Raw genomic sequence first — 51,554 nt, 5'->3', positions numbered from 1 at the left:
TTTGGTGATCAGGATGGCAAGAGCCGTGTAACGAGAGATTGTTACGCACGGTTCTGTGGGAGCCCGGGGGTGAGATTCCCCCGGGCGACCCGACCGCTACGTGTTGTACCGGCGGACCGCACATGCGGCAGATCTGTTGAAGGAAGCCCGAGGCTGATCCGGTCGTTCGGTACCCGCGCCCGCGCCCGCGCCCGCGCCCGCGCGTCGCGGTCGAAGGGAGTACGTCGATCTGAGGACCGGGCACCGGCGGAAGGCAGCGCTTGACCCACCTCCGACGTGACGAGAGGGACCGCTGTGCGTCGCGGTGCCGGAGTGTACCGATGTCGGAGATGGGCGGAGATGACAAGAGCCGGGGTGCAACTGGCGCGGTCTTCGATTGTGTCCTTGCAGGTAAGAGCGCCGGATGAGGTGTCGTCGACAGGAAGTGACGGTTCAACAGGCGGCGCGAGAGGCAACGACCTTGGGGGAGACGGGCGTATGGAACGCAAGGGACGCATCGGAATGGCGGGGGTCGTCGTGGCGCTGGCGGCGGGGGGCGTCATGGTCACGGCCACCGGGGCGGCAGCGGCCGCACCCGCACCCGCTGCCGCGTACAACAAGGCATGCGGCACCGGCTACAAAGTCGTCAACCAGATCGACATCGGGAGGGCCGGAACGTCCTACCTGACCTACAACTCCGCGACGGGAAAGAACTGCGCCGTGACCGTCCGCAGCCGCTCCGGTCCTGCCGTCCACATGTACACCTGGGTCCAGCGGGACGACACCAGAGAGTACGCCGATGACGACGGCTACTACCGGTCGTACGCGGGCCCGGTCTACCTCGCTGCCAGAGGGCACTGTGTGTCCTGGGGCGGTGTGATCGCCGGTGAGTCTGCCGAGAGGCACGGCACCAACTGCGGCCGGATCACCCGGTGACACGCACCCGCCGGACCGAGTGACCACGCGTCACCATGCCTCCGACTCCGAAGTGGGGCCGCCCGGTGGTTCGGGTCCGCCCGATTTGGCCCGTACCCGCAGCGCCAGCAGCGGGAAGACGAGGACGGAGAGCATGGCGGCGCCCACCAGAGCCGCCGCCTCGCCCTTCTGCACGGCCCCTTCGTCCAGACCGATCGTGGTGATGGCGACGACGAGCGGCAGACACGTCGAGGAGTACAGCATCAGGGCCCTGCGGTCGGAGGAGGTGAGGTCTCGCGGTGCGAGCGCGTAGGCCGGGATGCCCCGCACGACGAGGAACAGGAGGAGGAAGACCGGCAGCAGCAGGAGGGCCCGGCCGCCGTCGAGCAGCGAGGACAGATCGAAGTCGATGCCCGTGACGATGAAGAACAGCGGGACGAGGAACCCGAAGCCCATCGCCTCCACCTTGCCCAGGACTTCCTCGCTGCTGTCGGGAGCGGCCCCGTGGAACACGAGCCGGGACAGCAGCCCCGCGGCGAAGGCTCCGAGGAGCACGTCGAGGCCGAGCGCGGCGGACAGGGCGAGCATCGCGACGAGCAGCAGCATCACGAAACGGACGGCGAACTGGCCGCTGGTGTGCAACGTCGTGCGGATGATCCGCGCGAACCAGGGCGGGTGGGGGCGCAGCGCCCAGTAGATCGCCGCCGCCGTGATGACCGCGAAGGCGACGAGGACCAGGGTGGACACGCCCGGCTCACGGCCGCCGAGCAGTACCGCCATGGCGATGATGGGTCCGAACTCGCCGACCGCGCCGAAAGCCATCATCACGGTTCCGAAGCGGCCGCGCAGATCGCCGCTGTCGCGCAGGATCGGCAGGACGGTGCCGAGCGCGGTGCTGGTGAGCGCGGTGCCGATGACCACGCTCCGGGAGAGGTCCATACCGGTCAGCGCCAGTGCCAGGCCGAGGCCCAGGACGAGGGAGACTCCCCAGGCCCGGACGGAGCGGCGCAGGGTGTCGCCGCGGATGGCCGCGAACTCGATCTCGTAACCGGCGAGGAAGATGAGCATGGACAGGCCGAGCTGCGAGAGCGTGTCGATGACCTCGTCGTGGTGCGCCCAGCCCAGTACGTCGGGGCCGACGAGGATCCCGAGCACGATCTCGAAGATGACCAGCGGGATGCGCACCCAGCGGCCGGCGCCGTAGGCGAGCAGAGGCGCCAGCACGGCGACGGCCGCGATCAGAATGAGTGTTCCCGGATGCGTCATACCGCCGCCCGTACCGATACCGGTACCTGCGCTCGTGCCCCGGGCCGTGAACCGCCGCCGGACACGGCCGGTCAGTCCTTGGCAGAGGCGACCGCGGCCTTGGCGTCGACGACGCCGAGGCCCAGCTTGGCGAGCTTGTCCGGGTTCTTCGCCGTGCCCCGGACGGCCGTCATGATCTGGTCAGGGGTGCGGTCCTGCTGGTGGAGGAGGGCCGCGACGGCGGAGACGTAGGGGGCGGCCATGGAGGTGCCGTCCAGCTCGCCGTAACCGCTGTCGTTCTTCAGCGTCTCCTTCGTTCTGTACGTCGGAAGGGTGGACAGGATGCCGACGCCGGGCGCGGAGACCGCCTGCTGCGCACCGAAGTTGGAGAAGTCGGCGGGCTTGTCGTCCTGGTCGCTTGCGCCGACGACCAGGACGGGCGTGTCGAGCTTGTAGGGCTGGAGCGCGGTGCCTTCGTTGCCCGCCGCGGCCACCACGACCGCTCCCTTGCCGTGGGCATGCGTGATGGCGTCGTTGAGGGTGCCGCCCTTGAGGAGCCGGGCCATCAGGCCGCTCTCGCCGAGGGAGAGGTTGATGACGTCGGCGCCGTGGTCGGCGGCCCAGACGATGCCTTTGGTGATGTCGGCGTTGTCTCCACTGCCGCTCGCGCCCAGCACCCGCACCGGCATGACCTTGGCACCGGGGGCGCCGCCCGCGACGCCGGTCCCGTTGTCCGTGTGGGCGGCGGCGATGCCCGTGACATGTGTGCCGTGGCCGTTCATGTCCTTGGGCTCGTCGTCGCCGTCCACGAAGTCGCGGCCGGCGACCAGGCGGCCCTCGAGGTCGGGGTGGCCGAGATCGACGCCGGTGTCGACCACCGCGATGACCGTGTCGTCGCCCTCGGCCTCGTCCCACGCGTCGGGCAGCTTCAGCGCGTCGAGCGCCCACTGCTTGTCCCGCATCGGGTCGGATTCGCTGTCCTCGCCGCAAGCGGTGGCCAGCAGCAGGGTGGTGGCGGCAAGGGCGGCGGCGAGTCGTGCACGGGTGCGAGTACGCATGGTCCGAGCCTCGGGGCGACGGAGGCGTATCGCATGCGGGGGCGGACCGTGCGAGCGAACTGTGCGGCGAGCTCTCCCGAAATCGACGCAGGGACGCTCCCGCGGACATGCGGGCCACAGTGGGGGGCCTTACTTTTCCCCATATGGTAGATATTTCCGCTGTCGGGATTCGCTGAGCCGCCATGGGCGTACTCAAGGACCACCCCGAACTCGTCCTGTTCGCGAGCCTCGCGCTCGGCTACCTTCTCGGGAAACTGCGTGTGGGGCCGCTGACGCTCGGCGGCATCTGCGGAACGCTGATCGTCTCGCTGCTCCTCGGCGCCTGGACCAGGACCCAGGTCTCCGACGACGTGAAGACGGTCTTCTTCGCGCTGTTCATCTTCGCCCTCGGCTACATGGCCGGGCCGCAGTTCTTCCGCAACCTCAACAGGAAGAGCCTGCGCTTCTTCGTGCTGTGCGGCATCGAGCTGGTCAGCGTTCTCGGCCTCGCCTACGGCATCGCCAAGTGGTTCGACCTGGACGTCGGCACCGCCTCCGGCATCCTGGCCGGCGCCGCGACCGAGTCGGCCGTGGTCGGCACGGCCACCGAGTCGATCGGCAAACTGACCGGCCTGTCCGCCGAGCAGATCTCCGACTACCAGGGCAACGTCGCCACCGCGTACACGGTCTGCTACCTGTTCGGCCTGATCACGATCGTGCTCTACACGAGCCAGATCATGCCGATGCTGATGCGCGTCAACCTCCGGGACGCGGCCCGCGAGCTGTGGGAGCGCACCCGCAGCAGCGGCAGCCTGGAGGAGGACGAACGGCCCGCCCTGCCCGGCATGGTGGGCCGTACGTACCTGGTGACGGAGGCCGACGGGCGGACCGTCGCGGACCTTGAGTCGCAGTTCGGCGACAGGGTCACCCTCGAGTCCGTCAAGCGCGGCAGCAAAGTGCTCACGCCGTCCCCCGGTCTGAAGCTCCTCCTCTCCGACCTGGTGCTCGTGGTCGGACGGCGGGCGAACACGATCGAGGCCGGGCGGCTCATCGGGCCGGAGACGCCGGGCGTGCCCGGTCTGGACTCACCGCTCGCCACCAAACAGGTGTCGATCACCCGGAAGGCCGACGACGGCAAGACGATCGACCAGATCCAGCGCGAGAACCCCGAGTTCCTCAAGGACGGCGTCTACGTCACCGATCTCACGCGCGCCGACACGGACCTCCCCGCCAGCGGCGACACGGTCGTGCACCGCGGGGACGTCCTCACCCTGGTGGGCGCCCGCTCGGGCCTGAGCAAACTGGTGGCGAAGCTGGGATCGGTCGTCAAGAACGACACGACCGACTTCATCTACCTCGGGCTCGGCATCGCGGCCGGATCGCTGCTCGGGCAGGTCGTGGTGGAGTTCGGCGACGTTCCGCTGTCGCTCGGCACCGGTGGCGGCTGTCTGATCTCGGGGCTGCTGTTCGGCTGGTTCCGCTCGCGCAGCCAGACGTTCGGCGCTTTCCCGCCACAGGCCGCAGCCACCATCAAGGACATGGGCCTGGCGGTCTTCATCGCGTGCACGGGTCTGGTCTCGGGGCCGCAGGCGTGGCCGCTGCTCAAGGAGTACGGGGCCCTGCTGCCGTTCGCCGGCATCGCCATGGTGCTGGTCCCCGCGACGATCTCGCTGATCGTGGGCCGCAAGCTGCTGAAGATCGAGCCGCCGCTGCTGATCGGTGCCATCGCGGGACAGCAGTGCTCGACCCCGGCGATCACCGCCGTCACCCAGGTGGCGCAGTCGTCGGTGCCGATGCTCGGCTACACGATCACCTACGCCCTGTCGAACTTCCTTCTCCCGCTGACCGGCCCGGTGCTCGTGGGCGTCCTGGGCCACTGAGAGGGCGCTCATGATCGACTTCCTGAACCGGAACATCTTCCAGCCGCACCCGGAACTGCTGGTGTTCCTGACCGTGGCGCTCGGCTTCCTCGTCGGGAAGTTGCGCTACCGGGCCATCGCGCTGGGCGCGGTCACCGGCTGCCTGGTGGCCGGCCTGGTGCTCGGTGCGCAGTTCAAGGTCACCGTCGACGGGACCGTGAAGAACCTGTTCTTCACGATGTTCCTGTTCGCCCTCGGATACAAGGTCGGCCCGCAGTTCTTCCGCGGCCTGAAGAAGGACGGCCTGCCACAGGTGATCAACGCCGTCGTCGTCTGCGTCACCGGCCTGCTGGTGTGCTGGGGCTTCGCGGCCATGCTCGGTTACGGCCCCGGGCTCAGCGCCGGACTGCTGGGCGGGGCCCTCACCCAGTCCGCGGTGATCGGTGTCGCGCAGGACGCCATCGGCAATCTGCCGGGCCTGTCCGCCGGACAGGCCAGGGCCGAGGGGAACCTCGTCGCGATCGGCTACGCAGTGACGTATCCGCTCGGCACGATCCTGTGCGCGATGCTGCTCGCCAACGTCCTGCCGAAGCTGTACGGCAAGGACCTCGCCACCGAGTCGGTCGCTCTGGCCGCGGAGCTGGACGCGCCGGCGGACGACCCCGATCTGCACGAGGGCTACTACGAGGTCGTGCTGCGTGCCTACGTCATCCGGCGCCCGGACATCGTCGGCCGCACCATCGACGACTTCGAGCAGCAGCAACAGCAGCTCGGCCACCGGATCTACATCACGCGCGTACGCCGCGACGGGCAGATCCTCGACCACGACCAGCGCACCGTGCTGCGCGAGGGCGACGTCGTCGCGCTGAGCGCGCTGCGCGGCTCCCTGGTCGACTACGACGCCCGCACCCACATCGGCGGCGAGACCGACGACGTGGAGCTGCTCGGCTACCAAACGGAGACCCTGCACGTGGTGGCCTCGGAGAAGGCGCAGCTCGGACGTACCGTCGGGGAACTGCGCAAGGAACCGTTCATGGTCGGCGTCTACATCGACAAGCTGTACCGCTCCGGCGCGGAGTTCCCGTACCGGCTCTCCACCAAGATCGAGCGCGGCGACACCCTCATCCTGACCGGACCCAAGCGGCTGGTCGACCCGGCGGGCGCGGCGATCGGCAAGCCGGTGCCGACATCGTTCGCGACCGACATGATCTGGGTCGGGCTCGGCATCTTCCTCGGCGGCTGCATCGGCATCCCGGCGCTCACCGCGGGCGGAGTGCCGATCTCGCTGTCCACGTCCGGCGGCGCGCTCATCATGGGCCTGGTCTTCGGCTGGATCCGCGGCAAGTACCCGACGTTCGGCAACGTGCCGCCCGGCGCCCAGTGGTTCATGGACACCCTCGGCCTGTGTCTGTTCGTGGCCGTCGTCGGCATCAACGCGGGCCCGAGCTTCACCTCCGGCCTGTCGACGGCGGGCTGGGGCCTGCTGGTCTTCGGCGCGGTGGCCACCGTGATCCCGCTGATCGTCGGCTTCGTGTTCGGCCACTACGTCCAGAAGATCCGCTTCCCGATCCTGATGGGGGTCCTGGCGGGCGGCCAGACCACGACGGCCGCCATCGGCGCGATCAACGAGCAGTCCAGGTCCCAGGTCCCGACCCTCGGTTACACCATCCCGTACGCCGTCGGAAACGTGCTGCTGACCATCTGGGGCGCCGTGATCGTCCTCCTCCACCACTGAGTCGCTCCGCCGGTACGCCAGCCGCCCCAACGTAAGGAAGAACCATGCCCAAGGTCCCCTTCACCCGCGAAGAGATCAAGCAGTACGCCCAGCTCTCGCCCTTCGAGCTGAAGAACGTCTTCATCGACCTCGCCAAGGAGGCACAGGCCGACAAGCCGGGCCAGAAGGGCACGTCGAGCGTCCAGATGCTCAACGCGGGCCGCGGCAACCCCAACTGGGTCGCCACGGGACCCCGCGAGGCGTTCCACGCCCTCGGCCACTTCGCGCTCGCCGAGTCGCGGCGGGTGTGGACCGCCGACAACCTGGGCGGCATGCCGGAGCAGGAAGGCTCCTACGAACGCTTCGACACGTTCGTCCGCACCCACCCCGACCTGCCCGGCATCGAGCTGCTCGCCCAGTGCGTCCAACTCGGCATCCAGCGCTTCGGGTTCGACGGGGACACCTTCGTGCACGAGCTGACCGACAGCTCCATCGGCGACAACTACCCCGTGCCGGACCGGATCCTGAAGAGCGTCCAGGAGATCGTCCGCGGCTACATCGCGGACGAGATGTTCGCCAAGAAGCCGCCCGCCGGTGACATCTCGTACTTCGCGACCGAGGGCGGCACCGCCGCCATGTGCTACATCTTCGACTCGCTCATGAAGAACGGGATCCTGCACAAGGGCGACAGGATCGCGCTCATGACCCCGGTCTTCACGCCGTACATCGAGATCCCCGAACTCGACACCTACGAATTCGACGTGACGTACGTACAAGCCAGCATGTTCGCCGAGACCGGTGTGCGCGAGTGGCGCTATCCGGAGGAGGAGGTCGCGAAGCTGGCGGACCCGGAGATCAAACTGGTCTGCCTGGTCAACCCCTCCAACCCGCCGTCCCTGGCCCTGTCGCAGCGCGTCACCAACCAGATCAAGGACATCGTCGCGACGAAGAACCCGAACCTGATCATCGTCACGGACGACGTGTACGGCACGTTCGTCGAGGGCTTCCGCTCCATCGCCGCCGATCTGCCGCGCAACACCCTGCTCGTGTACTCGTACTCGAAGCACTACGGCTGCACCGGCTGGCGGCTCGGTGTCATCGGCCTGCACGACGACAACGTCATCGACGACATGCTCGCCGAGTTGCCGCCGGCGCAGAAGGAGCGCCTGAACAAGCGCTACGGGACGCTGACGCTGGAGCCGGAGAAGATCAGGTTCATCGACCGGCTGGTCGCCGACTCCCGCCAGGTGGCCCTGAACCACACGGCGGGCCTCTCGCTCCCCCAGCAGGTGATGCTCGCGCTGTTCTCGCTCTTCGACATGCTGGAGGAGGGGCAGGCGTACAAGTCGCGGATCCGTGGCATCGTGCGGCAGCGCCTCGAACTCCTCCTGGAGGGCTCGCGGATGAAGATCGCCGACGATCCGCAGCGGGCCGGGTACTACATCGAGCTGGACCTCGTCGCACAGGCACAACTGGAGCACGGCGAGGAGTTCGCGGCGTTTCTGCAGCAGACCTACGAGCCGATCGACCCGTTGTTCCGACTGGCCCGACAGACCGGCGTCGTACTACTGAACGGTGGCGGTTTCGAGGGCCCCGAGTGGTCGGTGCGCGTCTCGCTGGCCAACCTCGACGATCTGGACTACCTGAAGATCGGCCACCACCTGCGGTGGATCTTCGACGGCTACGCGGAGGAATGGCGGGCGTCGGGAGCGTAGGGAACCGGGGTCGGCGCTCTCGGGTCTGACCGGGAATAGGCCTGGCCGAGCCACGGCCGGGGATTTACCTTGCGCCCATGAATGAGCTGCGCAGGCGGAAGTACGAGCGGTGGTTCCGCGCCGCGGACATCGACGGTGACGGCGTGATCACGCGTCAGGACGTCGTCCTCATGAGCGAACGCTACGTCCGGGCCCGGGGCATTTCCCACGGCTCTCCTCAGGCACAGCACATGGAGGAGACCATGCACCGGTTCTGGGAGACGGTGATCGCTCCTGTCGACGCCGACAAGGACGACCGGGTGACCTCGGCGGAGCTGACACAGGCGTTCGGCGCCATGTTCACCGATCGCGCCCACTACCCCGAAGAGCTGGAGCCGGTGGCCGACCACTTCTTCGACCTGGCGGACGCCGACGGCGACGGCTCGATCAGCCGCACCGAGTTCACGCACATCTTCGGAAGCACGGGACGGGCCGGTGACGACGAGTGCGCGGCGGTGTTCGACGCGCTCGACCTTGACGCCTCCGGGGCCCTGTCGCGGGCCGAGTACCACAGGGCAGCGTCCGAGTTCTTCTACGGAGAGGATCCGGACGCACCGGCCAACCACCTCTTCGGCCGCCTGGACTGAGGGCAGCCGGGCGGTAGGGCTAGGCGGAGGGCGGGACGGGGAGCTCCACCGTGACGCGGAGTCCGCCGGCCGGGCGGGGCGTGAGGGTGAGTGTTCCGTCGTGCGCCCGGGTGATGGTGTCGACGATGGCCAGGCCCAGGCCGACGCCCGCGTGGTCGGTGTGCAGGCGCTGGGTGCCGCGCTGGAAGGGTTCGGTCAGGGTGGAGACCTGCTCAGGGGTGAGCTGCTCGCCGGTGTTCTCCACCGTGAGCACCACGGTGCCGGCGGGGTGGCGGACGCTGGTGTGAACCCGGACGCCGCCGTGTGCGGGCAGGTTGTGGACGATCGCGTTCTGCACGAGGTTGGTGGTCAGCTGGAGCAGGAGCGCCGGTGAGCCGATGGTGGGGGCGATGTCGCCGCCGGTTTCGAGGGTGACGCCACGGCTTTCCGCGAGGGGGAGAAGCGTCTCGGTGGCCTCTTCCGCCATGAGGGACAGGTCCACGTGTTCCCGGGCGAAGGACCGCCGTTGGGCGCGGCTGAGGAGGAGCAGTGCCTCGGTGAGGTCGATGGCCCGGGCGTTGACAGTGTGCAGGCGGTCGACGAGTTCGGCGGTGTCGTGGTCCGGGTCCGAGCGGGCCACGTCGAGGAGCGACTTCGAGATCGCCAGGGGCGTGCGCAGTTCGTGCGAGGCGTTGGCCGCGAAGCGCCGCTGTTCGGCGACGTGTGCTTCGAGCCGTTCGAGCATCGTGTCGAAGGCGTCGGCGAGTTCGCGGAACTCGTCCTCGCGGCCCGGCAGGTGGATGCGGTGGGAGAGCGACCCGTTCGCGGCCGTGCGGGTGGCGTGCGTGATGCGGTTCAAGGGGGCGAGCATGCGGCCGGCGAGGATCCATCCGCCGCCGAGCCCGAACACCAGGAAGAACATCATCGTGGCGGCCGCCACCGGAGCGAACTCGCGGGCGACGGGGATCTCGTACCCGGGGTCGAAGACTATCCCGATGTGTTTCACACGCGTCAGGAACCACCATCCGGCCAGGAGCATCAGGGTGCCGGCCAGCAAGAGGAATCCGGTGTAGCTGAGGGCGAGTTTGAGCCGGACGCTCAGCCCGCGCCGCCTATCCACGGCTCGCTCCCTCGCCTCCGGTGCCGGGCGGTGTGTCGATGCGGTAGCCGACGCCCGGCACGGTCGCGATGACCCACGGTTCGCCCAGCCGTTTGCGCAGGGCCGAGACGGTGATGCGTACGGCGTTGGTGAACGGGTCCGCGTTCTCGTCCCACGCGCGTTCCAGCAGCTCCTCGGCGCTGACGACACCGCCTTCCGCGGCGACGAGCACTTCCAGTACGGCGAATTGCTTCCTGGTCAGGGCGACGAAGCGGTCGTCCCTGTACACCTCCCTGCGGAACGGGTCGAGGCGCAGGCCGGCGATCTCGCGCACGGGAGGCCTGCTGTGGGCGCGTCTGCGGTCGAGGGCCCTGAGCCTGAGCGCGAGTTCACGGAGCTCGAAGGGTTTCGTGAGGTAGTCGTCGGCTCCGAGTTCGAACCCGGAGGCCTTGTCGTCGAGACGGTCGGCCGCGGTGAGCATGAGGATCGGCATGCCGCTGCCGGAGGCGACGATGCGCCGGGCGATCTCGTCGCCGGTCGGCCCGGGGACGTCCCGGTCGAGGACCGCGATGTCGTAGCCGTTGCAGCCGAGGAGTTCCAGAGCGGTGTCGCCGTCGCCCGCGATGTCGGCCGCGATCGCTTCCAGGCGGAGGCCGTCGCGGATGGCCTCCGCCATATAGGGCTCGTCTTCGACGATCAGGACACGCATGTGCTCAGAGTACGAGTCGACACATATCGTCGACGTATCGAAAACCGCATACGTGCCGGCAACAGCGCACTGCCTTCACTTGCGGCATGACTCGAATTCCAGCATCGGCACGGACAACGCGCCGCGGGGTTCGAGGGCTGATCGTCGTCGGGCTGATAGCCGGCGTCATCGCGGTGATCGCCGTGGCAGCCCTCGCCCGTCAGGCGCCGACTACGTCGTCCCGGTCGTCCCTCTCCCCGTCCTCTCCGCCTCATCCGCCCGCTGCGTCACGGACACCTTCGGCAGCGCCGGAAGGCGAGCGGCGTGAAGCGGCGGGGGAGGCGGACGGCGTCGTACCGGATGACGTGACGGTTTTTGACGACACGATTCCGGCGGTGGCCAAACTCGATCCGGAACTGCGCAAGGCGATCCGCGAGGCGGCCACGGCGGCCGCCACGGACAGCGGCGTCGAATTCCGCGTCAACAGCGGGTGGCGTTCCACGGAATACCAGAATCGGCTTCTCCGCGAAGCGGTCTCGAAATACGGGTCCGAAAGCGAGGCCGCCCGGTGGGTGGCCACCGCGGATACGTCCCCCCACGTGGCGGGGGACGCGGTCGACATCGGGGGCTCCGACGCGACGACGTGGCTGTCCGGGCACGGCGCCGAGTACGGCCTGTGCCAGATCTACCGCAACGAACCCTGGCACTACGAGCTGCGCACCGACGCGGCGGCCCGCGGCTGCCCGCGCATGTACGCCGACCCCACGCAGGACCCGAGGATGCGGCAGCAGTGAGCAACGAACGAGGACAGACGATGACGCGGGTGGACACGGCGGAGAGCGTGCGGGGCGGCCCCGCGCCGGACACGCGCGGGGCGCGGCGCCCACGCACCCACCGGTCGATACGTTCCCTGCGCCGCCCGGGACCGTGGAAGCGCGGCCTGGTGACCGCGGCGCTCGCGCTCGTGCTCGGCCTGCTCCTGCTGCTGCACGAGCGGATCACCGACCGGGGCGGCGTCGGCAGCCTGGCGGAGACGTTCCTGCCGTGGTTCGGCCTCGGCGTTCCCGTGCTGCTCGCCATCGCGCTGTGGCGCCGCTCGGCCACCGCGACCCTCGCGCTGATCCTGCCGGTCACGGCATGGCTGAGCCTCTTCGGCGGGCTGCTCGGCGACAGGTCCCGGCCGGGCGGTGACCTCACCGTGGTCAGCCACAACGTCGCGGCCGAGAACCGTGACCCGGCCGGAACCGCCCGCGCCCTGGCCGACTCCGGGGCGGACGTGCTCGCGCTGGAGGAGCTCAGCGAGGATGCCAGGGGAACGTACGAGAGAGAGCTGGCGAAGGCGTACCCGCACCACACCGTGCAGGGCACGGTCGGACTGTGGAGCAGGCTGCCGCTCTCCCACACTCGGCCGGTCGACACCGAGCAGGACGTCGGGCCGCTGGGGGATGCCAAGCCGGCCGCGGTCAAGCTGGTCGACAACAGGGCGCTGCGCACGACGGTGGCGACGGACAAGGGCCCCCTCGCCGTGTACGTGGCCCATCTCGGCTCCGTACGCGTGACCTCGGACGGAGGCTTCGGTACGGCCACGCGGAACAGGAACGCCCAGGCGCTCACCCACGCCCTGGCCGCCGAGCGGAACGAGCGGGTGATACTGCTCGGCGACCTGAACGGAACCGTGGACGACCGGGCCCTCGACGGCCTCACCGCACAGCTGCACTCGGCCCATGACGAGGCGGGAAGCGGGTTCGGTTTCAGCTGGCCGGCGTCCTTCCCCGTGGCGCGGATCGACCAGATCCTGGTCCGCGGGGTCGAGGCGAAGAGCGCGTGGCTCCTGCCGGAGACGGGCAGCGACCACCTGCCGGTGGCGGCTGCGGTCGGCTGGTGACGCGGTCTCGCGCCCGCACTCGACGGTGTGGCCGGATTACAACCTTGACCGTGTCCTGCCGAAGTCTATGGTCTGGACTAATCGGTGGCCCTGAACCCCCTCGCCCCACCCAGCACTTCACGACGCACACCCCCATGAAGCACTGCCCGTGAAGGAGTACGCATGGACAAGAAGCGGAAGATCGCCGCGGCTATAGGCGCCGGGATGGCGCCCGTGCTCGCACTGACGTTGCCGACCGGCTCGGCCAGCGCGCACGGATACGTGAACGCGCCGGCGAGCCGACAGGCGCAGTGTGCCGCGCGGACCGTGGCGTGCGGCGACATCAAGTACGAACCGCAGAGCGTCGAGGGTCCCAAGGGCCTGCGCAGCTGTAGCGGCGGCAACGCGCGGTTCGCCGAGCTGGACAACGACGGCAAGGGCTGGAAGGTCAGCGACGTCAGCAGGACGCAGACCTTCACCTGGACGTTCACCGCGCGGCACCGCACCGCGAACTACGAGTACTTCGTCGACGGCACGAAGGTCGCGACCATCGACGGCCACAACCAGCAGCCCCCGGCGACCGTCTCGCACCAGGTCAACCTCGGCAGCTCCACCGGCAGGCACAAGGTCCTCGCCGTGTGGAACATCGGGGACACGTCCAACGCCTTCTACGCGTGCATCGACGTCAACATCCGCTGAGGACCCCGTAGGTCAGGCCGTGCTGAGCGGGTGCGCCGCCGTGGCCGAGCGCGGTGGCCAGGCGCGGGGCGCCAGGATGCCGAGGACGTAGGCGCGGGCGACCAGGGCCGGGCGGGTCGCCGCGCCCAAGAGGTGCCGCAGACGGCTCAGGTGGTAGTCGACCGTCTGCCGTGAAAGGTGCAGCGACGTGGCGATGTCGCCGTTGCTGCTGCCCTCCGCGAGCAGCGAAAGGATGCGGACCTGCGCGGCGGTCAGCGCCGGGTGCGCCTCGTGGGCGAGGCTCTGATGCGTGACCACGGCCCACACGTGCCGCGCCCGCGTCGCCGAGTGGCCGGTCGACGTGAGGTGGAGCTGTGCGCGCCGCTGCAGACCGTGCGCGTCCACGAGCACCGCGGAGGTCTCCACCCGTCTTGTGCGGCGGGATATCAGGCCGTCCCAGCGGCGGCGCAGCCGGTCGAGGTCGGGCTCGGGCGCGAGGAGCGTGTGCGCGCGGCGGCCCACCAGGTCGTGCGGGCTGACCTGGAACAGCTCTGCCGCCGCCGCGCTCGCCTCGAGCACCCGCCCGTTCGCCGAGAGCAGCGCGCAGGGCAGGCCGCTGTGGTCGCGCAGGGCCTGCAGGCTCTCCTCCGCCTCCTGCCACTGGACCGTGGCGCGCAGATGGTCCGTGACGTCCACGTAGATCCCGGCGACGCAGGTCCGCACGTTCTCCCGTACGGGGAAACGATGGCCCACCGCCCGACCCGCGCTGCCGTCCCGGCGCCGGTAGCCGAGGGTGTGGCGCACCGGCGTGCCCCGGCTGAGGATCTCCTGGTCGAGTGCGCGGAACCGCGCGGCCTCCGCGGGCTCGTCGAGGTCTTCGATGTACTTGCCGATCACCTGCTCCGGGACCGTGCCGTAGAGGTGCGCGTAGGCGTGGTTGGCCCACAGATAGCGGCCGTCGCTGTCCCGTATGAACGCGGCGGCGGGGGCGAGGTCCACGAGGTCTGCGAAGGCCGCGTATCTGCCGGGGGTCCCGGTCCTGCTCAGTGCCTCGAGGGTGGAATCGTCCACAGCGGTCTCCGTCCGTATACGACTGGCTGACGCTCAGTCACACGGCGTTGGATATCCCGCCCCCAGCTAGCACATGCCCCTTTCTCGGCCGAACTGTCTCAGACGAGACTCAGGCATTTGCCTGAGTCCCCGGTGCCCGCTGGGGCGTCGCGGACATCCCGGGTTTGGTCCCCTTGAGTGAGCGGGTGAACACGCCCCGCCATGCGGGCCGGGGCATTCCGCCCACGTCGACCGTTCCGGTCGACTCGTAGCAACGCGACGAATGGAGACGAACTTCCGTGAGCAAGGTGCTGTTAGTGCATGCCAAGGGTGGTCCGCCGCTCGGTCACGTCCTGTCCCGGACGGCCGCGAGGGCGGAAGTGCACCTGCTGGCGCTCAGCGCTCTGCCTCCCGCCGTGGCGGGGCCCGCCCGGAGACTGTGCGCGTCGGTCGTCACGCCCGACGACATGCACCGCTCCGACCTGGTGTCCCTGATCGTCGAGCGGGCCGAGGCCATCGGCGCGGACGCGGTGCTCACCTTCTCCGAGTACGCGGTCGTGGCCGTCGCCGAGGCCTGTGAGACGCTCGGTCTCGCGGGGGCCGGCGGAGCCGCCGCGCTCGCCCGCGACAAGCGGCTCATGCGGCGCACCTGGCAGCAACACGGCCTTCCGCAGCCCGAGTTCCGGCCCGTCGGCACCGAGGCGGACCTGCACGCGGCGGCCGCCGAGCTGGCGGGGCCGCTGCTCCTCAAGGCGGCGTGGAGCGCCGGGTCCACCGCGCACCAGATCATCCGCGACCCGCGCGAGGTACCGGCCGCCTGGGCCCGCTCCCGCCAAGTGATGGCCGAGTCCGCCCAGTTGGGCTTCGCCGAGCTGCATGTCGCCGAAGCCGACGCGGACTTCGTCGTCGAGCAGATCGTCACCGGCACCGCGTCGGACTGGTTCGACGAGCCGGGCTGGGGCGACTACGTGAGCGTCGAGGGCGTCGTCGCGGACGGCACGTTCCACCCGGTCTGCATCAGCGGCCGCATGCCGACCGTCGAGCCGTTCACCGAACGCGCCAGCATCACCCCCGCCCTCCTCGCCCAGGACGCCCAGGACCGGATCGTGGGCCTGGCCCGGCGTGCCGTCGACGCGCTCGGCCTGCGCGACTGCGGGACGCACACGGAGATCAAGCTCGGCACCGACGGCCGCATGTGGCTGATCGAGACGGCCGCACGGTTCGGCGGCGCGATGACCGTCCCGCAGATCGAGGAGGTCTTCGGCCTCGACCTCGTCGGCATGCTCGTCGATCACCTCGTCGGACGCCCCGTCGACTGGCCCGAGCAGGCCCTCACTCCGGAGCGGGCGCGCGGCGCGGCGGGCTCCCTCGTCGTCCTCGCCGTCGACGGAGAGGGCGAGGCCTGGCGCGGCCGCAAGGTCTGGGACTTCCCTTCCGTGACCGCGGACGTGTCCCTGAGCCGCGGCAGCGAACTGTCGGTGGTCCCGGAGAGCTCCCTCGCCGACGGCAGCGTCGTGCCGGTGTACGACCCCGCCGCGGGCGCCAACACCATGGCCGCCCTGTGCCTGCTCTCCGCCACCACCCCGCGGACCGTGCTCCGCGACTTCGAGGCCCTGGTCGACGCCCTGCCCCAGGTGCTGCCCGCCGCCCGTCCCGAGGAGGTCCCGGCATGACCGCCCAACTGCTCACCGCCGCCGCCGAACCGGCCACGGACCGCACGGTCGTCGGCGAGAACCTCTCCCTGCCGCTCTTCCGCACCCTCTCCGGGGTCCTGGCAGGACACCCGTACCTCAAAGTCGTCGTCGACCGTGCCGAGAACACCTGGCACCTCCTCGACACCGCCGCGCACCCCTTCCACGTCGACTACATCGCCACCCGCGTCCTCGGCATGGACCTCACCGCGCTGGACGCGGACCTCGACGCGTTCAACGCCTCCGTCTACATGGACCCGGAACGCCGCTTCCTGCTCGGCGTGCTCTCCCTGCACACCGACGAGGACACCGAGGGCCGCGAACGCACCTTCCTCGTCCTGGAGACGACCGAAGCCGACACCATGCACGGCGAACTCCTCACCTTCTTCTACGAGTTCGTGCGCGCCCGCGTCGACGGCAGGCTGCCGCTGCTCCTGAAACCCGCCAACCACGGGCAGGAGGAGGCACTCGCGGCGATCAGCGAGCAGAGCGTGCCGCGCATCCTCAGCCACGAGCTCTTCGGCTCCCGCGCCCGCACCCCGCTCAACCCCGGCGAGGCCACCGGCCGGCTGCGGTTCTTCCGCACGCACGACGAGTACGCGGCGGCGGAGACCGGACTCGGCTGGGCCGACATCGTGGCCATGCCGTGCCTGCCGGACGACGTGCCCCGCGTGGCGGGATTCCTCAACACCGCGCCGATCACCCCGCTCTCCCACACCAACGTCCTCGCGTCCGGGTGGGGCATACCCAACGCGATCGTGCGCGACCTGGAACAACTCGTCGAGAAGGACGGCCTGGACGGCGCGTGGGTCCGCTACCGGGTCCGCGAAGACGAGATAACCCTCCAACGCCTCGACCAGGCACCCGACGTGCAGGCCCCCGCCTGGCACCAGCAGCGCATCCGCCTCGAACCGCCGCTCCTCGAGGACACCCCCGTACTCGCCCTGCACCGGCTGCGCAGCACCGACCGCGACCGCTACGGCACCAAGGCCGCCAACCTCGGCGAGCTGCATCACGTACTCGACAGCCGCACCGCCGACCTGACCGCGTTCTACGGCCGGCCGCGCCCCCCGCGCGAGAATCTCTACGGCCACCTCGCGGCCCGCCTCGGAGTGAGCGCCTTCCACGCGGACGCTCCCACCGACAGTGAACTGCGCGCCGCGGCGGCCGAGTTCGTGGCCGCCTCGGTCACCGCCCCGAACGGTGTCGCGCTGCCCTTCGCGCTCCAGCAGCACTTCCTCGCCTCGTCCACCGTCCTGCAACAGGGCATCGGCAAGCTCAAGATGGCACTCGAACTCGACGCCACCGATGTCCTGGACCCGCTCTGCCTGCAACTCCAGCACCTGATCCGGCAGACGCCCGTCCCCGAGTCGGTCACCCGGCAGATCAGCCAGGCCTTCCCCGCGGGCCCCGGCGGCCGTCTGGTGGTGCGCTCCTCCTCCAACGCCGAGGACCTGCCGGGCTTCTCCGCGGCCGGCGTCTACGACTCCGTCACGACCGTCCACGGCACCGGCGAACTCCTCGACGCCGTACGCCAGGTGTGGGCCTCGCTGCTCTCACCCCGCAGCGTGCGCCTGCGTCACGAGGTCGGCATCTCGCTGGACGACACGTACATGGGCGTCATCATCCAGGAGTACGTTCCCGCCTCGCTCGGCGGCGTCCTTGTGACCTGCAACCCGACCCGCCGCGAGGACTTCCGCAACGTCTACCTCAACTGTTCCCCCGGCTCCCCGGAGCAGGTCGTCGAGGGCTCGGTCCTGCCGCAGCAGTACCTGTACAACACCGTCGAGGGCGGCGGCCGCACCGTTGCCCTCGGCTCCTGGGGCGACGGGCTCTCCGCCGCCACCCGCGCCCGGCTCGCCGACCTGTCCCTGACCGGGCGGCTCCTGCAGTCCCACTTCAGCGCGGACGACGTGGACAGGCCGCTGGACATCGAGTGGCTGATGACCGACCGAGGCGACTTCCGGCTGGTCCAGATCCGCCCGTACGCGCTGTGAGGGCGCCGTCGCGAAAGTCGGCGGCCACCGGCCTGACGGATACCGCCCGCCGCATCATCCGGCTCAACTACGGCTTCCAGCTCCTGTTCAACCTGCTGTGGTGGATGCCGGTGTTCTACGCCTACCAGAAGGCGGCAGGGCTCTCCGACGGGCAGATCTTCGGCATCCAGAGCATCTACTACGTCGCCTTCTGCCTGTTCGAGATCCCCACCGGGCTCATCGCCGACCGGATCGGCACCCGCAACTGCCTGCGCGCCGGAGCCGTGGTCATGACGGCGGCGAACCTGGCACCGGTGGTCAGCGCCTCGTACACCGGCTTCCTCGTCCACTTCCTGGCCATCGCCGCCGGCCGGTCCCTCACCTCGGGAGCGGCCAGCGCCTACCTGTACGACGGGCTGCGCGCCGAGAAGTGCGACGACCACTACCTGAAGGCGGAGGGCACCGCCCGTGCGCTCGGCCTCGTGGCGAAGGTCGTGTGCTGGCCGCTGGTCGGGCCCTTGATGGCCGTGGCGCACCCCACGCCCTACGTGCTCAGCGCCGCCAGCGCGGCGGGCTCCGTCGTCTGCGCCGTCGCGCTGCCCCGTATCGCCGTCGCGGACGGCCGTACGGGAACGGGGGAGGGAGGGCGCAGGGGCGGTGCGTTCCTGCGGGACGCGGGCACCGCGCTGCGCTGTGTCGCCTCCTCCCGGTGGCTGGCCCTGGTGATGGTGCAGGGCGTGGCGATCTTCACGCTCTCGCGGATCTGCCAGGTCAACCTCTTCCAGCCGATCCTGCTCGACCACGGCATCGCGGAAGCCTCCCACGGCGGTGTGATGGCGGCGATGACCGTGGCGGAGGCGGTGGCCTCGGCCCGACCGCAGTGGCTGAGCCGCCGGCTGCCACCGGTCGCCTGGGTCTCGATCCTCAGCCTCGCGCTCGCGGGCAGCCTGGCGGCCATGACCCTCGGCGGGCCGTGGGCCGTCGTCGTGCTGCTCTGCGTGTTCGCCGCCGCGACCGGTTTCGCGTACCCCGTCCAGCGCAAGCTGGTGAACGACGCGGTGCCCGCGGACGCCCCGCGCGCCACGCTGCTCTCCGTCGAGAGCATCGTGGACCGCGCGGTGTGCGCACTGGCCGCGATCGCCGCGGGCGCCTACCTCGCCGCCGGGCGCCTGGACGCCCTGCTGTGGCACAGCGCCATCGCCACGGCGGTACTCCTCGGCGTCTTCCAGCTGCTGCTGCGCAGCGGGGTGGTCAGGCGGGAGCCCGGCGGCCCAGCAGCTCGACCAGACCCACCGGCAGGAACGCCGGTCGGTGCGGGCGGCCGACCTGGTACGGAACGAATCCGAGCGAGGAGGCCACGGTGACCTCCTCGGCGGTCTCCGCCTGATAGACGACCCGGCAGTGGCCGGAGCCGGCCTTCGCCCGTTGCCAGAGGGCGGGGGCCGGCTTGCGTTCCGCCTCGGTGCGCGGGGTGAGGATGCGGTCGCCGAAGTCCTGCCACGCGAAGGGCGCGGACCCGCGCCACGTGGAGTCGACCTCCTGCCGCAGCCGGGCGGCCCGCTCGGCGTCGGTCGAGCCCCACGAGGACGGCACGTTGGTGATCAGGCCGACCGGGATGCCGCGTGCGCGCAGGGCACGCAGATAGGCGGCGGCGCCGGGCTGATAGCCGGTGCTGCCGTCGTCGGCGGTGTGGACGAGCGTCTCGCCCAGGTCGAAGTAGACGACGGGGCAGGCCCGTTGGCGTGCGGTGATCGCCGTGGCCGCGCCGTCGCCCGCGTCTCGGGGTGCCGCCGCGCTCGCCGTGGGGCCGAGTGCGGTCGAGACCAAGGCAGCGCTCAGCGCGAGGATCGCCCACGCCGAGCCCTTGGAGACGGAACTGTTCATGCGTCGTCGCCCTTTCCTAGGCCGCACCGGTCCTTCCGTGCCCGCACCGGTCCACCACGCACTACCCCCGCGCACCACGTGTCACTCCCGTCCCGTGTGGTCGCGGTCGTGGATGCCGAGCGCCGTGGACGGACACAGCGCCAGGAGTCAGGACGCATCGGACCAGCCGGTGTCATCGGCATCGCGCTCGCGGTGGTCTTCTGCTTCTACCGGCTGCCGACGTACCGGCCCGGCCTGCGGGCCGCGTACGCACGGAACCTGACGGCGTACGCGATGGTCGTCGGCCTGTGCCTGTCCATCGCGCTCGCCCCCATGCTGCAGCGGTGGGCGTGGCTGTTCCCGATGCCGGGCACCCGCGACCGGTGCGGGGCGCTCGGAACGTACGAACGCATCCGGGCGGAGGCGGACCTCGCGGACCTGGCGGGCCGCGCCGCCGCCGCCCTCGCCGACGGTCCGGAGCCACGAGGCCGTCGCCGACCGCCTGTCCGCCACGACGACCCTGTGGCTGCCCCTATACGCGGCCGGAACGGTCGTGCTGGTGGCCCTCGCCGCCCGGCTCACCGACCGCTCGCGGGCTTGAGCCGGACCGGCAGCGACTGGTGGCCGTTGCTGAGCAGGGAACCGAGCGGCTGCAACGCGCCGACGGGCACCGCGAGTTCGAGCTGCGGGAAGCGCTCGAAGAGCAGGCTCAGGGCCGTGCTGACCTCGAGCCGGGCGAGCGGTGCCCCCAGGCAGAAGTGCACGCCGTGGCCGAAGGCGAGGTGCTCCTTGACCGCCCGCGTGACATCGAAGTCGTCGGCGCTCCCACCGTGCCAGTCGGGGTGACGGTTGGCGGCCGCGTAGGACGCGAGTATCGCCTCGCCCTTGGCGATGGTCTGCCCGTCGGACAGGGATATGTCGGTCACCGCGAACCGCAGGGGCAGGTGCCTGACCGCCGGTTCGAAGCGCAGGGTCTCCTCGACGGCGTCGCTCCAGTCGACCTCGCCCGACCGGAGCAGCGCGAGCTGGTCGGGGTGGGTGAGCAGCTGCGTGATCGCCTGGTCTATGACGTTGACCGTGGTCTCGTACCCGGCGCTGATCATCAGCAGCAGGGTGTCGCGCAGCTCGTCCTCCGACAGCCCGCCCTCCTCGTCCTCGTCGCGAGATGTGATCAGCAGGGAGGTCATGTCGTCGCCGGGCTCGGCGCGCTTGGCGGCGATGAGCAGGTGCAGGGCCTCGTACAGCGCCTTGGTGTTGGCCTCGGACTGCTCGGCGGTCAGGGTGGTGTCGAAGACGCCGTCGACGACCCGGCGGAAGGCGTCCTGCTGCTCCGCCGGTACGCCCATGAGCCGGCTGATGACCGCTATGGGCAGCGGGTACGCGAGCTGCTCGCGCAGGTCGACGGTCTCACCGGGCGGCAGCGCGTCGAGACGGTCGAGGATGCCGGTGACGACCGTGTCTATGTTCTCCTTCAGCGCGGTGATGCGGCGGTGGCTGAAGGCGGGCGCGACCATGCGCCGCAGTCGACGGTGATCGGCTCCGTAGGCGGTGAACATGTTCTCCACCGCCACCCACAGGGCGAGCGGCCACCGTTGGATCGTGTCGCTGTACTCGGGCCAGTGGGCGCGGGCGTCCTTGGAGACGCTCGGACTGGTCAGGAGCTCCTTGAGGAGCGTGGGGTCGGCGACGGACCAGGCGGTCACGCCCAGGATGTCGACACGGACCGCCTGGCCGTGTGCCCGCAGCGCGCGGTGCTCGTCGTGGGCGCGGGCTCCGGTGGGGTCGAGGACGATCGGCTGCGTGGGCACGGCCATGGTGGTGGTCCCTTCAGACGGATGAGGCGGTGGGGAACGTGACGGGCAGTGCGGCCAGCGCCCGGTGGAAGGGCCCGGGGCGCCGGACCAGGTTCTCCGGGGCGGTGGCGAGGTCCATCTCGGGCAGCGCGTCGAGCAGGTGGGTGATGGCCGTCTCGGCGATGAGGTAGGCGTGCGGCCGCGCCGGGCAGGCGTGCGGTCCGGTGCTCCAGGACAGGTGCGCGCGGTTGCTGGCGGTGCGCTGGTCCCCGAGGGCAGGATCGTTGTTGCAGGCGGCCATCGAGATGACGACCGGCTGGTGCGCGGGCAGCAGGAACCCGTCGACGTCGACGGGGTGCGGCGGGTAGCTGATGCAGTAGTTCGCCAGCGGCGGGTCGGTGTAGAGCACCGTGTCGAGCGCCTCGCGGACGGAGGAGCCGCCCGCGTGCAGGTCTCCGGAGAACTGGTCGTCCGTGAGGACCTTCAGGACGGTGTTGGCGATCAGGTTGGTCAGGGGCTCGATCCCGGCGCCGTACAACGTGACGAGCTGGTGGGCCATCTCGATGTCGTCGAGCGCGGCCTCGTGCGCGAGGAGCCGGGAGGTGATGTCGTCACCGGGCTGCCGGTGGCGCAGGGCCACCAGGTCGGCGACCGCCTGCGAGAGGATCTGGTTGCCGCTCGCGGCGTCCACGCCCTCGAAGATCTTCGCCATGCCGTCGGCGATGCGGCGGCCCATCTCGTCCGGGCAGCCGAGCAGGGCGCTCAGGACCCGGAAGGCGATGGGCCAGGCGTACTGGGTCAGCAGGTCGGCGCCCTCCGCGTCCCGGAACTCGGCGATCGTCGCGTCGGCGACCTGCTCGACCACGGTGCGCAGCTCGTGCTGGTCGACGGCGTTGATCGCGGCACTGTTCGCCGACCGGTAGCGGGTGTGCGCGGGACCCGCCGAGCGCAGCGCGTTGGGCCGGTGCTCCATCATCGGACGGACCGGGCAGGTCTCGGGGACGGACTGCTCCCACACCCGCGGATCGGCGGGGAACCGCAGGGGATCGTTGAGGATCCGCCGGGCCTGCGCGTAGCCGATGACGAGGGTCGCGGGGACGCCGGGGACGAGGTCCACCGGCACGAACGGCCCGAACTCGTCCCGCATCCGCGCGTACGCGGCGTGCGGGTCGGCCGCGAACTCGGCCTCGTGCAGGGCGATCCGGCGCTCGGGCGCCACATCGATCGTGGTCGGGGTGGTCACGGGCGGGGCTCCAAAACGGGTGCGTGCAACTCGGTCAGGTACTCGCAGAGGGTGATCAGGGCCATGACGCTGGACGTGCTGTCCCGTGCGTCACACGTCGTCAGCGGCGTGTACGGGTCCAGGTCGAGGGCCTGCCGGATCTCGTCCAGGTCGTAGCGCGGCGCCCCCTCGAACAGGTTGATCGCCACCGCGTACGGGGTGCCCTGCTCCTCGTGCAGGGCGAGGATCTCGAAGGAGGCCTCCAGATTGCGGGTGTCGACCAGGACAAGTGCGCCCAGCGCGCCCTCGGTCAGCCCCGCCCACATGGGACGGAAACGGCCCTGTCCTGGCGTGCCGAACAGGTAGAGGACCAGGGCGTCGCTGAGGTGCAGGCGCCCGAAGTCCATGCCGACCGTCGTGGTCGTCTTCCGCGGGGTACGTGCCAGGTCGTCCACCCCGGCACTGGCCTGGGTGATCCGCTCCTCCATGCGCAGCGGCGGGATCTGGGAGACGCTGCCCACGAACGTCGTCTTGCCGACGGCGAAGCTCCCGGAGATCACGATCTTCGCGGACCGGGTCACGCCGGGTGGCACATAGATGAGGCCGTCAGACGAGGGCGCGGAGACCACGCAGTACCTCCTGGAGCAGATCGGTTTGTGGTTGGTCTTCACCCGCGGCGACGGGGCGGGTCAACAGGCCCTCGTCGATGAGGGAGGAGACGAGGATGCGGACCGTGGAAGGAGGGAACTCCAGGGCGGCCGCGATGTCCGCGACCGCGAGGCCCCCGCCCATGGACCGGTCGAAGAGGCCCATCACCCGCCGGGCGTCAGCGCCCAGGCCCTCGGACGAGCCGCTCGCGGCGATCACCACGGTCTCCAGGCGCACCTCCGGATCGGCGCGGACCCGTCCGTCCGTACGGACATAGGGTCTGACCAGGTCCGGGTCCCGCCGCGGGCCGCTCACGTCGTCGGCAGGCCGAGCTCGGAAGGCTGCCGCGGCGCGACCTTCATCTCATGGCCCACCCGCTGGGCCAGCTCCAGCATGTGATGGGTGATCAGGCCGATGTCGGCGTCGGGGCCGCTGGTCTGCACCGACAGCATCGTGTTGCCGCCCGCCTGGGTGATCAGCCCCACGTGGTTGGTGAGCTCGATCAGCGCCTGCCGGGTGCCCCCGCCGCCGGTCTCCTCGTCGTAGGCGAGCGCGGCGGCACGGACGGCCGCGGTGATCGCGGCGAACTTCTCCGCCTCGTCCTGCCCGATCCCGGCCGTCCGGGAGTGCAGCAGACCGTCGGAGCTCATCAGCACCGCGTGCCGGACGCCTTCGATGGACCCCAGGGCGCGGTCCAGCAGCCAGCCAAGTTCGTTGCCGGTGGTCACGGTCATGCTCCTTCGTGCGAGGTGGTCGGGTCTTCGGTGCGCGCGCTGCGTGTCCCCTTCGCCCAGGCCGCGGCGACGGAGGGGCGCCCCGGCGCCGTCGCCCCGCCGTCGGACGACGTGGGACGCGGACTCGCGGCAGGAGTCCTGCGCGACCGGACGGCCAGGCCACTGGCGGTGGTGCGCTTCGCGGTCGCCTGCTCGGGGGCGGCCGGGGGCGCGGTCGCGGGGGCCGGTCGGGCGGCGGGCGCGGGGGCGGCCGCGGCCGGGGCGGACGTGGTCAGCAGGCTCTTGGGGATGAACATGTACACACGCGTGCCGCCGAAGGGGTTCGGTGCCTCCAGGTCGATGCGGAACCCGTAGTCACCGGCGAGGGCGGCGGCCGCCCGCAGACCGGTCTGCGGGTGCGCGCCGAGCTGGTTGATGTCGTCGCGCCGGACACCCGTCAGGATCTCCCTGGCCCACGTCAGCTGCTCCTCGTTCATGCGCAGACCGGCGTCGTCGACGATGACCGACACTCCGTGGTGCCCCTCCTGGAAGGCGACGTGCACCTTCGCCGACGAAGGGGAGTAGCGCACCGCGTTGTCCAGGAGCACCGCCAGCGCGTGCACGACGGGCCCGACCGCGCGGCTGGTCACCGTCACGCCGAGCTCCTGGTGCTCGACCCGCTCGTACTCCTCGATGCTGCCCATCGCGGCCCGCACCACGTCGGTCATGGGGGTGGCCGGCCAGCGGCGCGACAGCTTGCCGCCGGACAGCACCACGTAGTTCTGGGCGACGAGCAGCATCTGCTGCGTGGGGTGGTCGATGCCGACGAGCGTCTCGTACGCCTCGTCGCCCTCGTGCCGCCGTACGCCCTGGCTCACGCGTTGGCTGAGCTTCGAGGCCATGCCCACCATCGCGGACGAGACGGCACGCACGGCCGCGCGGCTGGACTCCTCGGCGCTCTGGCGGGCACGGGCGGCCTCGCTCCGCGCGCTCTCCTGCGCCTCGGCGATCTGGGAGCTCGTGCTGGTCTGCGCGTCGTACTGCACCTTGCGCACCGTGTGCGCCGCCGAGTCGGCCAGTTCGGTGAGCCGCTGCGCCAGCGCGGTGTTCACCAGCGCCTCGGGCAGTTCTATGTCGACACCGTGACCGGTGCCAAGACGTTCCGCCTCGGCGCCCAGCTTGGGGATGACGCCCCCGGCGAGCTGCGCCAGGACGTGCTCGGTGGCGTGCTGACGTCTGGCGATCTCCTCGGCCTGTGCACGGAGGCGGCCGTTCTCGGCGCGTTCGCCTCGGTACTGGTCCCAGAACCGCCAGGCCGCGCCGCCGGCGGCCAGGGCCAGCACCGAAGGCACCACGGAGGTGGCCTGTATGAGGTCTGTCATCACGTCCTCAAGGTGTGAATGGGGGTGGGGCGGCCTTGGGCCGCCGGGCCGGGACACCACCCGGCGCGCTCGACGGGCCGGGGCGCGCTCGACCGCCCGACGCCACGCGGACACGCCGACTGTCCCGCGCCGGAGAGTAGCCGGGTGGGGTGGGGGGCAGGGCTCGCGGCAACTACGGAAGGGGCCGCGCTGGTTGACGGGCGGCCCTCGGGGTCCGCCGGGCAGGGGGCGGCACCGGGGAGCCGAGCCGGTGGGCGCGACGAGACCGAGGCCGGATCGGGAGCCCGACCTGAATCACCGTACTCATCAATTACTTCCTGGCTTCCCTCGGTTGCTGCGTGCTTCCCATGGCATACGTTTTCAGCCAATTGACTGTTAAAAACAGCCAGTTGGCTTCCGCTTGGCAACGATATCTTGTCGTGTCCATCGTTCGGGGTCCAGATGACCAAGGACCCGCGGGAGCATTCGTGGTCGCGCACCGGCCATCTGTGATCCACAGCGTCTAGGCTTCCCGGCATGGAGCAGCGCGAGATCATGCAACGAGTCGTCGGCATCCTGACGGAAGCGCTCGAGATGCGCCGACAGGCTCGCGAGAACCCGGACGGCGAGATCGACAACAGCGGTGCGGTGGGCGCCATGCTCGAGGAAATGCTGCCGCCCATCGAAATCCCCGCCGACGCCACACCGATCGAGGTGGCGGCGGTCGTGGGCCAGGAGCTGGGCCCCGTGATCGAACAGATCACGTCCGCCTTCGCCCTCTCCTTCGCACAGCTCGCCGAAGTCCACGACGAGGGGCGCACGGACGTGACGTCCGCGGATGTACTGCGGTCGATCGCACTGCACTTCGAGAACGAGGAGCACGAAGAGGGCGAGTAGGCTGCGCGTAATGCGCTGCTGTGGGCAGCGCCTATTACGTGTGGAGGTCGAGTGGATACGGCGACGGTGCGGGCCTGGGTCGACGGCTGGGTCGTCTCGCGCGGGGCCGCACCCGCGGTGGAGGAGCCGTGGGGCTACACGGTCGACGTCGGCCTGCCCCACCACGTGACCCGGCACGTCCTGCCCGACGCGGACGAGGCCGTCATCCGCAGGGTCGTGGAGAAGACGACGGCTCCCGGCACCTGGCTCAAAGTTTTCGCTGCCCCGGAGGTCATCGCCCCCTGGCTCACACCGGAGTGGGCTTTCGACGACCCCTGCTTCCTGATGTCGACGACCCTGCGCACGTCCACGACGGAGCTGCCGACCGGCTACCGGCTGCGCACATGGAACCGGGGCGGCGTGATCCGCGCCCTCGTCCTGGCCGCGGACGGCTCCTTCGCCGCCCACGGCCAGGCCGCAGGGTCCTCCGGCGCCGAGGCCGTCGTCTTCGACCTCATAGAGACCGCGGCGGCGCACCGTCGCAAGGGCCTCGGACGCACCGTCATGAACGCCCTGGCGAACGCGGCGGTCGGGACGGGCGCCCGGAGCGGGGTGCTCGGCGCGACGGTCGAGGGCCGTGGCCTGTACGAGTCGCTCGGCTGGTCCGTGGAGGCACCGCTCACCGGTGTCTTCCTCAAGTCACCCGACGCGGGCTGAGGAGTACCGGCCATGGAGTTCTTCTGCTACCACCGCGACAGGCCCGGCTCGATGCCGTTGCGCGAGAAGCTGGGGGAGGAGCACTGGTCGTACATGGACCGGTATGCCGCGCAGCTGATCGCACGCGGCCCGACCTTCGCCGACGACGGCGAGACGCCGTCCGGCAGCGTGCACATCGTCGACCTGCCGGACCCCGCCGCCGCCCGTGCCTTCGCCCACGACGAGCCCAACCACCGGGCCGGCGTGTACCGCGACGTCCTGCTCCGCCGGTGGCGCAACATGCTGGGCCGCACCATGTGGGACTTCCCCGGCGGCCGTACCGGAGGCCACCGCTATCTCGTCCTCGGCCTGGGCCCGGGCCGCCCCGCCGGCCTCCCCGCGCCACCCGACGACCAGGACGAGCTGATCGCGTACGGGCCCCTGCTGTCCGACGACGGCACCGCCTGGCTCGGCACGGCGGTGCTGCTGCGGGCCCCGGACCCGGAGACGGCGCGCGCCGTGCTGTCCCCGGAGCCGTACGCCGACGTCGAGGTCCACGACTGGGAGTTCGGCGGGCGGCGATGAGGGGCCCTCGCCGCTGACGACGGCGGATCAGCGGCCGTCGAGCAGGGGACGCAGCGCCGTCACGAGACGCTCGTATTCGGCCGGTGTGTTGTAGATCTGCCCGCAGACACGGATGCCGCCGCCGTCCGGCCAGGGCCAGATCAACACACGGAAGCCCAGGCGGGCGGCGATCTCCTCGCGCAGGGACGCCGCCTCGTCCGGGGTGCGGGCCAGGCCGGGCGGCAGCCGCAGCGCCCGCATGGCCAGCCGTTCGTCGGTGGGGAGCGGCGTGAGTCCCGGCAGCCCGGAGAGCAGTTCGGCGCCGTACGCGGCGAGGGTGCTGTTGTGGGCGCGGACGCGGTCGGGGCCGAGCGAGGCGATGAGGTCGAGGCCCGCGGGCGCGGCGAGCAGGCCCGTGTAGTCGGCGGTGGCCCGGTACTCGACGGAGCGGGGAAAGCCGCGGCCGTCCTCCCAGGACGGCACGGGCGCGGGCACCCGGTCCCGGTGTGCGGGGGCCACCGCGAGCACCGCGCTGCCCGGCGGCGCGTACCCCCACTTGTGCAGGTTCCCGAACCAGAAGTCGGGCGCCCCGGCGAGCGGATCGGCGAGCATGCCCGGGGCGTGGGCGCCGTCCACCACCGTGGTCACCCCGCGCTCGGCCAGGTCAGCGAGGAGCGCGGGCATGGCGATGAACCGGGCGGTGGGCGAGCTGATGTGGTCGAGGAGGGCGACGCGGGTACGCGGGGTGAGGCCGGCGAGCACCGCCTTGCGCACGGCGTCCGCGTCGGGGAGCGCCGGGTCCAGGGGGACGGTGACGACGCTGGCCCGGCGGGCCGCGGCCGCGACGACCGTGCCGTAGCCGTGGTCGGTGACCAGTACCTCGTCGTCGGGCGCCAGCCGCAGGGCGTCGAGGGCGAGCCCCGCGGCCTCGGTGGCGTTGGTGACGAGGGCGACCCCCTCGGGGTCGGCGCCGAGGCGGGCCGCGATGCGGCCGCGGGCGTCGGCGAGCCGGTCGGGGACGCCGAGGAAGAAGCGGTCCGGGTCGGCCGCCGCCTCCTCCGCGATGCTCCGGTGGACCCGGGCGACGGGGACGGGCACGGCGCCGAAGGACCCGTGGTTGAGGTGGGCCACTTCGGCGCCGAGCCGGAACAGTTCGGTGCCGCCGGGGAAGGCGGCGGGCGCGGTCACCGCGCCTCGGGGGTGTGGGCGCGGCAGGCGGAGACGTCCGTGCGGAAACGTGTATGGGGCATGCCATCGATGGTCTCAGCCTGCCCGGGCCTCCGGATACGTCACGTGGGTGCAGCCGCACCGCTCCGTGATGTCGTCGTCGTACGCGCGGTCACACCGGGCTCGTGCGGCGCACGCATTCCTTCACCACCTCCCGCAGACTGCCCGTCCGCTCCAGCAGATCCCGCTGCACGCGCGCGCCGTTCCCGTGCTTCAGGAGGTCCTCCGCGGTTCCGCGGGCCAGGTCGAGGTCGCCCGTGTCCTCCAGGGCGTCGTGGACGTGGTCGAGCAGGTCGTGGACCACCTCGCCGCTCGGGGCGGGGCGCATCGTGACCGGGTGGAGCAGCGTGTCGTCCAGGCCGGAGCGGGCGGCCCGCCACGTGGCGAGGCGCAGGGGGGCAACGCCGTGGGGGAGCGGCGGCCGGCCCGCGCGCCAGTCGCGGGCCGCCGTCTCGACCAGGGCCCGCGCCAGCGTCGCGATCAGGACGGTCGACGTGGCCTCGAGGCAGACGTCCGACACGCGGATCTCGACCGTGGGGTAGCGGTGGGAGAGCCGGGCGTCGAAGTAGACCATGCCCCGGTCGCGCAGGACGCCCGTGGCGGTCATCTCCGCGACCTGTTCCTCGTACCGGGCGGCGGAGCCGAAGATCTCGGTGGGACCCGCCATCGGCCAGCGGCCCCACACCCTGCTGCGGTAGCTGCTGTACTGGCTGTCGTTGCCCTGCCAGAAGGGCGAGTTCGCGCTCAGCGCGACCAGGACCGGGAGCCAGGACCTGATGCGGTCGATGACGGCCACGCCCTCCTCGTCCGAGTCGACCGACACATGGACGTGACAGCCGCACGTCAGCTGCTCCTGTGTCGTCAGGCCGAACTGCTCCTCCATCCACTGGAAGCGGTGGCCCGTGTTCACCGCCGGGCTCACGGGCAGCGGCGAGGTGGCGAGCGCGGCCACCGCCGCGCCCACGTCACCTGCGTGCCGTGCCGCGTCCGCGCGCCAGCGGGCCACTTCCTCCGCGAGGTCGGTCATGTCGGAGCGTGGCTGCGTGGCGAATTCGAGCTGCTGCCCGTGGAGTTCCCTCTCGAAGGTCTCCTCCTCGGGCTCGCGGTAGTCGTCGGCCTGCTTCTCGGCGCCGGAGTTCTCCCCCGTGTCCCTGGCCGCCCTGGCCAGGACGGCCGAGGACAGGGCGCGGGGCTCACCGCTCTCTCGGTCGACCAGGAGGAGTTCCTCCTCCACTCCTACGGTGCGCAAAGGAGACCGCCTCTCTTCCATGTCGCATCGCGGCCTCTTGCCGCGTTTCTTCCGTAGCCCCGTGGACACTCCGTCCGGGGCAGTGAGACCCCTGTACCCCCGGACCGGATCCGCAGCCGTACGGTGGAGCTGCGGGTCGCCGGAGGTTTCATCGAGGGCCGTTCGGCAAACCGATCATTTATGGTGCAAATCGGCTACACAATGATGACCGAGCAGGCCGGTCCGCGCGCGCTCGTCGACGACCTCGTCGCGGCGGAGCGGGCAGGCTTCGACTTCTCCGTCACCTCCGACCACTATTTCCCCTGGCTGGAGTCGCAGGGGCACTCCCCGTACGCGTGGAGCGTGCTCGGCGCGGCCGCGCAGGCGACCTCGCGCATCCCCCTCATGACGTACGTGACCTGCCCGACGGTCCGCTACCACCCCGCCGTCGTGGCGCAGAAGGCCGCGACGATGCAGCTGCTCTCCGAGGGCCGCTTCCGGCTGGGGCTCGGCTCGGGCGAGAACCTCAACGAGCACGTCGTCGGCGCGGGGTGGCCCTCCGCCCGCGTCCGCATCGAGATGCTCGAAGAAGCCGTCGAGATCATCCGTGCGCTCTTCACCGGCGACAACGTGAACCACGAAGGCACCCACTTCGACGTGGCCAACGCCAAGCTGTGGGACGTGCCCGACGAGCTGCCGCCCATCGGCATCGCCGTCTCCGGCGAGCGGTCCTGCGCGCTCGCCGGACGCTACGCCGACCTCGTCATCGCGACCGAGCCCAAGGCCGGGCTCATCGAGTCGTTCGACAAGCACGGGGGTCGTGGCAAGCCCCGGGTGGGGCAGCTGCCCGTGTGCTACGACACCGACAAGGACTCGGCGATCGCCCGCGCCCACGACCAGTTCCGCTGGTCGGTCGGCGGCTGGCCCGTCAACTCCGAGCTGCCGGGGCCGTCGGGGTTCGCGGGCGCCACGCAGTTCGTCACCCAGGAGGACATGGCGAAGCAGATTCCGTGCGGCGACGATGTCGATGACTTCGTCGAGGCCGTACGCCCCTTCGCCGAGGCGGGCTTCACGGAGATCGCCCTCGTCCAGGTGGGCGGCGACCAGCAGCGCCCCTTCATCGAGTGGGCCGAGAAGAAGCTCCTGCCCGCGCTGCGGGAGCTGTGACGGGCCGGGCCGTCGGCGAACACCCCGAGTCCCTGCACCCCCCGTCCGCGGACCTGGTGCAGGTGGTTCTCGGCGAGTGCTCCCCGGCCGACGCCGACACCGTGTTCAACGTGCTGCGTGAACACTTCTCCTCCGACCGCGGGTCCGACGCGCCGGGCCGGACCGGGGAGACGTCCCCCGAGGTCTGGACCGGCGGTTTCCTCGCGGACCACAGTCCGGGTTCCGTACCGGGCGTGCTGCTCGCGGGCTCGGTCACCGCGGACCTGCAGGGCGGTCCTGTCGCGGTGTCCCGGCTCCGCGCGGCGCTCGCGTCGGCCTTCGTCGTGACGGACGTGGCCACGGTCTCCGGGGACCAGGAGGTCGAGGTGCAACTGCGCCTGACCGGCCCCGACCGGGGGGCGCCGCCCGGGAACGACTGAGCGGTTGCCCCGATCGGGTGTACGTCCGCGTGTCGGATCCGGACCTTCCGCACGGTGTGACGGGGTGCGGCATGGTCGAAGGACCCGTGTTCCGACGGGACGGCGAAGGAGTACGGCACTGGTGCGCGCAACAAGGCTGGGCGTCGCCGTGACACTGCTGGGCTGCGCCCTCGGCGGCTGCGGCGGCGGTGGCGTCGACGCGCGCGAGGACGCCGCGGCCCGTGCCGCCGCCCGCTTCGAGGCCGGCCTGCGCGCCCCGGACGCCGCGCGCGGATGCGCGGCGCTCGCCCCCGGCACTCTCGACGAACTGGAGCAGTCCGCCGAACAGCCCTGCGCGAAGGCCCTGCCGGAAGCACGGATCCCGCTGTCGACGGGGGTGCGGCACGTCGACGTGTACGGGCGCCAGGCCCGCGTCGTCACCGACCGCGACACCCTCTTCCTCTCGTCCTTCCCGGACGGCTGGAAGATCACGGCCGCGGGCTGCACCCCACGCCCCGAGAAGCCGTATCAGTGTCAGATCAAGGGGAGTTGACCCGTGCGGACGATGTTCACGGTGTATCTGGTGATGGTCGCCGCGGGGCTGACCTACTGCACGGTGCTCGGGCTGATCCAGCGGTGAAGGGGCTGAACCAGTGATGAAGAGGTTCCTTCGTTTTCTGCGCGAGAACAGTCTGAGCCTCGTCTTCGGCGTGGGCTTCCTCCTGTCCCTGGCCGGGCAGGCGGTCGCGGGGCATGCCGACTTCAACAACCAGCTCGTCGCGGAGGAGCTGGCCCCGATGAGCTTCGGCGGCTATCTGCTGTCCTCCGACTTCGCCGTGGACGTGATGGAGAACTGGCAGTCCGAGTACTTGCAGTTCTTCCTCTACATCTTCGGCACGGTGTGGCTCCTCCAGCGCGGTTCCCCCGAGTCCAAGGAGCTCCACAAGGCGGGCACGGAGTCCGACGAGGACCAGAAGGCCGGGCCGCACGCGAAGCCGGACTCACCGCGCTGGGCGGCGGTCGGGGGCGTACGCCAGGCCTGGTACTCCCGGTCGCTCGGCATCCTCATGTGCACGCTGTTCCTGCTCTCCTGGCTGGCCCAGTCCGTCACCGGCACCGCCGCGTACAACGAGCAGCACCTGCGCGAACTCCAGGCGCCCATCAGCTGGTTCGAGTACCTCGGCGCCGCCGACTTCTGGAGCCGCACCCTGCAGAACTGGCAGTCCGAGCTCCTCGCCGTGGGCTGCATGGCCGTCTTCTCCGTCTATCTGCGCCAGCGCGGATCTCCGGAGTCGAAGCCGGTCGGGTCGCCGCACACCGCGACCGGCGTCGAGGGCGGCTGACGCTCAGCCACGGGCTTCTCGGCCGGCGGCTGCGCCGGGCGCGTCGGGGAGCGGGACGAGCAGGGCGCTCCGCCCCTGTCGCCACGCCCGCAGCAGTCGCGCGCCGAGGCGGTCCTCCAGGAACCCCGTGGCACGGACGCCGAAGGCGACATCCGCCTTCAGGCCGGGTTCGGCCGCGAGGAGACCGCCGACGACGTCCCGCCGGACCACCTGCTCGTGCACGGCGTCCGCCTCCACGTGCTCGTCGTAGAAGCGCTGCGCCGCCGCGCCCGCGCCGACCTTGCGCAGAGCCGCGGCCAGCCGCCGCGAGCCGGGCGACGACGTCACCTCGACCCAGGCGAAGTGCCCGACCAGCGCACCGCGGTGGGCGCGGTGCAGGCCGAACAGGGACATCAGGTTCACGGTCGCGAGGACCTCGGCCGGAGCGGCGTCCACGTAGTGGCCGTAGGACGTGTCGAGCCCGAGGTCGGCCATGAGGTCGGCGAAGAGCCGGGCGTGGATGTCCTCGGCACGGCCCGCGCCGAACTCGTCGTACTCGATGGCCACCATCGCGGCCTTCGCCCGGCCGTGCAGCCGCGGGATGACCCAGGCGTGCGGGTCGGCCTCCTTGAGGTGGTACAGCGAGCGCAGCGCCGCGTACTCCCTGAGCTGCCACGTCTCGCCGTCGCGCTGCAGATGGTGGCTGACGCTCGTCCCGTCGTGCCCGACCGGCTCCACGAGCAGTGCGGCCAGCGCCCCTTCGGCGTCATCGCTCGGCGGCACGTCGGTGTGCAGGGCGTCCAGGAACCGCCGCTCCAGGACGTGCCGCAGGGCCAGCAGGGCCGGGTCCCATTCCCTGTCGTCGGCGACCTCGGCGAACCCCTGGTAGTGGAGTTCGTAGAGGACGTAGAGGGTGAGCTGGAGGTCGTCACCGTAGGCGTCGGTGTCCTGCGCGTCCCTCGGCCCGGGCGCGGGGGCACCGTCCCTGAGGGCGGCGATGACCGCGCGGGAGAGGTCGCCGCGCGGGGAGGGGAGCTCGGGGCTGCGGTGGCGCGATTCGGGGGCGGCGGGGTGTGCCTCCGTGGTGCGCGTCTGCGCGGGGGCCGTCATGAAGATGCCTCCGGGTTCTCGGTGTCCGATGGTGTCGCCCTGTCCTCGTGCTGTTTCACCCGCCGCCGGTGGCTCGTGTCGCACCACGGGTACGTACGGCTGCGGCGGCAGGTGCAGATCGCCACGGTGAACCGCGACGAGACGGAGACGGTCCCGTCGTCGCCGACCACCTCCACCGGGCCCTCCACCAGGAGCGGCCCGTCGCGATCGACCGTCACGCGGCGGGGGCGTTCAGGGGAGTTCGGCACGGATCACCACCAACTCCTCGCAGCGCTCGCCGTCCTCGATCAGGTTGCGGTGGCGCAGCCACGACTCGCGCGAGCGCATCACGGGCCCGAACGGGACGAACTCCCGGTCGGCGACCGCCGCTTTCATGCCCCGGTCCGCCAGCCGTTCGAGCGTGGCGTCCACGCCGCTCAGCGCGGAGTGCACCATCAGGAGAACACCACCGGGACGCAGGGCACCCGGCGCCGCGTCGCAGACACGGTCCACGACCGCGCGCCCCGCGGGCCCCGCGTCCCACGCGCGCGCCGCGCCGCGCCGGGGGAGCAGCGCGGAAGGAGAGGGCACGTAGGGCGGGTTGCTGATCACGAAGTCGTACGGGCCCGCCGGCACCCCGCGCGTCATGTCGCCGCGGCGGACGGTGACCGACTGCCGGGCGAGCCGGGCGTTGACGCGGGCGGTCAGGACCGCCCGCCGGGAGATGTCGAGGGCGGTCACGCGAGCTCCCTGCCGCGCAGCCGCGACGGCGAGCGCCCCGGAGCCGGTGCCCAGGTCCAGTACGGACGTGCCCTCGTCGATGCGCTCGCGGCGCAGGTTGCGGGCGAGCAGTTCGGTGTCGTACTGCGGTGCGTACACGCCGGGCAGAGTGATCAGACGGGGCCGGCGTGCCGGCCGGGCCGCGCGTCTCGTGCGTGCCGAGGTGGGCATGGGTGTCCGCGTGTGCGTGGTCATGTGGCATCTCCCGTCGGCGGGAACTCCACTAGGGGTTCCTCCTCCCACATTCCGCCCGTTCACCTTCGGCCACCACCCGAAAGATGACTCAAAGTGAGCCAAAGCATGACTCATGGTGACTTGACGTGAACGAGACGAATTTGCTGCCTGCTCTGGTTCTGACCCTGAGTGCCCCGGGCACCGTGATCCACACCTGATCCGTGCCCGGGGCGCACGCCGGGCCGCATCCGTGCCGGAGCCGGTTCAGTCCACGGACGTGTGCTTGTGCCGCGCCCACGCGGGCAGCACGAACCAGCACAGCAGGTACCAGGCGACGACGCCGGCCACCAGCCACGGCACCACGGTGTTGTCGGTCGCGACGCGCAGCACGAGGAGCAGCGCCGCCGTCAGGGTGCCGAGCAGGAGGATCAGTCCGGCGAGCGTCAGCCGGGACGCCCACACCACCGCGTGCGGCTTGATCCTGCGCCCCGCGACGATGCGGTGGAACGACACCGGTCCGATGAGGGCGCCCGTCGCCGTCGAGCCGAGGATCACGGTCACCACGTAGATCGTCCGGTCGGTGTCACCGAGCTCGGCGAACCTGGGGGTGAAGACGACCGTCAGGAGGAAGCCGAAGAGGATCTGCACGCCGGTCTGCGCGACCCGCACCTCCTGGATCAGCTCGGCCCACCGGCGGTCGGCACGCTCGCTCTCGGTCTCGCGGCGGTCGTTGTGCGTGGCCTTGCTGTTCGACGTGTCCACAACATTGAGTCTGACGACGAACCGCCGGGACGACAAACGGAAGTGCTTCTTGTGCTTCGAGTCGTGATTTGAGTTTCCGCGGGCGGGCAGACGGGACGCAGAACGCACTCGTACACGACCCGATGGAGGCTCTCCATGCTGCTGGCGCACCCCGCCGTCCTGGAAGACCTGCTGGAGCGCTACAAGACTCTGGCCCTGCTCCGTGCGGACCAGGGCAGTGCGGAGAGCCGCCAGGCGTACGAGGACGTCGCCTACAGCCTGTGCCTGGCCACCGGCACCAGCGACATCGACGCCGCGGTCGTCGCGGCGGGGCACCGGCTGCCGGGCGCCAGGACCATGGACGACTCGCTGCTGTCGGCATAGGAATCCGGGGCCCCCACGGGGGCCCCGGATTCATCACCCCGTACGCGCATACGTCTCTACGCGTACGTTCTACGCGCCGTGCCAGACCGTCGTCGCGTTGCAGAACTCGCGGATGCCGTGGCCCGACAGCTCACGGCCGTAACCGGAACGCTTGACGCCACCGAAGGGCAGCCCGGGGTGGGAAGCGGTCATGCCGTTGAAGAACACGCCGCCCGCCTCCAGATCCCGTACGCACCGCTCGACATCGGCGTCGTCCCGGGTCCACACATTGGAACTCAGCCCGAACGGCGTGTCGTTGGCGAGCCGCACGGCCTCGTCCAGATCCGCGACGCGGTACAGCGTGGCCACCGGTCCGAACGCCTCCTCGCGGTGGATCCGCATCTGCGGGGTGACGTCGGCGAGGACCGTGGGGGAGTAGTACCAGCCCCGCTCCTGCTCCTTGGGCCGCTGCCCGCCGCACAGCGCCGTGGCGCCCTTGCCCAGCGCGTCCTCGACGAGCTCCTCCAGGTCGTCGCGGCCCTGCTCGGTGGCGAGCGGACCCACATCGGTGCCCTCGTCCATCGGGTCGCCGACGGTCAGCTCGCGCATCCCGGCGACGAACCGCTCCCGGAAGGCGTCGTAGACGTCGGTGTGCACGATGAAGCGTTTCGCGGCGATGCAGGACTGCCCGTTGTTCTGCACCCGGGCGGTGACCGCCGTCGCCGCCGCGCGCTCGACGTCGGCGCTCGGCAGCACGAGGTACGGGTCGCTGCCGCCCAGCTCCAGAACGGTCTTCTTGATCTCGTCGCCCGCGACGGACGCCACCGAGCGCCCCGCGGGCTCGCTGCCGGTGAGGGTCGCCGCGGCCACCCGCCGGTCGCGCAGGATGTCCTCGACGGCGCCGGAGCCGATCAGCAGCGTCTGGAAGCAGCCCTCCGGGTAGCCGGCGCGCGTGAACAGGTCCTGGAGGTAGAGCGCGGTCCTCGGCACGTTGGAGGCGTGCTTGAGCAGGGCGACGTTGCCCGCCATGAGGGCCGGGGCGGCGAAGCGGACGACCTGCCAGAGCGGGAAGTTCCACGGCATCACGGCCAGGACGACGCCGAGCGGGCGGTAGCGCACGATGGCCCGTGAAGCACCCGAGTCGCTCACGTCCCGCTGTGCGGGGTGCTCGTCCGCGAGCAGGCCCTCGGCGTGCTCGGCGTACCAGCGCATGGCCTTCACGCACTTGGCGGCCTCGGCCTCGGCGGCTTTCACCGGTTTGCCCATCTCGGTCGTCATGGTGCGGGCGACGTCCGCCGCGTCCTGCTCCAGCAGGTCGGCGGCGCGGTTGAGCAGGCGTGCGCGCTCGGCGAAGTCGCTGACGCGGTGGCGGGCGTAGGCGGATTCGGCGGTCGCCAGACGGCGTTCGATCTCGTCGCTGGGGAGAGCCTCGAAGGTTTCGAGGGTCTCGCCGGTGGCCGGGTCGACCGTGGCGATGGGCATGCGGCTCCTCCTCGGGAACACGGGGGGCGGGAGACTTGTGGGCGGCCTACGGCGGCCCGGGTCCGCGCCACGCGTCCCCGGGATCTCCACCGTAGGCCGACATGAGTACGGGGGCATGCCGGAGCGGCCGGACGGTCAGTCCGTGCTGAGGGCTTCCAGGAGCTGCCCCGTCTTGGGGTCGCTCAGCGCGCGGGCGGCGTCGGCGAGCGCGACCATGCCCACCAGGGCGTGGCCGTCGATCACGGGCAGCCGCCGCACCTTGTGCGCGGTCAGGGTCGCGAAGAGCTCGTCGACGCTGTCGTCCGCGCCGATGGTCACGGCCTCGCCCTGCGCGAGCTCACCCACGAGGACCTTCGAGGGGTCCTTGCCCTGCCCGAGGACCTTGACGACGATGTCGCGGTCGGTGAGGACGCCCTTGAGCCTGTTGTCGGTCCCGCAGATAGGCAGCGCCCCGACGTTCAGTTCGGTCAGCTTGGCGGCCGCCTGCAAGATGGTCTCCTCGGCACCGGCGCACTCCGCGCCGGGCGTCATGATGTCGCGTGCGGTGGTCATGTGGGCCTCCTTGCCGGTGGGTGGACGGCCCGGCCTCGGGACCGTTCTCCGGGCCGAGCCGCTGTCGCCGACCGGGTGCCCACTGCGAGCGGGGGAAACACACGGGCCGCCCACCGCGTGAGGGAAAGGTCCCGCCGGCTCAGAGGCCGAGGTCGGTGAGGCCGGGGTGGTCGTCGGGGCGGCGCCCGAGCGGCCAGTGGCAGAGGCGGTCGCTCTCCCGGATCGGCACGTCGTTGATGCAGGCGTGGCGGGTGTGCATCAGGCCGTTCGCGTCGAACTCCCAGTTCTCGTTGCCGTACGAGCGGTACCAGTGGCCGGAGTCGTCGTGCCACTCGTAGGCGAAGCGCACCGCGATGCGGTGGCCGTCGTGCGCCCACAGCTCCTTGATGAGCCGGTAGTCGAGCTCGCGGTCCCACTTGCGGGCCAGGAAGCCGACGATGGCTTCGCGTCCGGTGACGAACTCCGCGCGGTTGCGCCAGCGCGAGTCCTCGCTGTAGGCGAGGGCCACCTTCCGGGGATCGCGGGTGTTCCAGCCGTCCTCGGCGAGGCGGACCTTCTCGATGGCGGTCTCCCGCGTGAAGGGCGGTACGGGCGGTCGGACGGCGTCGGCGGTCATGGCGCGCTCCTTGCGACGATAGGGAGAACGAGCGTTCTCCGGGCAGGGGCGTCACGATAGGAGAACGTGCGTTCTCGCGCAACGGTGCAGGAGTGCCGAGGCCCGTAGTACGGTGGGAGAACGTACGTTCTCTACCTGGCGGGGAGTCCCATGGAACACGCGGAAGCGGAGGCCCGCCTGCTCGACGCCGCCGAGCGGCTCTTCTACGAGCGCGGCATCCAGGCGGTCGGCATGGACCAGGTCCGCACCGCGTCGGGCGTCTCGCTCAAGCGGCTCTACCGCCTGTTCCCGTCCAAGTCGGAGCTGGTCCGGGCCTGTCTGGAGCGCCGGGACCGGCGCTGGCGCGGACGGCTGGCGGCGCACGTCGACGAGGTGCACGGGACGGACGGCGGTGAGGGGCGCGTCCTCGCGGTCTACGACTGGCTGTACACGTGGTTCGACGAGCCCGACTTCCGGGGCTGTGCCTTCGTCAACTCCTTCGGCGAACTCGGCGCCGTGGACCCCGGCGTCGCCGAGGCCGTCCGCGCGCACAAGGCCGCCTTCCGGGAGTACGTGGCCGGGCTGGCGGCGGCCGCGGGGGTGCCGGAATCCGCCGTCGGCCCCCTCGTCCTGCTCGCGGAAGGGGCCATGACGGCCGCCGCGATCTCCGGCTCGCCCGAACCGGCCCGACAGGCCCGTTACGGAGCGGCCCAGTTGCTGGCCGCGTCCAGGGCGCGGGTCCCCGAGTGAAGTGCCGGGCGGGCGCGGAGGGTTGCGCCCGCCCGGCGGCGGGGGTGCGTGCGGCACCGGAGGGGGTGCCGCACACGGAGGGCGTCAGCAGCTCAGGTTGGAGCCCGGTGTGGTGCCCAGGATCTGGGTGAAGGACTTGTAGCGGTCGATGCGGCTCTGGACCTGGGCGGGGTTGCCGCCGTTGCACTCCAGGGTGCCGTTGATGGCGCGGATGGTCTCGCCGAACCCGGCGCCGTTGACCATGGCGTTGTGCGGGGTCATGGTGCCGGGGCCGCTCTGCGTGTTCCAGTACCAGAGGCCCGTCTGCCAGGCGATGGCCGGGTTCTGCTCGACCAGGTAGGGGTTGTTGAGCAGGTCGATGCCGAGTGCGTCGCCCGCGGCCTTGTAGTTGAAGTTCCAGCTGAGCTGGATCGGGCCGCGGCCGTAGTAGGCGGCCTGCCCCGCGGGGCAGCCGTAGGGCTGGGTCTTGTCGCAGTAGTGCGGGTAGTTGCTCTGGTTCTGCTCGACGACGTACTTCAGGCCGCCTGTCTCATGGCTGACGTTGGCGAGGAACGCCGCCGCCTCCTGGCGCTTCACGGTGTCGCTGCCGGTGTTCGCGAAGGCCGGGTAGGACTTGAGGGCGTCGGTCAGGCCCTTGTACGTGTAGAACGAGTTCCGGCTCGGGAACATCTGGTTGAACTGGGACTCGCTGACGACGAAGCCCGACGGGTCGGGGTTGCCCGGGTCGGTACCGCCGCCGCAGGTGCCCTGGTCGGCCCAGACGTCGGAACGGCCGGGGGCCTCGTTCTGGGTCCACCACTTGGCGGTCCAGTTGTGCCCGTTGTACGAGGCGGACTTGCCGCCCGTGTAGACGGACGAGGAGCTCCAGGGTGCGGCGCACTCGGCGGCGGACGCGGAGGTCGCGGCCGGGCCCAGGACGATCATCGCGCCGAGCGCGGCGAGCGCGGCGGCGAAGCTGGTGAGGCGTCTGATCATGCCAACTCTCCTTGTGGCGGCGCGGTTTGCGGGGGCCGCGCCGTCGATGGGGATGCCGTGACTCAAGCGAAAATGGTCTGAACCTGTCAAGGTCTAGACCAAACTCGACGGGTAAAAGATTCGACCGGCGGGTCGCCCGGCGTGCGGGTGACGCGTTTGACAGCCCGAAACATGGGGTGTTCCGATGTCTCTAAACATGGGATGTTCCTATGTGTGTCCCCGCCCAGGAGAGAAGGCCGACCGATGCCGCTGCGCAGCGCCGCCCGGACCAACCTCGTCGACCTCGTCATCGCCCAGATGGAGAGCCTCATCGGCGACGGCGAGTGGCAGGTCGGCGAAAAGATCCCGGCCGAGCCGCTCCTCGTCGAGCAGCTCGCCGTGGGCCGCAACACCGTGCGGGAAGCGGTGCGCGCCCTCGTGCACACCGGCATGCTGGAGCCCCGCCAGGGCGACGGCACCTATGTGCGGGCGGACAGCGACTTCGGCGCGGCCGTGCAGCGCAGGCTGCGCCGCGCCGGCGTCCTGGAGGCGTACGAAGTCCGTGCCTCCCTGGAGCGCGACGCCGCCCGGTACGCCGCCGAGCGCCGTACGGAGGAGGACCTCGCCACGCTGCGCGCCGCGCTCGCGGAGCGCAGTCTGGCGTGGGAGAGCGGAAACACCGACGCGTTCGTCGACGCGGACATGGCCTTCCACCGCACGGTCGCCGACGCGGCCCACAACAGCGTCCTCGCCGAGCTGTACGGGCACCTCAGCGACGCCCTGCGCTCCACGGTCCAGTCCGTCATCGGCGCCCCCGTCCCGGACTCCGTACGCCACCAGCTCGAAGGCCACGAGGCGATCGTCGACGCCATCGAGGCGCGGGACGCCGAAGCCGCGGAGGCCGCGGTGCTCGCCCACCTCAACGAGGGCATGGCCGCCCTGCGCGAACACCCGCAGACCGGCCCCGACACCGACGCGCACGCCCCCGCCGACGCCCCCCACAGCAACGAATCAGGAGCAGCACATCATGAGTGAGGCAGCACCGGCGACCGCCGAGGCCGCACCCGCCGGCACCACCGGGGCGTCGCAGGACCCCGCTCCCGCCGCGCCCCCCGCGGCCGGACGCCACGCGCTCCACCTCGCCCTCGGCGTCATCCTGCTCGCCCTCAACCTGCGCCCCGCCCTCGTCGCCGTCTCCCCGCTCGCCGACACCATCCGCGACGACAGCGGCATGTCGGCCGCCGCGACCAGCCTGCTCACCGCGCTGCCGCTGCTCTGCTTCGGCCTGCTCGCGCCCGTCGCGCCCCGCCTCGGCCGCCGCTTCGGCATGGAGCGTTCGCTGTTCGGCACCATGGTCCTGATCTGCGCGGGCACGGCCCTGCGTCTGCTCGACTCGGTCGTCGCGCTCTTCGCCGGCACCGTCGTCATCGGCGCCGGCATAGCCGTGGCCAACGTCCTGCTGCCGGGTCTCATCAAGCGCGACTTCCCGGCGAAGGCGGGCCTGATGACGGGTCTGTACTCGATGTCGCTGTTCGGCGGCGCCGCGCTCGCGGCCGGTGTCACGCTGCCCGTACAGCAGGCCAGCGGCATGAACTGGCGCACCACCCTGGCCTGTTGGGGTGCGCTCGCGGTCGTGGCGCTGCTCGTGTGGCTGCCGCAGCTGCGCTCGCGCACCCGTGTGGGCGCGGCGGCGGCACGGCAGGCCGCCCACCCCGTGCGCGGTCTGTGGCGCTCCCCGCTCGCCTGGCAGGTCACCGCGTACATGGGCCTGCAGTCCCTCAACTACTACGCGGCCGCCGCCTGGTTGCCGACCGTGTTCCAGGACGCCGGAATGGCCCCGGGCGACGCGGGCTGGATGCTCTCCTTCTCCTCACTGCTCGGCATCGCGGGCTCCTTCCTCGCGCCGGTGGTCGTCGGCGGCAGGCTGCGCCCGGGCGCGCTCGCCGCACTGGGCGCCGTTCTCTGCGCGCTCGGTTACGCGGGTCTGCTCACCGCACCGGTCGGCGGCGCCTACCTCTGGATGACGCTGCTCGGCCTCGGCCAGGGCGCGGCCATCAGCCTGGCGCTGCTGTTCATCGTGCAGCGGGCGCCCGACGCACGGCACGCGGCGCAGCTCTCCAGCATGTCCCAGTGCTTCGGCTACATCCTCGCCGCCACCGGACCCACCCTCCTCGGCGCCGTCCACGACGTCGCGCACAGCTGGACCGTGCCGCTCGTGCTGCTGCTCGTCCTGCTGGTCCCGCAGGTCGTGGCCGGACTCGGCGCCGCGCGCGACCGTCATGTGGCGGGCATCGGCTGACGTCCGCTCGGGCAGGATGCACCCGGTGCGGTTCTCCACGGCCCACCGTGTCGGATCGAGAAGGGTGTAACGATGACGGACTCGGCCCCCGGGCGGCTCGTGATCTCACGGGCGACGCCCGACGACTGGCGCGTGGTGACGGAGTGGGCGGCGGACGAGGGCTGGAACCCCGGCCTCGCCGACGCCCCCTCCTTCCACGCGCAGGACCCGGAAGGGTTCTTCCTGGGCCGCTTGGACGGCGAACCCGTCTCCGCGATCTCCGTGGTCAACTACGGGGACGACTACGCCTTCCTCGGCCACTACCTGGTCCGCCCCGACCGGCGGGGCCGCGGCCTGGGCCTCGCCACCTGGCGGGCGGGGCTCGCGCACGCCGAGGGCAGGGTCGTGGGTCTGGACGGCGTGCCGGACCAGCAGGACAACTACCGCCGCTCCGGCTTCGAGCCGCGGCACGGAACGCTGCGCCACATCGGCCCGCTGCCCGTGGTCGACGTGCCCGACCGGCACGTACGCCCTGTCGAGGCCGCGGGCCTGCGGGCCCTCCTGGCGTACGACAGCGCGTGCCTGCCCGCCGACCGGCCCCGCTTCCTCGAGTCCTGGCTCGCCGCTCCGGGCCACCGCGCCCTCGCCCGTATCGTCGGCGGCCGCCTGACCGGGTACGGAGTGCTCCGCCACGGCCGCGACACCCGCCGCGTGGGGCCCCTCTTCGCGGACACCCGGGCCGACGCCGAAGCGCTCCTGGACGCGCTGGCCGCCGAGGCCGACGGCGCCCCCATCGCGCTGGACGTGCCCGACTCCAACCCGGAGGCCGTGGCGCTCGCCGAGGCGCGCGGCATGAAGCCCGCCTTCGAGACGGCCCGCATGTACACGGGTCCGATCAGGGGGTACGCGGAGGACCGGGTCTTCGGCATCACGTCGCTGGAACTCGGCTAGCCGCGACGCGGGGGAGGGGCGGTGGGTCTGCGGGTGCGTGCGTGCGGGTGCGTGCGAACACCGCTTCGGGGCTCCAGGGAGTTGACCTCAAGTTTAGTTGAGGTTCTAACCTTCCCGTATGAGCATGGAAACGACCGCGTGGACGCAGATGTACAGCGTCATGAACGCCCAGCAGGACCGCCGCCCGTTCGCCCGGGCCACCTTGCGCCGCATCGGTACCTTCGCGCGGCCCCACCGCCGACGTATCTGGCAGTTCGTGCTGTTGAGCATCCTCACCGCACTGCTCGCCGTGGCAACTCCCGTACTGGCGGGCAACGTTGTGACCGCCATCGTATCGGGCTCCGACTCCTCGACCGTGGTGCGCTACGCCTTGCTCATCGCCGGGATCGCGCTTGCCGAGGCCGGTCTCGGACTGCTGAGCCGATGGCTGTCGGCGAACCTCGGCGAGGGACTCATCCTTGATCTGCGCACCGCCGTCTTCGACCACGTCCAGCGCATGCCCGTCGCGTTCTTCACCCGCACCCGCACGGGTGCGCTGGTCAGCCGCCTCAACAACGACGTGGTCGGCGCGCAGCGGGCGTTCAGCAACACGCTGTCCGGCGTCGTCGGGAACGTGGTGACGCTGCTCCTGACCCTCGTCGTCATGATGACCCTCTCTTGGCAGATCACCCTGCTCGCGCTGGTGCTGCTGCCGATCTTCGTCGTCCCCGCACGCCGCATGGGGACGCGCATGGCCAGGCTCCAGCGCGAGGCCGCGCACCACAACGCCGCCATGGGCACCCGCATGACGGAGCGCTTCTCGGCGCCCGGCGCCACCCTCATCAAACTGTTCGGGCGGCCCGGTGACGAGTCGGCGGAGTTCGCCGCGCGGGCCCACCGGGTCCGGGACATCGGCGTACGCACCGCCATGGCGCAGTCCGCGTTCATCACCGCCCTCACCCTGGTGTCGGCGCTCGCGCTGGCGCTCGTGTACGGCCTCGGCGGGTACTTCGCGCTGGAAGGGTCGCTGAAGCCGGGCGCAGTCGTCTCGCTCGCGCTGCTGCTCACCCGGCTCTACGCGCCGCTGACCTCATTGGCCGGCGCGCGGGTCGAGGTGATGAGCGCGCTCGTCAGCTTCGAGCGGGTCTTCGAGGTGCTCGACCTGAAGCCCCTCATCGAGGAGAAGAAGGACGCGGTGCCGGTGCCCGAAGGACCCGTCGCCATCGAGTTCGACGACGTCCGGTTCGGCTACCCCGCCGCCGACAAGGTCTCCCTCGCCTCCCTCGAAGAGGTCGCCTCGCTCGACACCCGCGGCGGTGACGAAGTCCTGCACGGCCTCTCCTTCCGCGCCGAGCCCGGACAGACCGTCGCCCTCGTCGGCTCCTCCGGAGCGGGCAAGTCGACCATCGCGCAGCTGCTGCCGCGCCTGTACGACACCGACGAGGGTGTCGTGCGGATCGGCGGCGTCGACGTCCGGGACCTGTCCGCCGAGTCCATGCGGGCCACGCTGGGCATGGTCACGCAGGACGGCCACCTGTTCCACGAGTCCGTCCGCGACAACCTGCTCCTCGCCCGGCCCGGCGCGAGCGAGGACGAGCTGTGGGACGTACTGCGCCGGTCCCGCCTCGAAGACCTCGTACGCTCCCTGCCCGACGGTCTGGACACGGTCGTCGGCGAGCGCGGGTACCGCCTCTCCGGCGGCGAGCGCCAGCGGATGACCATCGCGCGGCTGCTCCTCGCGGGGCAGCGGGTCGTCATCCTCGACGAGGCGACGGCGCACCTCGACAACACCTCCGAGGCCGCGGTCCAGGAAGCCCTGGCGGAGGCGCTCGAAGGACGCACCGCCGTGGTGATCGCCCACCGGCTGTCCACGGTGCGGTCCGCCGACCAGATCCTTGTCGTCGAGGCCGGACAGATCGTCGAACGCGGGACGCACGACGAACTCCTCGCCCTGGACGGGCGGTACGCGGAGCTGTACCGGACGCAGTTCGCCAAGGGCCCGGGGACGGTGGACCCGTCGGACGTGGTGGAGGCGGCCTGAGGCGCCAACGGGGCCGGCACCCCGTAAACGATCACCCGTGTCCATTCGTCCACCAGGAGTTCATCGGTTCCCCACCATCAGCCCGCCTCCCCGTGAGAGAAACCCTCCATGTGCGATGACGAGCTGATACCGCCGAGCGCGGACCTGACCGAGGACCAGTGGCTGCGGGCCGAACCGGCCCTGGCCGAAGGGCCGGTGGGGGAGCGGGTCCGGGAGATGCGGGCGCCGCGGCGCCGGACCGTGCTGGGCGGTGTGATGGCGGGGGCGGCGGCGCTGACCGCCCTCCAGGGCGGCGCGCGGCCCGCCGCGGCCGCCGCCCGCGCCGGCAAGTTCCCCCTGCCGACAGGACCGAACCGCGCCGGCGAGTACGCGGTGCTCCTCACCGGGGACGCCGGTACGGGCGAGGAGGCCCAGCACGCGGTGGCCGCCGCGGCCCGCGAGGTGTGCCGCGCCGAGGGCATCGGCCTCGCGGTCGGCCTCGGCGACAACATCTACGAGAACGGCCCCGAGTCCGCCGACGACTCGGAGTTCCGCACCAAGTTCGAGGACCCCAACTCCGGTCTGGACATGCCGTGGCTGATGGTCCTCGGCAACCACGACTGCTCGGGACTGATCCCCGGCAGCGGCGGCGACCCGTCCCGCGGCGACCGAGAGGTCGCCTACGCCCAGGGCTCCCGCCGCTGGTACATGCCCGGCCGCTACTACAACGTCGCCCTGCCCGCGCGGTCCGGCGACGGGAGCGACCCGGTGGTCGAGTTCTTCGCCATCGACACCAACCCCGTCTCGTCGTACGTCGCGCAAACGGACCCGCACTACCGGTGGAACGGCCCCTACATGCGGGAGCAGCGCGACTGGCTGGACGGCGCCCTCAAGGCGTCGCGGGCCCGCTGGAAGATCGTGCTCGGCCACCACCCGTACCTCAACAACGGCAAGCACGGCAGCGCCGGATCGTACGACGGCTTCGTGATCGGCAACTACACCAGCGGCATCCACCTCAAGGAGCTGTACGAGGAGGTGGTGTGCGGCCGCGCCGACCTGATCCTCTCCGGGCACGACCACACGCTGCAGATCCTGGAGCCGACCGCCCGCACCGGCGGCACCCGCCAGATCGTCTGCGGGGCCGCGGGCAAGGCGGGCGACGGCAAGGCGCACTTCGGCCACCCCTCCGCCTGGCAGAACTTCTCCGACCACGGCTTCATGGTCCTGAAGGTGTCCGAGCGGACGATGACCGTCGAGGCGTACACGGTGGACGTCGCCACCCGCACGGCACGCCTCGCGCACCGCATGCGCACGGCCGCACCGGTGGGGTAAAAGCCGCTAAAGGGGCGATTCGAGCTACGTTTCGAGCTGGGCGGGTACACCTCCTGTATGGAACCAATGGAACTGGCTGTCAGCCATACCGCGGCCCTGCTGATGTGGATCGCCGGCGTCGTCGTGGCCGGCGTGCTCCTGGCCGCCTTCTTCTGGGGCCGGCGCGCCCAAGCGCGCGAAACGCGGACGGTGAGCCCCGAGGAGCAGCCGAAACGGCCGTACGACGGACCGGCGAGGGAGGAACGCGAGTACCGCGAGCCGGACGAGATGCCGCACGACGGCCGCCGCCTCCTGCCGCACGAGCTCCACAACGGATACGGCAGGTCCAGCACGCACCCCGCCGACTCGCAGGATCCGGACGACCACAGGAAGGGCAACAGCGGCAGCTTCGGCAGCGGCGGACTCGGCTGAGTCCGCGCAGCCGTCACCCCGCCGCCGCACCCGACGTGACCCGCATGTCCAGCGCGTCGTCCACGACCTCCACCGTGACCCGGCCGCCCGCGGTGAGCCCGCCGTCCAGGAGCAGCCGGGAGAGCCGGTTGTCGACCTCGCGCTGGATCGTGCGACGCAGCGGCCTGGCACCGTACTCCGGCTGATGGCCCTTCCGGGCCAGCCAGTCCACCGCCTCCGTCGTGAACTCGATGGCGACGTCCTGCGCGCGCAGCCTGCGCCGGGTCTCCTCGAGGAGCAGATCCGTGACCTGCCTCAGCTGCTCGCCCGTCAGCCGACGGAAGATGACGATCTCGTCGATGCGATTGAGGAACTCGGGCCTGAAGTGCTCACGCAGCGGCCGCAGCACCTGCTCGCGCCGCGCCTCCTCGTCGGCCTCCGAGCCGTCGGCCCGGAACCCGAGAGTCGCGCCGCGCCCCGTGAGCGCCTCCGAGCCCAGGTTGCTCGTCATCACGATGACGGTGTTGGTGAAGTTCACCGTCCGGCCCTGGGCATCGGTCAGCCGCCCGTCGTCCAGGACCTGGAGCAGGGTGTTGAAGACGTCGGGGTGTGCCTTCTCCACCTCGTCGAGCAGCAGCAGCGAGTACGGGTGACGGCGTACGGCCTCGGTGAGCTGTCCCGCCTCCTCGTGCCCCACGTACCCGGGCGGCGCCCCGACGAGCCTGCTGACGGTGTGCCGCTCCTGGAACTCGCTCATGTCGAGACGGACCATCCGCTCCTCACTGCCGAACAGCGCCTCGGCCAGCGCCCGCGCCAGTTCCGTCTTGCCGACGCCCGTGGGGCCGAGGAAGAGGAAACTCCCGATGGGCCGGTCGGGACTCGACAGACCCGAGCGCGAGCGCAGAATCGCCTCCGCCACGGCGCTGACCGCCTCCTCCTGCCCGACGACCCGCTCGTGCAGGTGCTCCTCCAGGCCGAGCAGCCGGTCCCGCTCCTCCTGCGTGAGGGTGCTGACCGGAATTCCCGTCTGCCGGGACACCACCTCGGCGATGTCCTCGGAGTCCACCTCGACGATCCGTCCGTCACCCGGCGCACGGCTGCGCCCCTCCTCGATCCTGCGGGCCAGGTCGGAGACGCGGTCCCGCAGCTCCGTCGCGCGCTCGTACTGCTCCGCAGCCACCGCCTGGTCCTTGTCCCGGGCGAGCTGCTCCATCTCGCGCTCCAGCGCCCGCACGTCCGTGCCCTTCGTGCTGGCCCGCAGCCGCACCCGCGCCCCCGCCTGGTCCATCAGGTCGATCGCCTTGTCCGGCAGGAACCGCTCCGTCAGATAGCGGTCGGACAACTCCACGGCGGCGAGCAGCGCCTCGTCGGAGTAGCGCACCTGATGGTGCGCCTCGTAGCGGTCGCGCAGGCCGCGCAGGATCTCCACCGCGTCCGCGGCCGTCGGCTCGGCGACCAGGATCGGCTGGAAGCGGCGGGCGAGCGCCGCGTCCTTCTCGATGTACCGCCGGTACTCCTCCAGCGTGGTCGCCCCGATGACGTGCAGTTCACCCCGGGCGAGCGCGGGCTTGAGCATGTTGCCCGCGTCCATCGACCCGCCCTCGGAACCCCCGCCGCCTGCCCCGACCACGGTGTGCAGCTCGTCGATGAAGACGATCACCTCGTCCGAGTGGGCGCGCACCTCCTCGATGATGCCGTTCAGCCGCTCCTCGAAGTCTCCGCGGTAGCGGGTGCCCGCCACCACGCCCGACAGGTCCAGCGCGATGACGCGGCGGTCCGCGAGGGTCTCCGGTACGTCGCCGTCGGCGATCCGCTGGGCCAGACCCTCCACGACCGCGGTCTTGCCGACGCCCGCGTCACCGATGAGCACCGGATTGTTCTTGCCGCGCCGGGAGAGCACCTCGATGGTCTGCTCGATCTCCTCCTCACGGCCGATGACCGGGTCCACACCGCCCTCCGCGGCCCGCGCGGTCAGATCCCGCCCGAACTGGTCGAGGGTCGGCGTGGCCGTGCCGCCACCACCGTTCTGCCGCTGTTCGGCGGGTCCCATCCTGCCCTGCGGCTGCTGCGGGGCAGGGCCGGGGTCGAAACGGGCCGCGTTGAGGATGTGCCCCGCCGCCGAGTCGGGGTTGGCGGCCAGCGCCATGACGATGTGCTCGGGTCCGATGTACCCGGCGCCGACCGCCCTCGCCACCTCGTGCGCGTCGAGCAGCGCCCGCTTGACGGCCGGGGTGAGCGCGACCGCCTGGGTGGGCACGGCACCCTCCGTCTCGGCGGAGTGCCGGTCGATCTCCTCGGCGATCTGCTCGGGATCGGCCCCCGAACGCGCGACCAGAGCGCGGGTCGGCTCGATGGTCAGCGCCGCCCGCAGCAGATGCTCCGTGTCGAGGTTGCTCTTGCCGTGCTCCGCCGCGTACGAGGCCGCCGCGGCCACCAGCTCCCGTGCGGTACCACTCATGAGCCTGCCGATGTCGACCTGCCGTCGCCCGCTGCCGAGGAACCGCGCGAAGAGCGCTCCGAAGGGGTCCTGCCCGAATCCCTCGGATCCGATGAAACCGCTGCTCATAGCCGTCCGTTCCGACGTCCCGGTCCACCGGGACAGCCTCGTGCCTGATCGTGTCCTGTCCGCCGCTCCGGGTGCCCAGTCGTCACCCCTGTCACTCTTGGCACCCCGGATCGCCGCTCCGCTCTCCGATCGTCGCCCGAGACGGACCGGCGTGCCCGCGGCGCACTCGGCCGAACGGGCTGTTCCGAGGTCTTCCACCACGCTTTGGGGGCACTCCTGGGACATGGGTGAGAAGCGGCGACTGCGCACGAGCCACATCGACGGGCCCGGGATCACCCGCGTCCGTTCAGGACGCGGATTCCGCTATACGGATGCCTCGGGACGCCCCGTCACCGATCCCGCGGAGAAGGAGCGCCTGCGAGGGCTCGTCATCCCACCGGCCTGGCGGGACGTCTGGATCTGCCCCTGGCCCAACGGACACCTGCAGGCCGTCGGCACCGACGCCGCGGGCAGGCGCCAGTACCTCTACCACCCGCTGTTCCGCGAGCGGCAGGAGGCGGCCAAGCACGAGCACGTCCTGGAGGTCGCCGCCGCACTCCCCGAGGTGCGCGCCCACGTGGCGGAGGACCTCGCGGGCCGCGGCCTCAGCCGCGAACGCGTGCAGGCCTGCGCCGCCCGCCTGCTCGACCTCGGCTTCTTCCGCATCGGCAACGAGTCCTACCGGCGGGACAACGGCACCTACGGACTGACGACCCTGCTGAAGGAGCACGTCACCTGCCGGCGCGGCGAGGTCTCCGTGACGTATCCGGCGAAGTTCTCCAAGACGCTGACGCGCGCGCTCGTCGACCCGCCCGCCTGCAAGGTCCTGCGCGCCCTGCTGCGCCGCGACAGCGCGGACCCGCGGCTGTTCACCTACTGGCAGGGCGGGGCCTGGCACGAGCTGCAGGCCGCCGACCTCAACGACTACCTGCGGGACCGCGCGGGAACCGACATCACCGCGAAGGACTTCCGCGTCTGGCACGGCACCGTCCTCGCGGCGGTCGCCCTCGCGGTGTCGGCGCAGGTCGCCGACGAGTCGAAGGCGGCACGAAAGCGTGCCGTCGCCCGGGCGGTCCGCGAGGTCAGCGAGTACCTCCACAACACACCCGCCGTCTGCCGTGCCTCGTACATCAACCCGCGCGTCATCGAGCTCTTCGAAGAGGGCCGCACGATCGCCGACGCCCTCGACCGGCTGGGCGACGGCGCCACGTTCGGCCGTCCTGCGACCCAAGGGGCCGTCGAGGAGGCGGTGTTGCGGTTGCTGACGTGAGTTCTCCGCAGCGGGGGGGAGGGGGGGGGGGGGGGGGGGGGGGGGGGTTGGGGGGTGGGGGGGGGGGGGGGGGGGGGGGGGGGGGTGGGGGGTGGGACCGGGGGTGGGGCCGGGGG

At 71.2% G+C, this 51,554-nt stretch carries 50 protein-coding genes; 27 read left to right on the top strand and 23 right to left on the bottom strand.

Annotated features, from left to right (window positions below; translation table 11 throughout):
- The first annotated feature begins 477 nt into the window (after positions 1-477).
- Positions 478-915: a spore-associated protein A gene (locus tag AC07DO_RS38545; protein ID WP_479066942.1), complete on the top strand. Its 438-nt coding sequence runs from the start codon at positions 478-480 to the stop codon at positions 913-915.
- Between the two features lie 30 nt (positions 916-945).
- On the opposite strand, the gene AC07DO_RS38540 is transcribed toward AC07DO_RS38545, so the two are convergent.
- Positions 946-2,160, bottom strand: coding sequence for a cation:proton antiporter (locus tag AC07DO_RS38540; protein ID WP_479066940.1), 1,215 nt, complete (start codon positions 2,158-2,160; stop codon positions 946-948).
- Between the two features lie 71 nt (positions 2,161-2,231).
- A complete protein-coding gene (locus AC07DO_RS38535; protein ID WP_479066938.1) occupies positions 2,232-3,197 on the bottom strand; it encodes a S8 family peptidase in 966 nt (321 codons plus the stop codon).
- A 182-nt stretch (positions 3,198-3,379) separates the two neighbouring features.
- On the opposite strand from AC07DO_RS38535, the gene aspT (AC07DO_RS38530) reads away from it, so the two are divergent.
- The 4 genes from aspT (AC07DO_RS38530) to AC07DO_RS38515 all read left to right on the top strand — a co-directional run bounded on the left by aspT (AC07DO_RS38530) (position 3,380) and on the right by AC07DO_RS38515 (position 9,090).
- Positions 3,380-5,056: an aspartate-alanine antiporter gene (aspT, locus tag AC07DO_RS38530; RefSeq protein WP_479066936.1), complete on the top strand. Its 1,677-nt coding sequence runs from the start codon at positions 3,380-3,382 to the stop codon at positions 5,054-5,056.
- 10 nt (positions 5,057-5,066) lie between these two features.
- On the top strand, positions 5,067-6,770 hold the full coding sequence (aspT, locus tag AC07DO_RS38525; RefSeq protein WP_479066934.1) for an aspartate-alanine antiporter: 1,704 nt from the start codon (positions 5,067-5,069) through the stop codon (positions 6,768-6,770).
- A gap of 44 nt (positions 6,771-6,814) precedes the next feature.
- Positions 6,815-8,464 (top strand): bifunctional aspartate transaminase/aspartate 4-decarboxylase, encoded by a 1,650-nt coding sequence (locus AC07DO_RS38520; RefSeq protein ID WP_479066933.1) that lies wholly within the window; start codon positions 6,815-6,817, stop codon positions 8,462-8,464.
- Positions 8,465-8,541: 77 nt separating this feature from the next.
- Entirely contained in the window at positions 8,542-9,090 is a 549-nt protein-coding gene (locus AC07DO_RS38515) for an EF-hand domain-containing protein (protein ID WP_479066931.1), read from the top strand.
- 19 nt (positions 9,091-9,109) lie between these two features.
- On the opposite strand, the gene AC07DO_RS38510 is transcribed toward AC07DO_RS38515, so the two are convergent.
- Positions 9,110-10,189 carry a sensor histidine kinase gene (locus AC07DO_RS38510; protein WP_479066929.1) on the bottom strand — a complete coding sequence of 360 codons (1,080 nt, stop codon included), beginning with the start codon at positions 10,187-10,189 and terminating at the stop codon, positions 9,110-9,112.
- Positions 10,182-10,877 (bottom strand): response regulator transcription factor, encoded by a 696-nt coding sequence (locus tag AC07DO_RS38505; RefSeq protein ID WP_479066928.1) that lies wholly within the window; start codon positions 10,875-10,877, stop codon positions 10,182-10,184. Before AC07DO_RS38505 ends, AC07DO_RS38510 begins: the two co-directional genes overlap by 8 nt.
- Before the next feature lie 167 nt (positions 10,878-11,044).
- On the opposite strand from AC07DO_RS38505, the gene AC07DO_RS38500 reads away from it, so the two are divergent.
- The 3 genes from AC07DO_RS38500 to AC07DO_RS38490 all read left to right on the top strand — a co-directional run bounded on the left by AC07DO_RS38500 (position 11,045) and on the right by AC07DO_RS38490 (position 13,419).
- Entirely contained in the window at positions 11,045-11,650 is a 606-nt protein-coding gene (locus AC07DO_RS38500; RefSeq protein ID WP_479066965.1) for a M15 family metallopeptidase, read from the top strand.
- A 20-nt stretch (positions 11,651-11,670) separates the two neighbouring features.
- Positions 11,671-12,741: an endonuclease/exonuclease/phosphatase family protein gene (locus AC07DO_RS38495; RefSeq protein ID WP_479066963.1), complete on the top strand. Its 1,071-nt coding sequence runs from the start codon at positions 11,671-11,673 to the stop codon at positions 12,739-12,741.
- Between the two features lie 162 nt (positions 12,742-12,903).
- Positions 12,904-13,419, top strand: coding sequence for a lytic polysaccharide monooxygenase auxiliary activity family 9 protein (locus AC07DO_RS38490; RefSeq protein WP_479066926.1), 516 nt, complete (start codon positions 12,904-12,906; stop codon positions 13,417-13,419).
- 12 nt (positions 13,420-13,431) lie between these two features.
- Here AC07DO_RS38490 and AC07DO_RS38485 read toward each other — a convergent pair whose 3' ends face one another.
- Positions 13,432-14,469, bottom strand: coding sequence for a PAS domain S-box protein (locus AC07DO_RS38485; RefSeq protein WP_479066924.1), 1,038 nt, complete (start codon positions 14,467-14,469; stop codon positions 13,432-13,434).
- 278 nt (positions 14,470-14,747) lie between these two features.
- Between AC07DO_RS38485 and AC07DO_RS38480 the strand changes: the two genes are divergently transcribed.
- From AC07DO_RS38480 to AC07DO_RS38470, 3 genes are read left to right on the top strand one after another with little or no spacing between them, the layout of a single operon-like run.
- On the top strand, positions 14,748-16,121 hold the full coding sequence (locus AC07DO_RS38480; protein WP_479066922.1) for an ATP-grasp domain-containing protein: 1,374 nt from the start codon (positions 14,748-14,750) through the stop codon (positions 16,119-16,121).
- Positions 16,118-18,136: a PEP/pyruvate-binding domain-containing protein gene (locus AC07DO_RS38475; RefSeq protein ID WP_479066920.1), complete on the top strand. Its 2,019-nt coding sequence runs from the start codon at positions 16,118-16,120 to the stop codon at positions 18,134-18,136. The genes AC07DO_RS38480 and AC07DO_RS38475 overlap by 4 nt, the downstream gene beginning before the upstream one ends.
- Entirely contained in the window at positions 18,133-19,479 is a 1,347-nt protein-coding gene (locus AC07DO_RS38470; protein WP_479066918.1) for an MFS transporter, read from the top strand. The genes AC07DO_RS38475 and AC07DO_RS38470 overlap by 4 nt, the downstream gene beginning before the upstream one ends.
- Here the strand turns inward: AC07DO_RS38470 and AC07DO_RS38465 are convergent.
- The 7 genes from AC07DO_RS38465 to AC07DO_RS38435 all read right to left on the bottom strand — a co-directional run bounded on the left by AC07DO_RS38465 (position 19,367) and on the right by AC07DO_RS38435 (position 25,736).
- A complete protein-coding gene (locus AC07DO_RS38465; protein WP_479066916.1) occupies positions 19,367-19,999 on the bottom strand; it encodes a hypothetical protein in 633 nt (210 codons plus the stop codon). The two genes, AC07DO_RS38470 and AC07DO_RS38465, sit on opposite strands and share 113 nt — an antisense overlap.
- A gap of 557 nt (positions 20,000-20,556) precedes the next feature.
- A complete protein-coding gene (locus tag AC07DO_RS38460) occupies positions 20,557-21,792 on the bottom strand; it encodes a cytochrome P450 family protein (RefSeq protein ID WP_479066914.1) in 1,236 nt (411 codons plus the stop codon).
- A gap of 13 nt (positions 21,793-21,805) precedes the next feature.
- Positions 21,806-23,014: a cytochrome P450 gene (locus tag AC07DO_RS38455; RefSeq protein ID WP_479066912.1), complete on the bottom strand. Its 1,209-nt coding sequence runs from the start codon at positions 23,012-23,014 to the stop codon at positions 21,806-21,808.
- Positions 23,011-23,622: a GTP-binding protein gene (locus AC07DO_RS38450; RefSeq protein ID WP_479066910.1), complete on the bottom strand. Its 612-nt coding sequence runs from the start codon at positions 23,620-23,622 to the stop codon at positions 23,011-23,013. Before AC07DO_RS38450 ends, AC07DO_RS38455 begins: the two co-directional genes overlap by 4 nt.
- On the bottom strand, positions 23,600-23,956 hold the full coding sequence (locus tag AC07DO_RS38445; protein ID WP_479066908.1) for a DUF742 domain-containing protein: 357 nt from the start codon (positions 23,954-23,956) through the stop codon (positions 23,600-23,602). The genes AC07DO_RS38450 and AC07DO_RS38445 overlap by 23 nt, the downstream gene beginning before the upstream one ends.
- Positions 23,953-24,375 (bottom strand): roadblock/LC7 domain-containing protein, encoded by a 423-nt coding sequence (locus tag AC07DO_RS38440; protein ID WP_479066907.1) that lies wholly within the window; start codon positions 24,373-24,375, stop codon positions 23,953-23,955. The genes AC07DO_RS38445 and AC07DO_RS38440 overlap by 4 nt, the downstream gene beginning before the upstream one ends.
- Entirely contained in the window at positions 24,372-25,736 is a 1,365-nt protein-coding gene (locus AC07DO_RS38435) for an ATP-binding protein (RefSeq protein ID WP_479066905.1), read from the bottom strand. The genes AC07DO_RS38440 and AC07DO_RS38435 overlap by 4 nt, the downstream gene beginning before the upstream one ends.
- Positions 25,737-26,252: 516 nt before the next feature.
- Here AC07DO_RS38435 and AC07DO_RS38430 point away from each other — a divergent pair.
- The 3 genes from AC07DO_RS38430 to AC07DO_RS38420 are packed head-to-tail and all read left to right on the top strand — an operon-like array spanning position 26,253 to position 27,872.
- Positions 26,253-26,612 (top strand): hypothetical protein, encoded by a 360-nt coding sequence (locus AC07DO_RS38430; RefSeq protein ID WP_150174904.1) that lies wholly within the window; start codon positions 26,253-26,255, stop codon positions 26,610-26,612.
- A gap of 51 nt (positions 26,613-26,663) precedes the next feature.
- Entirely contained in the window at positions 26,664-27,308 is a 645-nt protein-coding gene (locus tag AC07DO_RS38425; RefSeq protein WP_479066902.1) for a GNAT family N-acetyltransferase, read from the top strand.
- Positions 27,309-27,320: 12 nt separating this feature from the next.
- The gene (locus AC07DO_RS38420; protein ID WP_479066900.1) at positions 27,321-27,872 is read left to right on the top strand and encodes a YciI family protein; all 552 of its coding nucleotides are present in this window, start codon (positions 27,321-27,323) and stop codon (positions 27,870-27,872) included.
- A 27-nt stretch (positions 27,873-27,899) separates the two neighbouring features.
- On the opposite strand, the gene AC07DO_RS38415 is transcribed toward AC07DO_RS38420, so the two are convergent.
- Both AC07DO_RS38415 and AC07DO_RS38410 read right to left on the bottom strand, forming a co-directional pair.
- A complete protein-coding gene (locus tag AC07DO_RS38415) occupies positions 27,900-29,039 on the bottom strand; it encodes an aminotransferase class V-fold PLP-dependent enzyme (RefSeq protein ID WP_479066899.1) in 1,140 nt (379 codons plus the stop codon).
- Positions 29,040-29,190: 151 nt separating this feature from the next.
- Complete coding sequence (locus AC07DO_RS38410; RefSeq protein ID WP_479066897.1) at positions 29,191-30,327, bottom strand: glutamate--cysteine ligase; 1,137 nt, start codon at positions 30,325-30,327, stop codon at positions 29,191-29,193.
- Positions 30,328-30,507: 180 nt separating this feature from the next.
- Here AC07DO_RS38410 and AC07DO_RS38405 point away from each other — a divergent pair, with 180 nt between their 5' ends.
- From AC07DO_RS38405 to AC07DO_RS38390, 4 genes are all read left to right on the top strand, one after another.
- The gene (locus AC07DO_RS38405) at positions 30,508-31,473 is read left to right on the top strand and encodes an LLM class F420-dependent oxidoreductase (RefSeq protein WP_479066895.1); all 966 of its coding nucleotides are present in this window, start codon (positions 30,508-30,510) and stop codon (positions 31,471-31,473) included.
- A complete protein-coding gene (locus AC07DO_RS38400; RefSeq protein WP_479066893.1) occupies positions 31,470-31,892 on the top strand; it encodes a hypothetical protein in 423 nt (140 codons plus the stop codon). The genes AC07DO_RS38405 and AC07DO_RS38400 overlap by 4 nt, the downstream gene beginning before the upstream one ends.
- Before the next feature lie 121 nt (positions 31,893-32,013).
- Positions 32,014-32,424, top strand: coding sequence for a hypothetical protein (locus AC07DO_RS38395; RefSeq protein WP_479066891.1), 411 nt, complete (start codon positions 32,014-32,016; stop codon positions 32,422-32,424).
- 103 nt (positions 32,425-32,527) lie between these two features.
- Positions 32,528-33,214: a DUF6766 family protein gene (locus AC07DO_RS38390; protein ID WP_479066890.1), complete on the top strand. Its 687-nt coding sequence runs from the start codon at positions 32,528-32,530 to the stop codon at positions 33,212-33,214.
- Positions 33,215-33,217: 3 nt separating this feature from the next.
- Here AC07DO_RS38390 and AC07DO_RS38385 read toward each other — a convergent pair whose 3' ends face one another.
- The 4 genes from AC07DO_RS38385 to AC07DO_RS38370 all read right to left on the bottom strand — a co-directional run bounded on the left by AC07DO_RS38385 (position 33,218) and on the right by AC07DO_RS38370 (position 35,998).
- On the bottom strand, positions 33,218-34,303 hold the full coding sequence (locus AC07DO_RS38385; RefSeq protein ID WP_479066888.1) for an iron-containing redox enzyme family protein: 1,086 nt from the start codon (positions 34,301-34,303) through the stop codon (positions 33,218-33,220).
- Positions 34,300-34,551 (bottom strand): CDGSH iron-sulfur domain-containing protein, encoded by a 252-nt coding sequence (locus AC07DO_RS38380; RefSeq protein WP_479066886.1) that lies wholly within the window; start codon positions 34,549-34,551, stop codon positions 34,300-34,302. The genes AC07DO_RS38385 and AC07DO_RS38380 overlap by 4 nt, the downstream gene beginning before the upstream one ends.
- Positions 34,535-35,233, bottom strand: coding sequence for a HemK2/MTQ2 family protein methyltransferase (locus AC07DO_RS38375; RefSeq protein WP_479066961.1), 699 nt, complete (start codon positions 35,231-35,233; stop codon positions 34,535-34,537). The genes AC07DO_RS38380 and AC07DO_RS38375 overlap by 17 nt, the downstream gene beginning before the upstream one ends.
- Before the next feature lie 267 nt (positions 35,234-35,500).
- On the bottom strand, positions 35,501-35,998 hold the full coding sequence (locus AC07DO_RS38370; protein ID WP_479066884.1) for a DUF6328 family protein: 498 nt from the start codon (positions 35,996-35,998) through the stop codon (positions 35,501-35,503).
- A gap of 135 nt (positions 35,999-36,133) precedes the next feature.
- On the opposite strand from AC07DO_RS38370, the gene AC07DO_RS38365 reads away from it, so the two are divergent.
- Positions 36,134-36,361 carry a DUF5133 domain-containing protein gene (locus AC07DO_RS38365; protein WP_479066882.1) on the top strand — a complete coding sequence of 76 codons (228 nt, stop codon included), beginning with the start codon at positions 36,134-36,136 and terminating at the stop codon, positions 36,359-36,361.
- A 69-nt stretch (positions 36,362-36,430) separates the two neighbouring features.
- Here AC07DO_RS38365 and AC07DO_RS38360 read toward each other — a convergent pair whose 3' ends face one another.
- The 3 genes from AC07DO_RS38360 to AC07DO_RS38350 form a co-directional block, all read right to left on the bottom strand.
- Complete coding sequence (locus AC07DO_RS38360) at positions 36,431-37,822, bottom strand: NADP-dependent succinic semialdehyde dehydrogenase (RefSeq protein WP_479066880.1); 1,392 nt, start codon at positions 37,820-37,822, stop codon at positions 36,431-36,433.
- A 135-nt stretch (positions 37,823-37,957) separates the two neighbouring features.
- Positions 37,958-38,374, bottom strand: a complete 417-nt coding sequence (locus AC07DO_RS38355; RefSeq protein WP_479066878.1) for a CBS domain-containing protein — start codon at positions 38,372-38,374, stop codon at positions 37,958-37,960.
- A 139-nt stretch (positions 38,375-38,513) separates the two neighbouring features.
- Positions 38,514-38,990 carry a nuclear transport factor 2 family protein gene (locus AC07DO_RS38350; RefSeq protein WP_479066876.1) on the bottom strand — a complete coding sequence of 159 codons (477 nt, stop codon included), beginning with the start codon at positions 38,988-38,990 and terminating at the stop codon, positions 38,514-38,516.
- A gap of 150 nt (positions 38,991-39,140) precedes the next feature.
- Between AC07DO_RS38350 and AC07DO_RS38345 the strand changes: the two genes are divergently transcribed.
- A complete protein-coding gene (locus AC07DO_RS38345; RefSeq protein WP_479066874.1) occupies positions 39,141-39,719 on the top strand; it encodes a TetR/AcrR family transcriptional regulator in 579 nt (192 codons plus the stop codon).
- Between the two features lie 84 nt (positions 39,720-39,803).
- On the opposite strand, the gene AC07DO_RS38340 is transcribed toward AC07DO_RS38345, so the two are convergent.
- Complete coding sequence (locus tag AC07DO_RS38340) at positions 39,804-40,694, bottom strand: glycoside hydrolase family 19 protein (protein WP_479066872.1); 891 nt, start codon at positions 40,692-40,694, stop codon at positions 39,804-39,806.
- A gap of 243 nt (positions 40,695-40,937) precedes the next feature.
- Between AC07DO_RS38340 and AC07DO_RS38335 the strand changes: the two genes are divergently transcribed.
- The 6 genes from AC07DO_RS38335 (at position 40,938) to AC07DO_RS38310 (ending at position 47,644) form a co-directional block, all read left to right on the top strand.
- A complete protein-coding gene (locus tag AC07DO_RS38335; protein ID WP_479066870.1) occupies positions 40,938-41,708 on the top strand; it encodes a FadR/GntR family transcriptional regulator in 771 nt (256 codons plus the stop codon).
- Entirely contained in the window at positions 41,701-42,972 is a 1,272-nt protein-coding gene (locus AC07DO_RS38330) for a CynX/NimT family MFS transporter (RefSeq protein ID WP_479066868.1), read from the top strand. The genes AC07DO_RS38335 and AC07DO_RS38330 overlap by 8 nt, the downstream gene beginning before the upstream one ends.
- 72 nt (positions 42,973-43,044) lie before the next feature.
- A complete protein-coding gene (locus AC07DO_RS38325) occupies positions 43,045-43,902 on the top strand; it encodes a GNAT family N-acetyltransferase (RefSeq protein WP_479066866.1) in 858 nt (285 codons plus the stop codon).
- Positions 43,903-44,020: 118 nt separating this feature from the next.
- Positions 44,021-45,922 carry an ABC transporter ATP-binding protein gene (locus AC07DO_RS38320; protein WP_479066864.1) on the top strand — a complete coding sequence of 634 codons (1,902 nt, stop codon included), beginning with the start codon at positions 44,021-44,023 and terminating at the stop codon, positions 45,920-45,922.
- A 108-nt stretch (positions 45,923-46,030) separates the two neighbouring features.
- Positions 46,031-47,233: a metallophosphoesterase gene (locus tag AC07DO_RS38315; protein WP_479066862.1), complete on the top strand. Its 1,203-nt coding sequence runs from the start codon at positions 46,031-46,033 to the stop codon at positions 47,231-47,233.
- Positions 47,234-47,290: 57 nt separating this feature from the next.
- Complete coding sequence (locus AC07DO_RS38310) at positions 47,291-47,644, top strand: DUF6479 family protein (RefSeq protein WP_479066860.1); 354 nt, start codon at positions 47,291-47,293, stop codon at positions 47,642-47,644.
- Between the two features lie 13 nt (positions 47,645-47,657).
- Here AC07DO_RS38310 and AC07DO_RS38305 read toward each other — a convergent pair whose 3' ends face one another.
- Positions 47,658-50,189, bottom strand: a complete 2,532-nt coding sequence (locus AC07DO_RS38305) for an ATP-dependent Clp protease ATP-binding subunit (RefSeq protein ID WP_479066857.1) — start codon at positions 50,187-50,189, stop codon at positions 47,658-47,660.
- Between the two features lie 223 nt (positions 50,190-50,412).
- On the opposite strand from AC07DO_RS38305, the gene AC07DO_RS38300 reads away from it, so the two are divergent.
- Positions 50,413-51,438, top strand: a complete 1,026-nt coding sequence (locus AC07DO_RS38300) for a DNA topoisomerase IB (protein ID WP_479066856.1) — start codon at positions 50,413-50,415, stop codon at positions 51,436-51,438.
- The last annotated feature ends 116 nt before the right edge of the window (positions 51,439-51,554 follow it).

The sequence above is a fragment of the Streptomyces sp. NPDC045678 genome (genome assembly GCF_056432085.1).
This window is presented reverse-complemented; position numbering and strand designations above follow the sequence as displayed.

What these genes read in the sequence shown, in the direction of transcription:
- AC07DO_RS38545 (WP_479066942.1), top strand. Translation starts at nt 478, where the DNA reads ATGGAACGCAAGGGACGCATCGGAATGGCGGGGGTCGTCGTGGCGCTG.
- AC07DO_RS38540 (WP_479066940.1), bottom strand. Translation starts at nt 2,160, where the DNA reads ATGACGCATCCGGGAACACTCATTCTGATCGCGGCCGTCGCCGTGCTG.
- AC07DO_RS38535 (WP_479066938.1), bottom strand. Translation starts at nt 3,197, where the DNA reads ATGCGTACTCGCACCCGTGCACGACTCGCCGCCGCCCTTGCCGCCACC.
- aspT (WP_479066936.1), top strand. Translation starts at nt 3,380, where the DNA reads ATGGGCGTACTCAAGGACCACCCCGAACTCGTCCTGTTCGCGAGCCTC.
- aspT (WP_479066934.1), top strand. Translation starts at nt 5,067, where the DNA reads ATGATCGACTTCCTGAACCGGAACATCTTCCAGCCGCACCCGGAACTG.
- AC07DO_RS38520 (WP_479066933.1), top strand. Translation starts at nt 6,815, where the DNA reads ATGCCCAAGGTCCCCTTCACCCGCGAAGAGATCAAGCAGTACGCCCAG.
- AC07DO_RS38515 (WP_479066931.1), top strand. Translation starts at nt 8,542, where the DNA reads ATGAATGAGCTGCGCAGGCGGAAGTACGAGCGGTGGTTCCGCGCCGCG.
- AC07DO_RS38505 (WP_479066928.1), bottom strand. Translation starts at nt 10,877, where the DNA reads ATGCGTGTCCTGATCGTCGAAGACGAGCCCTATATGGCGGAGGCCATC.
- AC07DO_RS38495 (WP_479066963.1), top strand. Translation starts at nt 11,671, where the DNA reads ATGACGCGGGTGGACACGGCGGAGAGCGTGCGGGGCGGCCCCGCGCCG.
- AC07DO_RS38490 (WP_479066926.1), top strand. Translation starts at nt 12,904, where the DNA reads ATGGACAAGAAGCGGAAGATCGCCGCGGCTATAGGCGCCGGGATGGCG.
- AC07DO_RS38475 (WP_479066920.1), top strand. Translation starts at nt 16,118, where the DNA reads ATGACCGCCCAACTGCTCACCGCCGCCGCCGAACCGGCCACGGACCGC.
- AC07DO_RS38465 (WP_479066916.1), bottom strand. Translation starts at nt 19,999, where the DNA reads ATGAACAGTTCCGTCTCCAAGGGCTCGGCGTGGGCGATCCTCGCGCTG.
- AC07DO_RS38460 (WP_479066914.1), bottom strand. Translation starts at nt 21,792, where the DNA reads ATGGCCGTGCCCACGCAGCCGATCGTCCTCGACCCCACCGGAGCCCGC.
- AC07DO_RS38440 (WP_479066907.1), bottom strand. Translation starts at nt 24,375, where the DNA reads ATGACCGTGACCACCGGCAACGAACTTGGCTGGCTGCTGGACCGCGCC.
- AC07DO_RS38435 (WP_479066905.1), bottom strand. Translation starts at nt 25,736, where the DNA reads ATGACAGACCTCATACAGGCCACCTCCGTGGTGCCTTCGGTGCTGGCC.
- AC07DO_RS38430 (WP_150174904.1), top strand. Translation starts at nt 26,253, where the DNA reads ATGGAGCAGCGCGAGATCATGCAACGAGTCGTCGGCATCCTGACGGAA.
- AC07DO_RS38420 (WP_479066900.1), top strand. Translation starts at nt 27,321, where the DNA reads ATGGAGTTCTTCTGCTACCACCGCGACAGGCCCGGCTCGATGCCGTTG.
- AC07DO_RS38405 (WP_479066895.1), top strand. Translation starts at nt 30,508, where the DNA reads ATGGTGCAAATCGGCTACACAATGATGACCGAGCAGGCCGGTCCGCGC.
- AC07DO_RS38390 (WP_479066890.1), top strand. Translation starts at nt 32,528, where the DNA reads ATGAAGAGGTTCCTTCGTTTTCTGCGCGAGAACAGTCTGAGCCTCGTC.
- AC07DO_RS38385 (WP_479066888.1), bottom strand. Translation starts at nt 34,303, where the DNA reads ATGACGGCCCCCGCGCAGACGCGCACCACGGAGGCACACCCCGCCGCC.
- AC07DO_RS38375 (WP_479066961.1), bottom strand. Translation starts at nt 35,233, where the DNA reads ATGCCCACCTCGGCACGCACGAGACGCGCGGCCCGGCCGGCACGCCGG.
- AC07DO_RS38365 (WP_479066882.1), top strand. Translation starts at nt 36,134, where the DNA reads ATGCTGCTGGCGCACCCCGCCGTCCTGGAAGACCTGCTGGAGCGCTAC.
- AC07DO_RS38360 (WP_479066880.1), bottom strand. Translation starts at nt 37,822, where the DNA reads ATGCCCATCGCCACGGTCGACCCGGCCACCGGCGAGACCCTCGAAACC.
- AC07DO_RS38355 (WP_479066878.1), bottom strand. Translation starts at nt 38,374, where the DNA reads ATGACCACCGCACGCGACATCATGACGCCCGGCGCGGAGTGCGCCGGT.
- AC07DO_RS38350 (WP_479066876.1), bottom strand. Translation starts at nt 38,990, where the DNA reads ATGACCGCCGACGCCGTCCGACCGCCCGTACCGCCCTTCACGCGGGAG.
- AC07DO_RS38345 (WP_479066874.1), top strand. Translation starts at nt 39,141, where the DNA reads ATGGAACACGCGGAAGCGGAGGCCCGCCTGCTCGACGCCGCCGAGCGG.
- AC07DO_RS38340 (WP_479066872.1), bottom strand. Translation starts at nt 40,694, where the DNA reads ATGATCAGACGCCTCACCAGCTTCGCCGCCGCGCTCGCCGCGCTCGGC.
- AC07DO_RS38335 (WP_479066870.1), top strand. Translation starts at nt 40,938, where the DNA reads ATGCCGCTGCGCAGCGCCGCCCGGACCAACCTCGTCGACCTCGTCATC.
- AC07DO_RS38330 (WP_479066868.1), top strand. Translation starts at nt 41,701, where the DNA reads ATGAGTGAGGCAGCACCGGCGACCGCCGAGGCCGCACCCGCCGGCACC.
- AC07DO_RS38325 (WP_479066866.1), top strand. Translation starts at nt 43,045, where the DNA reads ATGACGGACTCGGCCCCCGGGCGGCTCGTGATCTCACGGGCGACGCCC.
- AC07DO_RS38320 (WP_479066864.1), top strand. Translation starts at nt 44,021, where the DNA reads ATGAGCATGGAAACGACCGCGTGGACGCAGATGTACAGCGTCATGAAC.
- AC07DO_RS38315 (WP_479066862.1), top strand. Translation starts at nt 46,031, where the DNA reads ATGTGCGATGACGAGCTGATACCGCCGAGCGCGGACCTGACCGAGGAC.
- AC07DO_RS38310 (WP_479066860.1), top strand. Translation starts at nt 47,291, where the DNA reads ATGGAACCAATGGAACTGGCTGTCAGCCATACCGCGGCCCTGCTGATG.
- AC07DO_RS38305 (WP_479066857.1), bottom strand. Translation starts at nt 50,189, where the DNA reads ATGAGCAGCGGTTTCATCGGATCCGAGGGATTCGGGCAGGACCCCTTC.
- AC07DO_RS38300 (WP_479066856.1), top strand. Translation starts at nt 50,413, where the DNA reads ATGGGTGAGAAGCGGCGACTGCGCACGAGCCACATCGACGGGCCCGGG.